Origin of the sequence: Streptomyces sp. NPDC056835 (assembly GCF_042789485.1) — a bacterium.
GTDB lineage: Bacteria > Actinomycetota > Actinomycetes > Streptomycetales > Streptomycetaceae > Streptomyces.
This window is the reverse complement of sequence record NZ_JBHUBB010000008.1, coordinates 1-54,852: the sequence shown is the minus strand read 5'-3', so window position 1 is coordinate 54,852 and position 54,852 is coordinate 1. Positions and strand designations below refer to the sequence as shown.

Annotated in this window: 54 protein-coding genes, 3 pseudogenes and 1 riboswitch (1 of these 58 only partly in view); of the genes and pseudogenes, 30 read left to right on the top strand and 27 right to left on the bottom strand. The window is 69.6% G+C overall.

Features of this window, described 5'->3' with window-relative positions:
* The 6 genes from ACFRMN_RS11155 to def all read left to right on the top strand — a co-directional run.
* Positions 1 to 220 carry the 3' portion of a sigma-70 family RNA polymerase sigma factor gene (locus ACFRMN_RS11155; protein ID WP_249953940.1) on the top strand. Its footprint begins 440 nt before the window's first position, so 220 of the gene's 660 nt are visible here — the last part of the coding sequence; the start codon falls outside the window, past its left edge; the stop codon is at positions 218 to 220.
* Complete coding sequence (gene rsrA / locus ACFRMN_RS11150; protein WP_249953939.1) at positions 217 to 537, top strand: mycothiol system anti-sigma-R factor; 321 nt, start codon at positions 217 to 219, stop codon at positions 535 to 537. Before ACFRMN_RS11155 ends, rsrA begins: the two co-directional genes overlap by 4 nt.
* A 250-nt stretch (positions 538 to 787) precedes the next feature.
* Positions 788 to 2,365, top strand: coding sequence for an HD-GYP domain-containing protein (locus ACFRMN_RS11145; RefSeq protein WP_383016692.1), 1,578 nt, complete (start codon positions 788 to 790; stop codon positions 2,363 to 2,365).
* Positions 2,362 to 3,663, top strand: coding sequence for an HD-GYP domain-containing protein (locus ACFRMN_RS11140; protein ID WP_383016689.1), 1,302 nt, complete (start codon positions 2,362 to 2,364; stop codon positions 3,661 to 3,663). The genes ACFRMN_RS11145 and ACFRMN_RS11140 overlap by 4 nt, the downstream gene beginning before the upstream one ends.
* A 93-nt stretch (positions 3,664 to 3,756) precedes the next feature.
* A complete protein-coding gene (locus tag ACFRMN_RS11135; RefSeq protein WP_383017241.1) occupies positions 3,757 to 4,761 on the top strand; it encodes a tetratricopeptide repeat protein in 1,005 nt (334 codons plus the stop codon).
* Between the two features lie 176 nt (positions 4,762 to 4,937).
* Complete coding sequence (def, locus tag ACFRMN_RS11130) at positions 4,938 to 5,597, top strand: peptide deformylase (protein WP_383016686.1); 660 nt, start codon at positions 4,938 to 4,940, stop codon at positions 5,595 to 5,597.
* Here def and ACFRMN_RS11125 read toward each other — a convergent pair.
* Entirely contained in the window at positions 5,570 to 7,588 is a 2,019-nt protein-coding gene (locus ACFRMN_RS11125; RefSeq protein WP_383016683.1) for a transglycosylase domain-containing protein, read from the bottom strand. The genes def and ACFRMN_RS11125 overlap by 28 nt on opposite strands.
* Positions 7,589 to 7,809: 221 nt before the next feature.
* On the opposite strand from ACFRMN_RS11125, the gene ACFRMN_RS11120 reads away from it, so the two are divergent.
* The gene (locus ACFRMN_RS11120) at positions 7,810 to 8,547 is read left to right on the top strand and encodes a D-Ala-D-Ala carboxypeptidase family metallohydrolase (protein ID WP_383016680.1); all 738 of its coding nucleotides are present in this window, start codon (positions 7,810 to 7,812) and stop codon (positions 8,545 to 8,547) included.
* 33 nt (positions 8,548 to 8,580) lie between these two features.
* Here ACFRMN_RS11120 and ACFRMN_RS11115 read toward each other — a convergent pair whose 3' ends face one another.
* From ACFRMN_RS11115 to ACFRMN_RS11100, 4 genes are all read right to left on the bottom strand, one after another.
* Entirely contained in the window at positions 8,581 to 9,546 is a 966-nt protein-coding gene (locus ACFRMN_RS11115) for a helix-turn-helix domain-containing protein (protein WP_383016677.1), read from the bottom strand.
* A 157-nt stretch (positions 9,547 to 9,703) separates the two neighbouring features.
* Positions 9,704 to 10,168, bottom strand: coding sequence for a DUF2809 domain-containing protein (locus ACFRMN_RS11110; RefSeq protein WP_383016674.1), 465 nt, complete (start codon positions 10,166 to 10,168; stop codon positions 9,704 to 9,706).
* A 31-nt stretch (positions 10,169 to 10,199) separates the two neighbouring features.
* Positions 10,200 to 10,697, bottom strand: coding sequence for a hypothetical protein (locus ACFRMN_RS11105; protein ID WP_383016671.1), 498 nt, complete (start codon positions 10,695 to 10,697; stop codon positions 10,200 to 10,202).
* A gap of 79 nt (positions 10,698 to 10,776) precedes the next feature.
* On the bottom strand, positions 10,777 to 11,400 hold the full coding sequence (locus tag ACFRMN_RS11100; RefSeq protein WP_383016668.1) for a TetR/AcrR family transcriptional regulator: 624 nt from the start codon (positions 11,398 to 11,400) through the stop codon (positions 10,777 to 10,779).
* A 112-nt stretch (positions 11,401 to 11,512) separates the two neighbouring features.
* Here ACFRMN_RS11100 and ACFRMN_RS11095 point away from each other — a divergent pair, with 112 nt between their 5' ends.
* From ACFRMN_RS11095 to ACFRMN_RS11085, 3 genes and pseudogenes are all read left to right on the top strand, one after another.
* Entirely contained in the window at positions 11,513 to 12,541 is a 1,029-nt protein-coding gene (locus ACFRMN_RS11095; RefSeq protein ID WP_383016665.1) for an aldo/keto reductase, read from the top strand.
* Between the two features lie 311 nt (positions 12,542 to 12,852).
* Positions 12,853 to 13,242, top strand: a pseudogene (locus ACFRMN_RS11090) (DUF6879 family protein); the annotation flags it as partial.
* A gap of 83 nt (positions 13,243 to 13,325) precedes the next feature.
* Positions 13,326 to 13,823 (top strand): annotated as a pseudogene (locus ACFRMN_RS11085) (DUF5753 domain-containing protein); the annotation flags it as partial.
* A gap of 30 nt (positions 13,824 to 13,853) precedes the next feature.
* Here the strand turns inward: ACFRMN_RS11085 and ACFRMN_RS11080 are convergent.
* Positions 13,854 to 14,075 (bottom strand): annotated as a pseudogene (locus ACFRMN_RS11080) (DUF6879 family protein); the annotation flags it as partial.
* Positions 14,076 to 14,085: 10 nt separating this feature from the next.
* On the opposite strand from ACFRMN_RS11080, the gene ACFRMN_RS11075 reads away from it, so the two are divergent.
* Positions 14,086 to 14,451 carry an ATP-binding protein gene (locus tag ACFRMN_RS11075; RefSeq protein WP_383016662.1) on the top strand — a complete coding sequence of 122 codons (366 nt, stop codon included), beginning with the start codon at positions 14,086 to 14,088 and terminating at the stop codon, positions 14,449 to 14,451.
* 42 nt (positions 14,452 to 14,493) lie between these two features.
* On the opposite strand, the gene ACFRMN_RS11070 is transcribed toward ACFRMN_RS11075, so the two are convergent.
* The 6 genes from ACFRMN_RS11070 to ACFRMN_RS11045 all read right to left on the bottom strand — a co-directional run bounded on the left by ACFRMN_RS11070 (position 14,494) and on the right by ACFRMN_RS11045 (position 21,580).
* On the bottom strand, positions 14,494 to 14,715 hold the full coding sequence (locus ACFRMN_RS11070; RefSeq protein WP_383016659.1) for a hypothetical protein: 222 nt from the start codon (positions 14,713 to 14,715) through the stop codon (positions 14,494 to 14,496).
* A gap of 203 nt (positions 14,716 to 14,918) precedes the next feature.
* Entirely contained in the window at positions 14,919 to 15,932 is a 1,014-nt protein-coding gene (locus ACFRMN_RS11065; protein ID WP_383016656.1) for a ribonucleotide-diphosphate reductase subunit beta, read from the bottom strand.
* Positions 15,932 to 18,313 carry a ribonucleoside-diphosphate reductase subunit alpha gene (locus ACFRMN_RS11060; protein ID WP_383016653.1) on the bottom strand — a complete coding sequence of 794 codons (2,382 nt, stop codon included), beginning with the start codon at positions 18,311 to 18,313 and terminating at the stop codon, positions 15,932 to 15,934. Before ACFRMN_RS11060 ends, ACFRMN_RS11065 begins: the two co-directional genes overlap by 1 nt.
* A 151-nt stretch (positions 18,314 to 18,464) precedes the next feature.
* Positions 18,465 to 18,632: riboswitch (cobalamin riboswitch) on the bottom strand.
* Positions 18,633 to 18,732: 100 nt separating this feature from the next.
* Positions 18,733 to 20,367, bottom strand: a complete 1,635-nt coding sequence (gene mctP, locus ACFRMN_RS11055) for a monocarboxylate uptake permease MctP (protein WP_383016650.1) — start codon at positions 20,365 to 20,367, stop codon at positions 18,733 to 18,735.
* Positions 20,364 to 20,621, bottom strand: a complete 258-nt coding sequence (locus tag ACFRMN_RS11050) for a DUF3311 domain-containing protein (RefSeq protein WP_365749380.1) — start codon at positions 20,619 to 20,621, stop codon at positions 20,364 to 20,366. Before ACFRMN_RS11050 ends, mctP begins: the two co-directional genes overlap by 4 nt.
* A 194-nt stretch (positions 20,622 to 20,815) precedes the next feature.
* The gene (locus ACFRMN_RS11045; RefSeq protein WP_383017238.1) at positions 20,816 to 21,580 is read right to left on the bottom strand and encodes a GntR family transcriptional regulator; all 765 of its coding nucleotides are present in this window, start codon (positions 21,578 to 21,580) and stop codon (positions 20,816 to 20,818) included.
* 289 nt (positions 21,581 to 21,869) lie between these two features.
* On the opposite strand from ACFRMN_RS11045, the gene ACFRMN_RS11040 reads away from it, so the two are divergent.
* From ACFRMN_RS11040 to ACFRMN_RS11025, 4 genes are all read left to right on the top strand, one after another.
* Complete coding sequence (locus ACFRMN_RS11040) at positions 21,870 to 23,168, top strand: extracellular solute-binding protein (protein ID WP_383016647.1); 1,299 nt, start codon at positions 21,870 to 21,872, stop codon at positions 23,166 to 23,168.
* A 137-nt stretch (positions 23,169 to 23,305) separates the two neighbouring features.
* Positions 23,306 to 24,301, top strand: coding sequence for a carbohydrate ABC transporter permease (locus ACFRMN_RS11035; protein ID WP_383016644.1), 996 nt, complete (start codon positions 23,306 to 23,308; stop codon positions 24,299 to 24,301).
* Positions 24,298 to 25,212, top strand: coding sequence for a carbohydrate ABC transporter permease (locus ACFRMN_RS11030; protein WP_383016641.1), 915 nt, complete (start codon positions 24,298 to 24,300; stop codon positions 25,210 to 25,212). Before ACFRMN_RS11035 ends, ACFRMN_RS11030 begins: the two co-directional genes overlap by 4 nt.
* Before the next feature lie 8 nt (positions 25,213 to 25,220).
* Positions 25,221 to 26,777, top strand: coding sequence for a glycoside hydrolase family 3 protein (locus tag ACFRMN_RS11025; protein ID WP_383016638.1), 1,557 nt, complete (start codon positions 25,221 to 25,223; stop codon positions 26,775 to 26,777).
* A 92-nt stretch (positions 26,778 to 26,869) separates the two neighbouring features.
* On the opposite strand, the gene nagB is transcribed toward ACFRMN_RS11025, so the two are convergent.
* Complete coding sequence (nagB, locus tag ACFRMN_RS11020) at positions 26,870 to 27,652, bottom strand: glucosamine-6-phosphate deaminase (RefSeq protein ID WP_383016635.1); 783 nt, start codon at positions 27,650 to 27,652, stop codon at positions 26,870 to 26,872.
* 213 nt (positions 27,653 to 27,865) lie between these two features.
* Between nagB and ACFRMN_RS11015 the strand changes: the two genes are divergently transcribed.
* Together ACFRMN_RS11015 and ACFRMN_RS11010 are read left to right on the top strand one after the other, a co-directional pair.
* Positions 27,866 to 28,936, top strand: a complete 1,071-nt coding sequence (locus ACFRMN_RS11015; RefSeq protein ID WP_383016632.1) for an SIS domain-containing protein — start codon at positions 27,866 to 27,868, stop codon at positions 28,934 to 28,936.
* Between the two features lie 328 nt (positions 28,937 to 29,264).
* Positions 29,265 to 30,761, top strand: a complete 1,497-nt coding sequence (locus tag ACFRMN_RS11010; RefSeq protein ID WP_383017235.1) for a PAS domain-containing sensor histidine kinase — start codon at positions 29,265 to 29,267, stop codon at positions 30,759 to 30,761.
* A 212-nt stretch (positions 30,762 to 30,973) separates the two neighbouring features.
* Here ACFRMN_RS11010 and ACFRMN_RS11005 read toward each other — a convergent pair whose 3' ends face one another.
* Positions 30,974 to 31,231 carry a WhiB family transcriptional regulator gene (locus ACFRMN_RS11005; RefSeq protein WP_004937597.1) on the bottom strand — a complete coding sequence of 86 codons (258 nt, stop codon included), beginning with the start codon at positions 31,229 to 31,231 and terminating at the stop codon, positions 30,974 to 30,976.
* Between the two features lie 317 nt (positions 31,232 to 31,548).
* Positions 31,549 to 32,517, bottom strand: coding sequence for a diacylglycerol kinase family protein (locus tag ACFRMN_RS11000; RefSeq protein ID WP_365749395.1), 969 nt, complete (start codon positions 32,515 to 32,517; stop codon positions 31,549 to 31,551).
* Between the two features lie 149 nt (positions 32,518 to 32,666).
* Here ACFRMN_RS11000 and ACFRMN_RS10995 point away from each other — a divergent pair, with 149 nt between their 5' ends.
* Positions 32,667 to 33,107 (top strand): hypothetical protein, encoded by a 441-nt coding sequence (locus tag ACFRMN_RS10995; RefSeq protein WP_383016628.1) that lies wholly within the window; start codon positions 32,667 to 32,669, stop codon positions 33,105 to 33,107.
* 30 nt (positions 33,108 to 33,137) lie between these two features.
* Here ACFRMN_RS10995 and ACFRMN_RS10990 read toward each other — a convergent pair whose 3' ends face one another.
* The 3 genes from ACFRMN_RS10990 to ACFRMN_RS10980 all read right to left on the bottom strand — a co-directional run bounded on the left by ACFRMN_RS10990 (position 33,138) and on the right by ACFRMN_RS10980 (position 35,051).
* Entirely contained in the window at positions 33,138 to 34,121 is a 984-nt protein-coding gene (locus ACFRMN_RS10990; RefSeq protein ID WP_030352799.1) for an RNA polymerase sigma factor SigF, read from the bottom strand.
* On the bottom strand, positions 34,118 to 34,531 hold the full coding sequence (locus ACFRMN_RS10985; RefSeq protein WP_249953912.1) for an anti-sigma regulatory factor: 414 nt from the start codon (positions 34,529 to 34,531) through the stop codon (positions 34,118 to 34,120). The genes ACFRMN_RS10990 and ACFRMN_RS10985 overlap by 4 nt, the downstream gene beginning before the upstream one ends.
* 259 nt (positions 34,532 to 34,790) lie before the next feature.
* Positions 34,791 to 35,051, bottom strand: a complete 261-nt coding sequence (locus ACFRMN_RS10980; protein ID WP_383016625.1) for a UBP-type zinc finger domain-containing protein — start codon at positions 35,049 to 35,051, stop codon at positions 34,791 to 34,793.
* A 35-nt stretch (positions 35,052 to 35,086) separates the two neighbouring features.
* Between ACFRMN_RS10980 and ACFRMN_RS10975 the strand changes: the two genes are divergently transcribed.
* Positions 35,087 to 36,682 (top strand): Na+/H+ antiporter, encoded by a 1,596-nt coding sequence (locus ACFRMN_RS10975; RefSeq protein WP_383016622.1) that lies wholly within the window; start codon positions 35,087 to 35,089, stop codon positions 36,680 to 36,682.
* Here the strand turns inward: ACFRMN_RS10975 and ACFRMN_RS10970 are convergent.
* Entirely contained in the window at positions 36,664 to 37,635 is a 972-nt protein-coding gene (locus tag ACFRMN_RS10970) for a 1-aminocyclopropane-1-carboxylate deaminase/D-cysteine desulfhydrase (RefSeq protein ID WP_383016619.1), read from the bottom strand. The genes ACFRMN_RS10975 and ACFRMN_RS10970 overlap by 19 nt on opposite strands.
* Before the next feature lie 69 nt (positions 37,636 to 37,704).
* On the bottom strand, positions 37,705 to 38,295 hold the full coding sequence (locus ACFRMN_RS10965) for an N-acetylmuramoyl-L-alanine amidase (RefSeq protein ID WP_383016615.1): 591 nt from the start codon (positions 38,293 to 38,295) through the stop codon (positions 37,705 to 37,707).
* A 174-nt stretch (positions 38,296 to 38,469) separates the two neighbouring features.
* On the opposite strand from ACFRMN_RS10965, the gene ACFRMN_RS10960 reads away from it, so the two are divergent.
* From ACFRMN_RS10960 to ACFRMN_RS10940, 5 genes are all read left to right on the top strand, one after another.
* Positions 38,470 to 39,876 carry a family 2B encapsulin nanocompartment shell protein gene (locus ACFRMN_RS10960; RefSeq protein ID WP_383016611.1) on the top strand — a complete coding sequence of 469 codons (1,407 nt, stop codon included), beginning with the start codon at positions 38,470 to 38,472 and terminating at the stop codon, positions 39,874 to 39,876.
* 166 nt (positions 39,877 to 40,042) lie between these two features.
* Complete coding sequence (locus tag ACFRMN_RS10955; RefSeq protein WP_383016608.1) at positions 40,043 to 41,083, top strand: family 2 encapsulin nanocompartment cargo protein polyprenyl transferase; 1,041 nt, start codon at positions 40,043 to 40,045, stop codon at positions 41,081 to 41,083.
* Between the two features lie 295 nt (positions 41,084 to 41,378).
* Positions 41,379 to 41,975, top strand: a complete 597-nt coding sequence (locus tag ACFRMN_RS10950) for a GNAT family N-acetyltransferase (RefSeq protein WP_383016605.1) — start codon at positions 41,379 to 41,381, stop codon at positions 41,973 to 41,975.
* A 120-nt stretch (positions 41,976 to 42,095) separates the two neighbouring features.
* On the top strand, positions 42,096 to 42,680 hold the full coding sequence (locus ACFRMN_RS10945) for a dihydrofolate reductase family protein (protein ID WP_383016602.1): 585 nt from the start codon (positions 42,096 to 42,098) through the stop codon (positions 42,678 to 42,680).
* Between the two features lie 43 nt (positions 42,681 to 42,723).
* Positions 42,724 to 43,167, top strand: a complete 444-nt coding sequence (locus tag ACFRMN_RS10940) for a DUF6304 family protein (RefSeq protein ID WP_383016599.1) — start codon at positions 42,724 to 42,726, stop codon at positions 43,165 to 43,167.
* 50 nt (positions 43,168 to 43,217) lie between these two features.
* Here the strand turns inward: ACFRMN_RS10940 and ACFRMN_RS10935 are convergent, their stop codons facing one another.
* Both ACFRMN_RS10935 and snpA read right to left on the bottom strand, forming a co-directional pair.
* Positions 43,218 to 43,868 (bottom strand): hypothetical protein, encoded by a 651-nt coding sequence (locus tag ACFRMN_RS10935; RefSeq protein WP_383016596.1) that lies wholly within the window; start codon positions 43,866 to 43,868, stop codon positions 43,218 to 43,220.
* 106 nt (positions 43,869 to 43,974) lie between these two features.
* A complete protein-coding gene (gene snpA / locus ACFRMN_RS10930; RefSeq protein WP_383016593.1) occupies positions 43,975 to 44,631 on the bottom strand; it encodes a snapalysin in 657 nt (218 codons plus the stop codon).
* Positions 44,632 to 44,821: 190 nt separating this feature from the next.
* Between snpA and ACFRMN_RS10925 the strand changes: the two genes are divergently transcribed.
* The 3 genes from ACFRMN_RS10925 (at position 44,822) to ACFRMN_RS10915 (ending at position 47,096) form a co-directional block, all read left to right on the top strand.
* Positions 44,822 to 45,817, top strand: a complete 996-nt coding sequence (locus ACFRMN_RS10925) for a LysR family transcriptional regulator (protein WP_383016590.1) — start codon at positions 44,822 to 44,824, stop codon at positions 45,815 to 45,817.
* A gap of 101 nt (positions 45,818 to 45,918) precedes the next feature.
* The gene (locus ACFRMN_RS10920) at positions 45,919 to 46,716 is read left to right on the top strand and encodes a metallophosphoesterase family protein (RefSeq protein WP_383016587.1); all 798 of its coding nucleotides are present in this window, start codon (positions 45,919 to 45,921) and stop codon (positions 46,714 to 46,716) included.
* A gap of 47 nt (positions 46,717 to 46,763) precedes the next feature.
* The gene (locus ACFRMN_RS10915; RefSeq protein ID WP_383016584.1) at positions 46,764 to 47,096 is read left to right on the top strand and encodes a hypothetical protein; all 333 of its coding nucleotides are present in this window, start codon (positions 46,764 to 46,766) and stop codon (positions 47,094 to 47,096) included.
* A 321-nt stretch (positions 47,097 to 47,417) separates the two neighbouring features.
* Here the strand turns inward: ACFRMN_RS10915 and sodN are convergent, their stop codons facing one another.
* Positions 47,418 to 47,813, bottom strand: a complete 396-nt coding sequence (gene sodN / locus ACFRMN_RS10910; RefSeq protein WP_383016581.1) for a superoxide dismutase, Ni — start codon at positions 47,811 to 47,813, stop codon at positions 47,418 to 47,420.
* Between the two features lie 150 nt (positions 47,814 to 47,963).
* Here sodN and sodX point away from each other — a divergent pair, with 150 nt between their 5' ends.
* Positions 47,964 to 48,380, top strand: a complete 417-nt coding sequence (gene sodX / locus ACFRMN_RS10905; RefSeq protein WP_383016578.1) for a nickel-type superoxide dismutase maturation protease — start codon at positions 47,964 to 47,966, stop codon at positions 48,378 to 48,380.
* Here the strand turns inward: sodX and ACFRMN_RS10900 are convergent.
* Positions 48,284 to 48,913 (bottom strand): CGNR zinc finger domain-containing protein, encoded by a 630-nt coding sequence (locus ACFRMN_RS10900; protein ID WP_382871764.1) that lies wholly within the window; start codon positions 48,911 to 48,913, stop codon positions 48,284 to 48,286. The genes sodX and ACFRMN_RS10900 overlap by 97 nt on opposite strands.
* A 90-nt stretch (positions 48,914 to 49,003) precedes the next feature.
* Between ACFRMN_RS10900 and ACFRMN_RS10895 the strand changes: the two genes are divergently transcribed.
* Positions 49,004 to 49,807, top strand: a complete 804-nt coding sequence (locus ACFRMN_RS10895; RefSeq protein WP_383016575.1) for a class I SAM-dependent methyltransferase — start codon at positions 49,004 to 49,006, stop codon at positions 49,805 to 49,807.
* An 84-nt stretch (positions 49,808 to 49,891) separates the two neighbouring features.
* Here the strand turns inward: ACFRMN_RS10895 and ACFRMN_RS10890 are convergent, their stop codons facing one another.
* Genes ACFRMN_RS10890 through ACFRMN_RS10880 form a run of 3 tightly spaced genes read right to left on the bottom strand, consistent with a single transcriptional unit; the run spans position 49,892 to position 52,604 of the window.
* The gene (locus ACFRMN_RS10890) at positions 49,892 to 50,644 is read right to left on the bottom strand and encodes an amino acid ABC transporter ATP-binding protein (RefSeq protein WP_383017232.1); all 753 of its coding nucleotides are present in this window, start codon (positions 50,642 to 50,644) and stop codon (positions 49,892 to 49,894) included.
* 5 nt (positions 50,645 to 50,649) lie between these two features.
* Positions 50,650 to 51,600, bottom strand: a complete 951-nt coding sequence (locus ACFRMN_RS10885; protein ID WP_383016572.1) for an amino acid ABC transporter permease — start codon at positions 51,598 to 51,600, stop codon at positions 50,650 to 50,652.
* Between the two features lie 44 nt (positions 51,601 to 51,644).
* Positions 51,645 to 52,604, bottom strand: a complete 960-nt coding sequence (locus tag ACFRMN_RS10880; RefSeq protein WP_383016569.1) for an ABC transporter substrate-binding protein — start codon at positions 52,602 to 52,604, stop codon at positions 51,645 to 51,647.
* A gap of 519 nt (positions 52,605 to 53,123) precedes the next feature.
* Between ACFRMN_RS10880 and ACFRMN_RS10875 the strand changes: the two genes are divergently transcribed.
* Positions 53,124 to 54,353 carry an NADP-dependent malic enzyme gene (locus ACFRMN_RS10875; RefSeq protein WP_383016567.1) on the top strand — a complete coding sequence of 410 codons (1,230 nt, stop codon included), beginning with the start codon at positions 53,124 to 53,126 and terminating at the stop codon, positions 54,351 to 54,353.
* Positions 54,354 to 54,852: the final 499 nt, after the last annotated feature.

The following is a 54,852-nucleotide window of genomic DNA, read 5'->3' as shown; positions in this document are numbered from 1 at the left end:
CGAAGAGTTCCGCATCGCGGTGTATCTCGCCGACGTAGAGGGCTTTGCGTACAAGGAGATCGCGGACATCATGGGAACCCCCATCGGTACGGTCATGTCACGACTGCACCGGGGCCGCCGCCAGCTGCGCGGCATGCTGGAGGACTACGCCCGTGAGCGCGGGCTCGTCCCGGCGGGTGTCGGAGAGTCGTTGGACGATCGGAAAGGTTCGGACTCATGAGCTGCGGAGAGCCGCATGAGACGGATTGCGCCGAGGTCCTCGATCATCTCTACGAGTTCCTCGACCACGAGATGCCCGACAGCGACTGCACCAAGTTCGAGGTGCACTTCGAGGAGTGCTCCCCCTGCCTGGAGAAGTACGGCCTTGAGCAGGCCGTGAAGAAGCTGGTCAAACGGTGCTGCGGGCAGGACGACGTACCGGCCGATCTGCGGGCCAAGGTCATGGGACGGATCGATCTGATCAGGTCGGGACAGGCCGTGCCCGAGCACGAGGTGTCGGCCGCGGGAGCGGATCTTCCGGGCGTCGCCAAGGAGTAAGAGGCCGCGCGGCCTCTAAGAACAGATTGACGAGAGGGCGTATCGCGTATGACGCGGTGCGCCCTTACGCGTACGCGCGCACCCCGTGCACCCCCTGCACGTGACTTTCGCGCGCGTACCCACCGTATGTCCGCGTATATCACCGCTGTCACCCGAAGGTGCTAATCGGCGGCAAACACCGGATGGTCGCCCTCCAACTCGCTAGCCTGACCCTCTGTTTGGGCCGGGGCCGAGAAGGGGGGAATACGCCGTGAGGGCCATTCCGGTGGCGGCGCGCGTCTATATCCTGGGTATCGCGCTCTGCGCCGCCCTCTGTGTCCGTCCCGCGCTGCGCCCGGACACCCCCTGGGGGGCGGTGGCGTTGCTGGCGGCGCTCTACGCCTGCTGTGAACTGCCCGCACGCAGCCGTTGGCCGGGACGCTCGGTGAGCGGTTCCGCGCCGGTCGTCGCCGGGTCGTTCTTTCCCGTGCTGCTCGCCGCCGCCCTCCTGCTGCCGCCCGCCGCCGCCGCACTGGTCGCCGTACCGGGCGCGCTGCTCGGCCGGATCGATCGGCGTCCGAGGAGCGCGCGGCGGATCTGGCGCGCGGCGCAGCTCACCGTCGCCACCTGGGCGGCGGCTCGGGCGCAGCTGCTCTTCGGCGGTCCTGTCGCGCTCGGCGGCGGGGGATACGGGCTCACGACGCCCGACTTCCCGTATGTGCTGCTGCCCACGGGCGCCGCCGCCCTCGCCTTCTGTCTGGTGCTCGCCGCGCTGGACGGCGGCATCCTGGTCACCGCCGAGCGGCTGCCGCTGCGCGGCGCCTGGCGCGGGCTGGTGCCGCGCTCGCTCGCCCCGCTCGGCGCGCACGGGCTCGCCGGACTGATGATGGCCGTCCTGTGGCGCAGTCCGTTCGGGCCGCTCTCCGCGCTCTTCGTCCTGCTGCCGATGTACATCTCCTGCTGGGTCTTCGCCCAGTACCACCGCGAGCGCGCCGCCCACCAGGCCACCATCAGAGCGCTCGTGCAGGCCGTCGACATCAAGGACCGGTACACCCGCGGACACAGTGAGCGGGTGGGGCACGCCTCCGTACTGATCGCCCATGAGCTGGGCATGGAGAAGGAACGGATCGAAGTCCTCCGGTTCGCCGGGATCCTGCACGACGTCGGCAAACTCGGCGTCCCGACCCGGGTGCTGCGCAAGGACGGCCCGCTGACGCCCGAGGAGCGCCGGGTGATCGAGCTGCACCCCGAGTACGGGCACGAGATGGTGCGCGGCATCGGATTCCTGGGCGAGGCGCGGTCCGCGATCCTGCACCACCATGAACGGCTCGACGGCACCGGCTATCCGTACGGACTCGCCGGGCAGCGGATCCCGGAGTTCGCCCGGGTGGTGGCCGTGGCCGACGCCTTCGACGCGATGACCTCGACCCGTTCGTACCGGCGGGGGCGGCCGGTGCCCACCGCGCTGGCGGAGCTGGAGCGGTGCGCGGGGACGCAGTTCGATCCGCGGATGGTGCGGGCGCTGGTACGGGCGCTGGACCGGCACGGCTGGCAGACGGTGGTCACGGCGGACGAGGCCGCGCCACCGGCCCCGCCGCCCGCGGGCCAACCGCCCGCCCCGTCACCCGGCGCGCCGCCCGCCCGTACGTCCTCCGCCCCGCCCCCTGTCCCGGCCGTCCTTCCGGTGCCCGCCACGGCCGGGCGCGGAAACGTCCCTCCTGCCCGGACCGGCGGCGCGGGCCGCGCGCCCCATGCCGGCCGTACCGCCTGGACCCGCCGGAGCGGCGGAAGTGGCGGAAGCGGTGGGAGTGGCGGAAGCGGTGGGAGTGGCCGGAGTGGCGGGAGATGACCTCGGCCGCGGTCGGGGTGCCGGCCGCCGGGCGCCGTCCCGTCCCCCGCACCGTCGTCGCGGTGTACGGCGCGGCGGCCCTGCTGACCGCCGCCGGGCTCGGCTCCACGCTCTGGCACGGCCTCGCCGACCCCCGGATCGCGCTGGCCTTCGGCGTACTCATCGCCGTCGGGGAGTTGGCGCGCTGGGGCGCGCTGCCCGGTGAGCGGGAGCCCGCGCCGGTCGCCGCCGCCGGGGCCCTCGCGTACGCGCTGCTCGGCGAGAACGCCGGACAGCCGGTCGGCCACGGCGTGCTCCAGACCGTCACCGTCGTCCTCACCGCCGGGCTCGCCGGGGCCGTACCGCATGTCGCCCGGGGAAGCGGGCCCGCACTTGACCACATGGCGAGACGCGTTCTCGCCGTCGGCTTCGCCGCCTTCTGTTTCCAGCCGCTCTACGACTCGGCTGAGCTGCGGGAACGCTTCGGCGCCGGGCCCGGCTACGCGATACTGCTGCTCCTGCTGCTGGGGCTCACCGCGCTCTGCGACGCCGTACTGGCCGCGCTCGTCCTGCGGGCCCGCACCCGCCACCCCTTCGGGCCCCTGCTCCGCGACGAACTGCGCGCGCTGCTGCACATCGGCTCAGCCGTCTGTGCCACCGGAGCGGTGATCGCGCTCGGGGTCGCCGTCGCCGGGCTGTGGGCGCTGCCGGTGTTCTGTGTGCCGCTGCTGCTGACCCAGCTGTCCTTCCGGCGCTACGCCGCGGTGCGTACGACATACCGGCAGACGATCGCCTCCCTCGCCCGTGCCACCGAGATCGCCGGATACACCCCCCAGGGCCATGCCCGCAGGGTCGCGGAGCTGAGCCTGGCCGTCGGCCGTGAGCTGAGGCTTTCCGGCCCCGAACTGACCGTTCTGGAGTACGCCGCCCTGATGCACGACATCGGCCAGCTGTCCCTCGTGGACCCGGTGCCCGACGGTGCCACCGCCCTGCTGCCGGTCGCCGAGCAGCGGCGGATCGCCCTGCTCGGCGGCGCGGTGGTCCGCCAGACCGGAGTGCCCGCCGCCGTCGCGGTGGTGGTGGAGCGGCAGGCGGACCCGTACCGGGAACAGCCGATATCCGCCCGGATTGTCCGCGCCGTCAATGCGTACGACGATCTGACAGGGGAATGTGGCACTGCGAGTGGACCGCTCAGCGCGCTGGAGCGGCTCCGGCTCGGGACGGCGCACGACTACCAGCCCGAGGTGGTGGAATCCCTGGCGCGCGTGCTCTCCCGAGGGCGGTCGGGCCCCTGGTCCGAGGGGGTAACCCATGGGTAATGAGCGGGCGTCCGACCGAGCATGGTTGGATGCGAAGAGGAGCAAGACGTGGTGTCCGGGGGCACTGACCCGAACGACCGGCAGGCGGGAATCGTGAGGATCTTCGGGAAGGTACGGCATCGGCCCTCCGCCTCGTGGCGGCAGGCCACCGACCGCGCGTTCACGCTGATCGGTGACGGCCGGTACGAGGACGCGGGGGCGCTGCTGACGCGCGCGGCGGATCTGGAGCCCTGGTTCTCCGAGTCCTGGTTCAATCTGGCGCTGCTGCACAAATTCCGGCACGACTGGGAGCAGGCGCGCGCCGCCGGGCTGCGCGCCGTCGCCCTGCTCGACAAGGAGACCGGCGCGCCCGACTGGTGGAACGTGGGGATCGCCGCCACCGCGCTCCAGGACTGGCCGCTGGCCCGCCGCGCCTGGCAGGCGTACGGACTGCGGGTGCCGGGCAATCCGCACACCGTCGAGGCCAACGGCGAGCCCGAGGGCATGGAGCTGGGCAGCGCGGCCGTCAGGCTCTCGCCCGAGGGCGAGGCCGAGGTCGTCTGGGGCCGTCGGCTCGACCCGGCGAGGATAGAAGTGCTCTCGATCCCGCTGCCGTCGTCGGGCAGGCGCTGGGGCGAGGTCGTCCTGCACGACGGCGTACCGAACGGTGAGCGTACGACGGCATCGAGCCCGGACGGCGCCACCCGCGCCTATCCGGTCTTCGACGAGATCGAGCTGTGGGCCCCCTCGCCCGTGCCCACCTGGGTGGTGCTGCTTGAGGCGGCGACCGAGGAGGACAGGGACGCCCTGGAGCGGCTGGCCGCCGACGCCGGATTCGCCGCCGAGGACTGGTCGTCGTCCGTACGGCTCCTCTGCCGGGCCTGCTCGGAGTCCACGATGCCGAGCGCCGAGGGCGACGGCGAGCATCTCGATCCGCACGACCACAGCGAGCCGGGCCATCCGGGGCCGCTGGGCCACCGTACGGCCGGCGACCTGTGGGCCCCCGAGCGCGAGTGCGGGATAGCGGCCCCGGCGGCGCTGGTACGGGGCCTGCTGGACGGCTGGGTCGCGGACAGCCCGGACACCCGCGAGTGGCGCGATCTCGAAGAGGTCTGCTGAAGGCTTCGCCCTCGCCTCTCCGGGGACACCCGCCGGACACCGCCGGCAGGGGGCGATCCGCCGGTCCGTCTGCCGCGAACGTGCTGAGACCCCCCGAGGCCTGCCCTTAGGCTGTATGGGCACATCGCACGGATCGTGCAGGCAGCATCGGGTACCGAGGAAGGCGTACTGCGGACATGGCGCAGCAGGAGACGGACCAGCGGATCGACAGTGGGACCCCGGTGGCGGAGCCGGGGGACGGGTTCGTCGTGGACACGGAGGACGCCGAGGCGCGCGAGCTGGCGCACCGCGAGCGCGGCACGTCCCGCCCGATCACCGTCGTCGGGAATCCGGTGCTCCACAAGGAGTGCCGGGATGTCACGGAGTTCGGTGACGAGCTCGCCGCGCTGATCGACGACATGTTCGCCAGCCAGCACGCAGCCGAGGGCGTGGGCCTGGCCGCCAACCAGATCGGTGTGGACCTGAAGGTCTTCGTCTACGACTGCCCGGACGACGACGGCGTACGGCACGTCGGCGCCATCTGCAACCCGGTGCTTGAGGAGCTGCCGCCCGCCGAGCGCCATCTCGACGACTCGAACGAGGGCTGCCTCTCCGTACCGACGGCGTACGCGGCGCTGCCGCGCCCCGACTACGCGGTGGTGCGCGGCCAGGACGCCCAGGGCAAGCCCGTCAGGGTGCGCGGCACGGGCTACTTCGCCCGCTGCCTCCAGCACGAGACGGACCATCTCTACGGCTACCTGTACATCGACCGGCTCTCGAAGCGCGACCGCAAGGACGCGCTCCGGCAGATGGCGGAGAACACCCCGCGCTACGAGACCGTTCCCAACCCTTCCTGAGGACGCGGATCCGCGTAGGGCGGCGGGGGCACCACCGCGTGCTGGTACTCCTCCCAGATCAGCGGCGGGAACGCGCTGCCCCGCTCGGAGTCGGGGCCGCCCACGCCCTGCATGGGAAGCAGGTGCGGGACGTCCGGCTTCGTACGGAACATCGTGACCGACGTGCTCAGTTCTCCGGTGGTGCCGATGAACCAGGCTGATTTCATGCGGTCGTTGGGACCGGTCTTGCCGGCCCGGACCGAGTAGTAGGCCACCCCGTCCTTCGGAGGTCCGAGGGCGCTCCAGCCCACCTGCTGGAGCGCCCCGCCGACGATCGCGGCCACCGTCGGGTCCATCGCGCGCCGCGCCCGGGGCTTGTCGAAGCCGTCGACCGCGACACCGGCCCGCTCGACCTCGGTCACCGAGTACGGCTCGGTCGCGCGGCCCTCGTTGACGAAGGTCGTATAGGCGCTGGCCAGCCGGACGGCGCTGGGGGTCGAGGTGCCGATCGAGAACGTCGGTTCCAGCTTCGCCATGCTCTCCTCGCGCAGTCCCGACGCGACCGCCAGTTCCTTGACCGTCTTCAGCCCGATCTCCTTTCCGATCCGCACGAACGGGGTGTTGTCGGAGTCCACCAGGGACTCGTCGAGGTTCACGGAGAGGGCGGGAACCCCTGTCGGTACGCTCAGCGGTCCGTTCCCGCTCCGGGCGGCGCGGGCGGCGGCCTCCTGCTGCCGGGCGCCGCCCTGCTCCAGGGCGGCGGCGTACACGAAGGGCTTGAACGCCGAGCCCGCCGGCACGCCCGAGGTGTCCGCGTTGTTGCTGAAGTGCTCGATGGCGTCGGAGCCGCCGTACACCGCGACGATCGCCCCGTCCTCGGGCCGTACCGAGGCCGCGCCGACCTGCACATGCCGGTCGGCCGCGCGCTTCTCCGGGTCGAGGCGGTCCACGCGTACCTTCTCGACGGCCTTGGTCAGCGCGCGCACCTTGTCCTTCTCGAAGGTGGTGTGGACGCGGTAGCCGCCACCGGCGAGATCCTTGTCGGTGAGCCCGCTGCGGCTCTTGACGTACTTGTTGGCGATGTCGATGAGATAGCCGATCTGCCCCGCCTGGCTGGTCGGTTTGACGGGGGGTTTCGGCTCGGGGAACTTCTTGTACTTCGCGCGTTCCTCGGCGCTCATCGAGCCGGTCTCGACCTGACGGTCCAGGATCCAGCCCCACCGCTCCACGGCCCGCCTGTGGTTGGCGGGGCTGAGCGCCGGGTCGAAACTGTCCGCGCCCTTGAGGAGCGAGGCGAGCAGGGCGCCCTGACTGGGGTTCAGCTCCTTGGCGGGGACGCCGTAATACGCGTACGAGGCGGCCTGGACGCCGTAGGAGTCGCGGCCGAACCACGAGGTGTTCAGATAGCCCTGAAGGATCTCCGACTTGGGCTTCTGATTGCTGACCTTCAGGGAGAGGAAGAGCTCCTTGACCTTGCGGCTGACGGTCTGGTCCTGGCTCAGATAGGTGTTCTTCACATACTGCTGGGTGATCGTGGAACCGCCCTGGGTCTCCTCGCCCTTGACGATGTTCACGGCGGCGCGGGCGATGCCCGTCACCGAGACGCCCGAGTCGCTGTAGAAGTCCGCGTTCTCCGCCGCGATGACGGCGTTCCGGACGGACTCGGGCACCTGCGCGAGCGCGATGTCCTGCCGGTTCACATCGCCCACGCTCACCATCCGGCTGCCGTCGGCCCAGTAGTAGACGGTGGCCTGCCGGCGCGCGGAGTCGTGCTCGCCCGGGATCTCGACATTCATGTAGATGGCCACGAAGAGCCCCGCGAGCGCGCCGGCGGAGAGCAGGAACAGGCCGGAGACCAGCTTCCAGGAGGGCATCCAGCGCCTCAGGCCGCGCCGGCCGCGGCGGGGGAAGTCGATGAGCCGGCGGCGTCGTTCGCGATGGCCGGCCGGGGCGTCGTCGTTGTCGGCCGAGTTCTTTCCGTGGTTCGCGCGGCGTGTGCGGGGCAGCCTCATGGGGGGCGTGGACCTCCTCGATCATGAGCCGCCACTAGGGGGGTTGGCGAGCTCGAAAGGTAGACCTTCTGGGCAGTGATCCCGGTTGGTTCGCTTGCGGAATCTCCACATCCGGAGGAATGCCTTTCCACTTCCATTCCGCCTTGCCGGGGACCGGTTGACGCGCGTCGACCCGTACGCCAATCTCTGCGTACGACCAAGCCCCGGCAAAGGGAGATCCGATGCTCAGACGCACCGCCCGACTGTTGCTCAGTCTTGTCATGGCCATGTCCTTCGCCTGGGCCGGGGTGCTCGCCACGGCCGGTACGGCACAGGCCGACGGCTGCTACACGTGGTCCCGCACGCTCTCCCAGGGCGCCTCGGGCGCCGATGTCACCCAGCTCCAGATCCGGGTGGCCGGCTATCCGGGAACCGGCGGCGTACTCGCCATCGACGGCTCGTACGGCCCGGCGACCACCGCCGCGGTGCAGCGCTTCCAGTCCGCGTACGGGCTGGCGTCCGACGGCGTCGCGGGCCCCGCGACCTTCAGCAAGCTCTACGCGCTCCAGGACGACGACTGCACCCCGGTCCACTTCAGCTACGCCGAGCTGAACAACTGCAACAGCACCTGGGCGGGCGGCGCGGTGGACGCGGCCACCGCCAAGTCCAACGCCCTGCGCACGATGTGGAAGCTGGAGGCGCTGCGCCACGCGCTGGGCGACCAGCCGCTCCGGGTCACCAGCGGCTTCCGCTCACAGGCGTGCAACAACGCGGTCGGCGGGGCGTCGAGCAGCCGCCATCTCTACGGGGACGCCGCCGACATCGGCGCCGGGCCGCACTCGCTCTGCACGCTGGCGCAGACGGCCCGTAACCACGGCTTCAACGGGATCCTCGGCCCCGGCTACCCGGGCCACGACGACCACGCGCATGTCGACCACCGGCCGAGCCGCTACTGGTCGGCGCCGAGCTGCGGCATCTGAGCAGGTCACGTCTTCTGGATGAGGTCCGGGGCCTCACGCGGCGTGCGAGGGGCCCCGGAACGTACGGCGGTACGCGTTCGGGGTCGTCCCGAGCGTCCGCAGGAAGTGATGGCGCAGCCCGGCCGCGTTCCCGAACCCGGCCCGGCCGGCGACGCTGTCCACCGTCTCGTCCGTCGCCTCCAGCAACTCCTGTGCCAGCAGCACCCGCTGGCGCAGCAGCCAGCGGTACGGGGTGGTCCCCGTCTCCTGCTGGAAGCGGCGGGCGAAGGTGCGCGGCGACATATGAGCACGCTCGGCCAGCTGCTCGACGGTCATCTCGCGGTCCAGATGCCGTTCCATCCAGCCGAGGACGTCACCGACCGTGTCACAGCGGCTGCGGGGCAGCGGGCGCTCGATGAACTGGGCCTGGCCGCCGTCGCGGTGGGGCGGTACGACCATGCGGCGCGCGATCGCGTTGGCGACCTCGGGGCCGTGCTCCGTCCGTACGAGATGGAGGCAGGCGTCGATCCCGGCGGCCGTACCGGCCGAGGTGATCACCGGCCCCTCGTCCACGTACAGCACATCCGGCTCCACGACGGCCCGCGGATAGGTACGGGCCAGCTCCGCCGCGTGCCGCCAGTGCCCGGCGCACCGGCGCCCGTCCAGCAGCCCGGCGGCGCCGAGCACGAAGACCCCGGAACACACGCTCAGCACTCGCGAGCCCCGGTCAACGGCCCGGCGCAGGGCGGCGAGCAGGGCGGGCGGATAGTCGCGGCCGATGTACGACTCACCGGCCGGTACGGCGATCAGATCGGCCTCTTCGAGCCGGTCCATGCCGTGCAGGGAGCCGATCGTGAACCCCGCGTGGGTCCGCAGCACGGGCCCCTCGGCCGACACCACCGCGAAATCGTGCACGGGAAGACCCTCGTCGCTCCGGTCTAAGCCGAACACCTCGCACAGGACGCCGAGTTCGAAGGGATGCACTCCGTCCAGCAGGACGGCGGCCACATTGTTCAGCATGGATTCAGTGTGGCAGTAATTCGATGGTTGATGACAGTCCTGCCACTGCTTTCCCTGCCAGGAACCGGCGACAGTGGGGACATGGACACCTTCCTGACAGTTGTCGCCCTTATCGCCCTGTTTGTTCTGCTGCTTCTGCCGCCGCTGATCTGGCACCTCAAGGACCGGGCGATCGACCGCCAGCTACGCCGCGCCGAACACCCGGAACGCCCGAAGGACGCCCCGGGCCCGCGCCCCGCCGCCACCGCGCCACGGCCGTATGCGCGAGCGCCGCGCCCAGTGCACCGACCGCGTACCACAGCAGGTCAGGGGCGTTGAAGGTGGAGCCGAGCACCAGCCGCGCGAGCACACTGCGCGCGGCCAGCTCGGCGGGTACGGAGGTGAGCTGGAGCACTTCCACGGCCCAGCTGAACCCGAGCGCGACGGCCCCGGCGGCGAGGGGCCGGACCCGGGGAGCGACAAGCACCACCAGCGTGTACACGAGCACGGTATAAAGCGCGTCCCCGCCGTACTTGGCGACCGCGCCCGTCCCCGCCCCGACGCCCCTGATCCCCAGCCCCGCACCCACGGTCATCACGGCCGCGCCACCCGCCAACAGGCGCGTACGCGCGAGAGATCCCATGGGGAGAGACCCTATGCGCTCGCGCGCCCGGTCAGCCGCGGTTCTTGACGCGGTGGTCGTAGTAGTGCTCGTCACCGACCAGAACCGAGGTGACATGGACGGGAAGGCCATCCGGAGTGCGAGGGACCTCCTGGGAGGTCTGGCGGCCGAAGCCGAGCGAGACCCCCGGGATGAACGGATACCCGGCCTCGCTCCGGTCGACGGTCCAGCCCCGTTCCACCGCCCCGCGGAAAAGGTCCTCGGCGGGGGTGGTGAAGACGTCGTCGCCGTCGAGGAGCACGCGGACGTCGGTCCGGCGGCCCTCGCCGGGCCACCACAGCTCGATCGCGGTGACCACGTCACCGGCGCCTTCCAGCAGGACGCTGACCCGGATCTCCCGCCAGGACGTCACGATGGTCTTCGAGGGGTCGTCCTCGTCGTCGTCCACTTCGTGCGGCCCCCAGGGAGAAACCGCCGCGACGGCCTCATCGAGGCTTGTCCCCAGCAGTACGGGCCCGGCGCCACGGGGCGGATCCAGAACGATGTCCATGGGGCCTCATTCTCCGCCACGGCACTCCCCTGCGACGGCCTTCGCGACGGCCTTCGCGGAGAAGCGGAGAAGACGCGGCTCAGCGGGCTTCCGGGGTGGGGGTGCCGTAGCGGAGTCCGTCGACGAGCAGCGCGACCATCCGTCGCGTGTGGCCGTTGTCGTCCTGGGCGGGAAGGGTCAGATTGCCCGTGGCGCGCAGCAGGTCTTCCGGGTCGACGTCGGAGCGGATCTCGCCCGCTCGCGCCGCGGTGTCGAGGAGCGTGCTGAGGACGGGCACGAAGCGCTGCTGGAAGTAGGCGGGCAAGGTGTCGTAGGCCGGGTCCCCCGAGTGCAGGGCGGCGCTGAGCCCGCGCTTCGTGCCGATGAAGACCGCGAAGCGCTGCAACCACCTGGCGAGCGCTTCGGCTGGTTCGTGCTGCGCGGCGAGGCATGACGCGGCGTCGGCGCAGGCGTCGACTTCGTGGCGGAAGACCGCGGCGATGAGGTCCGAGCGCTGCGGGAAGTGGCGGTAGAGGGTGCCGGCTCCCACGCCCGCCCTGGCGGTGATCTGACGTACGGGCGCGTCCACTCCCGAGGTGACGAAGACTTCCGCGGCGGCCGTGAGCAGGGCCTCGGTGCTGCGCTGCGCGTCGGCGCGTACGCGTTTACGGGGCTGTCCTTCCGCCGTGCCGGCGTCGGCTTCCCGAGTCGTGTCCTCGCCCACGATGTTTCCCCTTGCTAACCGGAACGCTGTTCCGTATTGTTTAAGTTGAACGCTGTTCCGCTTGGTCAGCGTAGCGCCCCGCGTGGGGCGTCATCAACGCGCGAGGAGATTCATGAAGTACCGCACACTGGGCCGGACCGGCATCAAGGTCAGCCCGTACTGCCTGGGCGCGATGATGTTCGGCGCCATGGGCAACCCCGACCACGACGACTCCGTCCGGATCATCCAGAAGGCGCTGGACGCGGGCATCAACTTCGTAGACACCGCCGACGCCTACTCACGAGGCGAGTCCGAGGAGATCGTCGGGAAAGCTCTCAAGGGCCGCCGGGACAACGTCGTTCTGGCCACCAAGGTTCACCTCCCGATGGGCGACGACCCCAACCAGCGGGGCAACTCGCGGCGCTGGGTGATCCGCGCGCTGGAGGACTCCCTGCGCCGCCTGGGGACCGACCACGTCGATCTGTTCCAGATCCACAGGCCCGCGCCGGACACCGACGTGGAGGAAACCCTCTCGGCACTCACCGACCTCGTACGCGCGGGGAAGGTCCGCACCATCGGTGCCTCCACGTTTCCCGCCTCGGACATCGTCGAGGCGCAGTGGGTCTCCGAGCGCCGGGGCCTGGAGCGGTTCCGCACCGAGCAGCCGCCGTACTCGATCCTCAACCGCGGCATCGAGCGCGAGGTGCTGCCCGTCTGCGAGCGTTACGGCATGGGCACCCTGGTCTGGAGCCCTCTCGCGGGAGGTCTGCTCACCGGCCGTTACCGCAAGGGCCGGCAGCCCGACACCCACCGCGCCGCCTTCGGCTTCAAGCACCTGAGCGACGAGCGCCGACTCGACGCGGTCGAACAGCTCATCCCCGTCGCCCAGGACGCCGGGATGTCACTGACCCACCTGGCGACGGCTTTCGTCATCGCCCACTCGGCCGTCACCTCCGCGATCATCGGCCCGCGCACCATGGACCACCTCGACGACCTCCTCGCGGGTGCGGAGATCACGCTGGACGACGAAATCCTCGACCGGATCGACGCCATCGTGCCCCCCGGCACCGACGTCGGGGCGCTCGACATGGCCTACAACTCGCCTGCTGTCGAACAGGCCCGCTTGCGCCGCCGCCTCCCCGACGAACGCTCCGCCGCCTGAGCGGAGCGGCCGAGGAGCCCGACCGGCGGGGCGCGGCGCCGGACCGGCGGGCGCCGCACCGCCGATCGGTCGGGATCGGTCAGGTCACTTCCCGCTGTCCCCTCCCTGCGACAGGACCGTAGGGTGCGGCTCGTCCGACTCCCAAGGAAATTGCGCGAGTTTGCGGAGTCCACGTTGACGACGCTGAATGTGTGTCTGACGATCGGGGTGCCGCCCAATCTCAAGCAAGATGGCGGACGGGAGAGTGGCCATGAAGTTACGGTTTCTCGGTAAGAACTCCACCCCTGGAGACAGCCCCACGCTGTACGCCAGTGACCAGGACAGTTACGTCGTCCAGGGCTGGCAGCACCCAGCGTGACGAACTCTTCAACAGCTTCACGCACGACGCCTTTCATCTGGAGCTGAGGGACGACTACGGCTCGCCCATCGAGGACACGCCCTACGCCCGCTGGCAGAGGGGAGAACCGGACGATTTCGCGTGGCTCGGCCCGTGGATGGCGCTCATGAAGCGCGTCATCGGGGACGGCAAGACGGTCCGGAGGGTGCGAATCGTGTCCGAACCGCACTCCCAGTACGTCGGTTGGGAGCACTCGCTCACCCGACTGAACCTGGAGGCCGGAGAGGACATTCGGTGGCTGCCTCGGCACCAGCTCCCTGAAGGCGCGTCCTTCCCAGTCGCGGGGAACGACTGGTGGCTCTTCGATGACCGTCTTCTGGCCGTGGGTCACTTCGACGACGAGGGCCGAGTCCTCGGGTTCACGTCAAGACGAAGGTCTTCCGGGTCTGGCATCCCACTCTGGTGTGGGGGACGCTCCAGACCGCCGAGTACGCGGCTGAGACGTTCAAGCAGGTCGTCGACTACTACGAGGTCCCTGACGACACGGAGTCCGCCGTGGCGAAGCGACTGGAGCGTCAGCAGTACCTCTACCGGGGTGACCGCATCTTCAACGTGCTGCTGGCTGAGCAGGCCCTCTACACGAACTTCGGTGGCCCAGAAGTGATGAGAGGGCAGTTGGACCGACTCCTGGCGGTAATGACACTGCCACGGTTGAGCCTGGGCATCGTTCCAAGGCGAGCTGAGATGCGCATCTGGCCCGGCAACTCGTTCTCGATGTTCGATACCAAGCTTGTGCTGGTTGAGACCTATTCGGCCGAGTTCTCAGTCACTCAGCCGCGCGAGATCGCCTTGTACGCGAGGGCTTTTGACCTCCTGAAAACCTCGGCGGTCTATGGCAGGACGGCGCGGGCCCTGATCAGGTTCGCCTTGGACGATCTTGGCTAGCCAGCACCTTCCGCCTCGATCTGTACCGGGTCAGATCCTGTACTCGTCGTGTGGGACGGCCCTTTTCCATACCGCTTCGAAGGCCGAAGCGCACAAGTGAGCCACGGCCGGATCGTCGGACATCTCGGGTTCCGCGGCCTCGCCGATGCCGGAGAAGTGATTGAAACGCACGAGCCTGCCGTCGATGAGCCAGAAGTCGTTGGCGGGCAGGGCGATACCCAGAGCCTGACGGCGGGGCAGCCGGCGGACCCGGCTCGCGCGGTTGCTTGTCGCGCAGCAGCTGGACGAGTGGGGGATTCCGCGTGCGACGCCCACCGCCGCCGTGGTCGTCGCCGTCCTCGCTGAGCTGGCCGCGAACGCCGTGACGCATGGCCGCACTCCTGGGCGGGACTTCGAGGTGCGGCCGGCTCTCGCGTCGGCGGTCGTTCGGATCGAAGTCCTCGACACACGGCCCGATCGGCTCCCACGCGTGCCCGGCCTCACCGCCCCGCCTCCACCGGACGCGACCAACGGGCGTGGGCTGTTGCTCGTCGCCGCGTATGCCGACCGGTGGGGGTGGAGCGTGCGTGACGCGTACACCACCAAGACGGTCTGGGCCGAGGTGGACTACCGTCCGGGTGCTGGATGATCTCGTCCGGAGCAGCCCTTCCCGGTTCCGGCGGGCCGCCGGTCACGCGAGTTCCCGCAGCGCGCGGTTGATCGCCGCGTTGCGGACCACGCACGCGCCCCACACGCCGAGTCCCCATACGGCGAACACCGTGATCTGGGTCGCGGCCTCCCCCGCCCCGAATCCCCAGCACAGCGCTCCCGCCACCGCGCCCGCCGCGAGGACGACCGGCAGCACGACCCGGCTCCGGCGCAGACGCGAGGGCCAGGACCGGGTCACCAGCACCCCCGCCCTCCTCCTCGCGGCCCGGATGAGCGCATATCCCGGCGAGCCCCGCGAACGATACGAGGAGTGCCACCAGAGCGGCCTGCCCGTCCCTGCTCTCGCTCCAGACCCGCACCAGGGCCGGCAGCACCAATGCCGCCGCCACGGCCGGGCCGGAATTTGCGTCGGCCCCCTCGCCGGCCCCTCGCCGCGCACGGCCCGCCCTAGAAGTCGTCGTCGAAGCCGACCGTGCCCTCCACCGCGACCTGGTACGCCGACGGACGGCGCTCGAAGAAGTTCGTCAGCTCCTGGACGCCCTGGAGCTCCATGAAGGAGAACGGATTCCGCGAACCGTAGACCGCCGGGAAGCCCAGCCGCTGGAGGCGCTGGTCCGCGACGCACTCCAGGTACTCGCGCATCGACTCGGTGTTCATGCCCGGCAGGCCGTCGCCGCACAGGTCCCGGCCGAATTGCAGCTCCGCCTCGACCGCCTCCTTCAGCATGTCCGTGACCTGCCGCTCAAGGTCGTCGTCGAAGAGGTCCGGCTCCTCCTTGCGTACGGTGTCCACGACCTCGAACGCGAAGTTCATGTGCATCGTCTCGTCACGGAACACCCAGTTGGTGCCGGTGGCCAGGCCGTGCAGCAGACCGCGCGAGCGGAACCAGTAGACGTACGCGAACGCGCCGTAGAAGAACAGCCCCTCGATACAGGCCGCGAAGCAGATCAGATTCAGCAGGAAGCGCCGGCGGTCCGCCTTCGACTCCAGGCGGTCGATCGTCTCGACCGAGTCCATCCACTTGAAGCAGAACTGGGCCTTCTCGCGGATCGACGGGATCTCCTCCACCGCGTCGAAGGCCGCCGCGCGGTCCGCCGGATCGGGCAGATACGTGTCGAGCAGCGTCAGATAGAACTGGACGTGTACGGCCTCCTCGAAGAGCTGGCGGGAGAGATAGAGCCGCGCCTCGGGGGAGTTGATGTGCTTGTAGAGCGTCAGCACCAGGTTGTTCGACACGATCGAGTCGCCCGTCGCGAAGAACGCGACCAGCCGGCCGATCATGTGCTGCTCGCCGGGGGAGAGCTTGGCGAGATCGGCGACGTCGGAGTGCAGGTCGACCTCCTCCACCGTCCAGGTGTTCTTGATCGCGTCGCGGTAGCGCTCGTAGAAGTCCGGGTAGCGCATGGGCCGCAGCGTCAGCTCGAAGCCCGGGTCCAGGAGGTTCTTTTCCGAAGTGGTCATTACTGGCAGGCCTCGCAGGACTCGGGGTTTTCCAGGGAGCAGGCGATCGCGTCTTCGGAGACCGCCTGCGCGGGTACGGGTACGGGTACGGCGGCGGTCGCACCCGCCGCCCGCGCGATCCGCGTCGCCGGACGCGAGCGCAGGTAGTACGTCGTCTTCAGGCCCTTCTTCCAGGCGTACGCGTACATCGAGCTGAGCTTCCCGATGGTCGGCGTCTCCAGGAACAGGTTCAGCGACTGGCTCTGGTCGAGGAACGGCGTACGGGCCGCCGCCATGTCGATCAGTCCGCGCTGCGGGATCTCCCACGCCGTACGGAACAGCTCGCGCACCTCCGCCGGGATCCAGCTGAACCCCGCCACCGATCCACTCGACTCGCGCAGCGCCTCGCGCGTCTGCGCGTCCCAGACGCCGAGCCGCTTCAGCTCGTCCACCAGGTACGAGTTGACCTGGAGGAATTCCCCGGACAGCGTCTCGCGCTTGAACAGGTTGGAGACCTGCGGCTCGATGCACTCGTACACGCCCGCGATCGAGGCGATCGTCGCCGTCGGAGCGATCGCGAGGAGCAGCGAGTTCCGCATGCCGCTCGTGGCGATCCGGGCGCGCAGCGCGGCCCAGCGCTCCGGCCAGTTCAGCTCCACGTCGTAGTGGTCGGGGTGCAGCACCCCGCGCGCGGCGCGCGTCTCGGACCAGGCGGGGAGCGGGCCGTTGCGTTCGGCGAGCGCGCAGGACGCCTCGTACGCGGCGAGCATGATCCGTTCGGCGATCTTCGTGGAGAGTGCGGCGGCCTCGGCGGAGTCGAAGGGCAGCCGCTTCTTGAAGAAGACGTCCTGGAGGCCCATCGCGCCCAGGCCCACCGGGCGCCACTTCGCGTTGGAGTCACCGGCCTGCTCGGTCGGGTAGAAGTTGATGTCCACGACCCGGTCGAGGAAGGTCACGGCCGTACGGACGGTCTCGTCCAGCCGCTCCCAGTCGATGTCCCCCGACGCCGGCACGAACGAACCGAGGTTGATGGAGCCGAGGTTGCAGACGGCGGTCTCGCCGTCGTCCGTCACCTCCAGGATCTCGGTGCAGAGGTTGGAGGAGTGGACGACGCGGCCGGGCTCGGCGGTCTGGTTCGCCGTACGGTTCGAGGCGTCCTTGAAGGTCATCCAGCCGTTGCCGGTCTGGGCGAGGGTGCGCATCATCCGGCCGTACAGCTCGCGGGCCGGGATGGTCCTGCGCGCCAGTCCCGCGGCCTCCGCCTCGCGGTAGCGCGTGTCGAACGCGTCGCCCCACAGGTCGACCAGTTCCGGCACGTCGACGGGGGAGAAGAGGGACCAGACGCCGTCCGACTCGACCCGGCGCATGAACTCGTCCGGGATCCAGTGCGCGAGATTCAGATTGTGCGTACGGCGGGCGTCCTCACCGGTGTTGTCGCGCAGCTCCAGGAATTCCTCCAGATCCGCGTGCCAGGTCTCCAGGTAGACGCAGGCCGCGCCCTTGCGCCGGCCGCCCTGGTTGACGGCCGCGACCGAGGAGTCGAGGGTGCGCAGGAACGGGACGATGCCGTTGGAGTGCCCGTTGGTGCCCCGGATCAGCGAACCGCGCGAACGGATGCGGGAGTACGAGAGGCCGATGCCGCCCGCGTGCTTCGAGAGCCGCGCCACCTGGTGGTAGCGGTCGTAGATCGAGTCCAGTTCGTCCAGCGGGGAGTCCAGCAGATAGCAGGAGGACATCTGCGGATGGCGCGTACCGGAGTTGAAGAGGGTGGGGGAGGACGGGAGGTAGTCCAGCCGGCTCATCAGCCGGTAGAGCGCGGCGACCTCGTCGAGCGCGCGGGCGCTGTCGTCCTCGGCCAGCCCTGAGGCCACGCGCAGCATGAAGTGCTGCGGGGTCTCGATGACCTGGCGGGTGATCGGGTGGCGGAGCAGATAGCGGCTGTAGAGGGTCCGCAGCCCGAAGTAGCCGAAGCGGTCGTCGGCTTCCTGGTCGATGAGCGCGTCGAGGAAATCGGCGTGCAGCGTGACGAGGCCGGCCGTACGGTCCGCGATCAGGCCCTCGCGGTGACCGACGGCGACGGACGCGGAGAACGCCACGGCGCCCTGGCCCGCGGCCTCGTCGGCGATGGTGCGGGTCAGCAGCCTGGCCGCGAGCCGGGAGTAGGCGGGGTCCTCGGAGATGAGCCCCGCGGCCGCCTCGGTGGCGAGCTCGCGCAGCTCGGCCTCGTCCGACCGGGCGTTACGGCCGCGCAGCGCGGCGGCGGCGACTCTTCCGGGGTCGGTGTCGGGCAGATCGGCGGTCAGGTCCGTCAGGGTCCGCAGCAGTGCGGTCCCCGGTCCGTCGACCGCCCGCGCGGCGGCCTCGGAGATGCCTGAAGCCGGATCGGCTGGCGCGATGGTCACGTGGTGCTCTCCCTCGCTCGGCTCTGGGCCGTCGGGAGGGGAGCGGGCAGGTTCTCGCGGTACGGACCGTACGACCCGGATCGGGGCAGCACGGCGTACGGCGCCCACCGGCCCATCCACGAGGCCCGGACGTCTCGGCGTCCGATTCGGTCGAACCGGACGCACTGTCGGCAGGTGTTCGGACTCGTGGGTATGGCAAAGCACACCACATCACACCGTTGCGGGACAGTTCCGGATTCGCACCGGATTCCCCTGCGTGACAGCGGGGTCGAGCATACATGTGGGGGCTGGCTCGGGTACCACCCCCCAGATGTTGTGTCGTGCGTCATTCCGTTCGGGCCCGCGCGGACAGCGAAAGGGCCGCCGGATCCCCCTCGTTCCAAGGGATCCGGCGGCCCGTCCAGGCCGTACGCGACCGGTCAGTGGCCTCCGGAGCCGCCCGAGGTCGCGGCCGGCAGTTCGACCTTCACGCCCGGGTCGCCCGCGTCCGCCGTGTAGTCGGACGGGCTCGTCTCGTCCGTGCCCTCCGGGGCCTTGGCCGCGCGGAGGACGAAGGTGAGCGCCACCGTCACCACCAGGTTGAGCACGAACGCGGTGAGGCCGATGTAGCCGATCTCACCCAGCCCCGGGATCTCCTTGGAGCTGCCGCCGAAGTGCGCCTGGGTCGGGCTGGCCACGCCGTACGCCGCCGCCGTGCCGTACACCATGCCGACCGCCCAGCCCCCGAGCAGCGCCCAGCGGTGGAACCAGCGGGTGAAGAGGCCGCCGACCAGGGCGGGCATCGTCTGGAGGATCCAGATCCCGCCCAGCAGCTGGAAGTTGATGGCGACGGTCTTGTCCATGGTCAGGACGAAGACCAGCGCGCCCACCTTCACCAGCAGCGAGACCAGCTTCGAGACCTTGGTCTCCTGCGCGGGGGTCGCGTCCGGTTTGATGAAGTCCTTGTAGATATTGCGGGTGAAGAGATTCGCCGCGGCGATCGACATGATCGCGGCCGGCACCAGCGCGCCGATGCCGATGGCCGCGAAGGCCACCCCCGCGAACCAGTCGGGGAACATCGTCTCGAAGAGCTGAGGGATCGCCAGCTGTCCGTTGTCCACCTTGACCCCGGCGGCGATCGCCATGAAGCCGAGCAGCGCCAGCAGTCCCAGCATCAGTGAGTACAGCGGCAGGATCGTGGTGTTGCGCCGGATCACCTCGCGGCTGCGGCTGGAGAGCGTCGCCGTGATGGAGTGCGGATACATGAAGAGCGCGAGCGCGGAACCGAGCGCCAGCGTGGCGTAGCCCCAGTGCCCGGCCTCGCCCGGCGCGAGCGCGCCGCGTGGCTGGCCGGTCGCCGGGTTGGTCTGCGCGAAGGCGTCGCCCGCCTTGGCGAAGATATCGTCGAACCCGCCCAGTTTGATGGGGATGTAGATGATCGCCACGACGATCACGATGTAGATCAGCGTGTCCTTGACGAAGGCGATCAGCGCGGGCGCACGCAGCCCCGAGGAGTAGGTGTACGCGGCGAGCACACCGAAGGCGATCAGCAGCGGCAGGTCCTTGATGAACCAGTGGGTGTTCTCACCGCCGCCGACGCCCATCACGTCCAGCACCGCCTGGATGCCGACGAGTTGGAGCGCGATGTACGGCATCGTGGCGAGGATGCCGGTGACGGCGACCGCCAGCGACAGCCCCTTCGATCCGAACCGGCCCCGTACGAAGTCCGAGGTGGTGACGTAGCCGTGCTTGTGCGACACCGACCAGAGGCGGGGCAGGAAGGTGAAGATCAGCGGGTAGACCAGGATCGTGTAGGGCACGGCGAAGAAGCCGGCCGCGCCCGCCGCGTAGATCGCCGCCGGTACGGCCACGAAGGTGTACGCCGTGTAGAGGTCGCCGCCGAGCAGGAACCAGGTGACCCAGGTGCCGAACGACCGGCCGCCCAGGCCCCATTCGTCGAGGCTGTTCTCGTTGGCGGCCTTGCGCCAGCGGGCCGCCAGGAACCCCATGACCGTGACGGCCACGAAGAAGAAGATGAAAACGGCGAGTGCCACGCCGTTCACGCCGTCCTTCATTTCGACGCACCTCCCTCGCGGGAGCGCTGGTCACGCTTCCACAGCTGGTAGGCGGTCATCGTGAGCACCGCCGAGACCGGGACCCAGAGCATCTGGTACCAGTAGAAGAAGGGGATGCCGATGAACGTCGGCTCGATCTTCGCGTAGGACCCGACCCAGAGCATCGCCACGAAGGGCGCGAGGAGGCAGAGGGCGATGATCACCCGCGCGGGGGTGACCGTGGGGGGTGGTTTCTCTTCCGGAACTTCCGACATCGCGGCTCCGTTCCCTCGTTGATCGCCTGTGGTAATGCGCAGGAAATCTAAGCGAAGGCGCTGGTCAGCGTAACCCCCTGTCCGAATGTCGTTACATCAACGGTATGCGGACAGGGGCGCGCGGGGGCAGCCGTCGGCGGCGGCTGCCCGGTCCGGCTGTCAGTGGGGCCGGGCCGTCAGTGGGTGGGCGGCCGTCAGTGGGCCGGGCGCTTCAGTCTCGCCACGAACTTGTAGCGGTCGCCGCGGTAGACGGACCGCACCCACTCCACCGGCTCACCGACCGCGTCCAGCGAGTGCCGCGAGAGCATCAGCATCGGCAGCCCGACGTCCGTACCGAGCAGCCCGGCCTCGCGCGGGGTGGCCAGCGAGGTCTCGATGGTCTCCTCGGCCTCGGCCAGACGTACGTCGTACACCTCCGCCAACGCCGTATAGAGCGACGTGTACTTGACGAGCGAGCGGCGCAGCGCGGGGAAACGCTTGGCCGAAAGGTGTGTGGTCTCGATGGCCATCGGCTCGCCGCTGGCCAGCCGCAGCCGCTCGATCCGCAGCACGCGCCCGCCGGTGGTGATGTCCAGCAGCCCGGCCAGGGTGTCGTCGGCGGTGACATAGCCGATGTCCAGCAGTTGCGAGGTGGGTTCCAGGCCCTGGGCCCGCATGTCCTCGGTGTACGAGGTGAGCTGGAGCGCCTGTGAGACCTTGGGCTTGGCGACGAACGTGCCCTTGCCCTGGATGCGTTCGAGCCGGCCCTCGACCACCAGCTCCTGGAGCGCCTGGCGCACGGTGGTGCGCGAGGTGTCGAACTCGGCGGCGAGCGTACGCTCCGGAGGCACCGGCGTACCGGGCGGCAGCGTCTCCGTCATATCGAGCAAGTGCCGCTTCAACCGGTAGTACTTGGGCACGCGTGCCGTACGGGTGGCGGGGCCGCTCTCGGTCTCCGTACCGCCCCCGTCCGTGGCCATGGCCTGCCTTCCCGACTCCTGTGCTGCTGCCGTCACCGGCTCCTCCGTCTGTCGCGGCTCACATGGTGGCACGGTCCGGCCACGGGTCGTCGCCCTGCCTCAGGTGTCGGTCCGATAACGGACACGACTGCCCTTCTTATACACCCTTGACACCCCTAAAGGTCTAGGCCAAGCTCCCCGTACTGGTCTAAACCATTAAAGACCAGGTCCCAGCCCCAGCAGTACTCGTCGTAAGTCTTCGCGGTCTTCGCGGTGGGCAGGGGTTGCAGGCATCCCTGAGGAGGGTGGCGTGAAGCGCAAGCTCATCGCGGCGGTCGGCGTCGCGGGCATGATGGTCGGTCTTGCCGCGTGTGGTTCGGATGAAGGCTCGGCGTCCAAGGACCCCAAGGACCGTAAGGAGACGCTGACCGTCTGGCTCATGTCGGACGCGCAGAGCACCTGGCCGGAGCTGGTCAAGGATGTCAACGCGCAGTTCAAGGCCAAGTATCCGAATGTGACGGTCAAGGTCCAGTACCAGCAGTGGGCGGACAAGGCCAAGAAGCTCGACGCGGCGCTGGCCGGCGACAAGTACCCCGATATCGTCGAGCTCGGCAACACCGAGACCATGACGTACATCCTCAACGGTGCGCTCGGCGAGATCGACCCGAAGAAGTACGAGAACTCGGACACCTGGATCAAGGGCCTGAAGGACACCTGCTCCTTCGAGGGCAAGCAGTACTGCGTGCCCTACTACGCCGGTGCGCGTGTGGCCATTTACAACAAGGACATGTTCAAGGCCGGTACCGGCTCGGACCAGCTGCCCACCACCGAGGCCGAGCTGACCGCGGCGCTGGACAAGGTCGGCGCCAAGTACGGCAAGGACAAGGCGTTCTCGCCGCTCTACCTGCCGGGCCGTTACTGGTACGCGGCCATGTCCTACGTAGCGGCGTACGGCGGCCGGATAGCCGAGTACGACGAGGGCGCGAAGGAGTGGAAGGCCACCCTCTCCACCCCGGAGGGCCAGAAGGGCATCCAGCACTTCGTCGACCTGGTGAAGAAGTACAACCACGGCGACAAGACCAAGGACGAGGCGGACCACGCCAACGTCATGGCCAACGAGAAGACAGCGCTTCTCTACGGCAACGGCTGGGAGGCCGGCAGCGTCGTCGACTCCGCCACGAACGGCAACCCGAAGCTGAAGGACAAGATCGGCACGGCCGGTATGCCCGGCCCCGACGGCAAGGCCCTGCCGTCCTTCATCGGTGGCTCCGACCTCGCCACCATCTCCAAGTCCAAGGTCCAGGACCTCGGCGAGGAGTGGATCGCGGCCTTCACCAGCGCCAAGTCGCAGGAGGTCCTTGCCTCCAAGAACATCCTGCCCAACAACACCAAGCAGCTGGAGCCGCTGAAGGCGAAGCCGGAGACCGCGCCGATCGCCAACGCGGTCCCGGACGCGTGGTTCACCCCGATCGCCCCGGGCTGGACGGCCATCGAGAAGAAGGAAACCCTTGAGGTGATGCTGCTCGACATCATCAAGGGCAAGTCGGTGGCCGACGCCACGAAGGCGGCCGACGCGGAGATCAACCAGCTGATCAACGAAGAATCCTGAGTCCGCCGAGCGTCTGAGTCTCCGACTCCCATGTCTCCGACTCTGTTGATCGCCTAGGTCATAGGGGGGTGGCGGGCCCGCGAGGGCTCCGCCGCCCCCCGTACTCCGGTACCAGGTCCGAACGGAAGGCCAGCACAGTGAGTGCCGCCGACATGAAAGCAGCCGACCCTCCGGTAGCCGTCGCACGCGTCCCCGAGAGATCCGGCTCCCAGCCGCCCGCGGGCGGGCAGCGCAAGCGGCGCAAGGCCGGCGCGCTGCTGCCGTACCTCCTGATAGCCCCCGCGTTCGTCGCGATCGCCGCCGTCTTCGTCTGGCCGCTCATCAAGACGATCCTCATGTCCTTCCAGGACGTCGGCCGCCGTGAGCTGTGGAGCGGGGAGGCCGCCCCCTGGGTGGGCTTCGAGCAGTTCACCAATATCCTCGGCGACGGCGAGTTCTGGGCCGTCGTCTGGCGGACCATCATCTTCATGGTCGCCTGTGTGGTGGCCACGATGGGTATCGGGCTCGGCATCTCCATGCTGATGCAGCGCATGGACACCTGGGTACGTCTGCTGCTCACCGCCGCGCTGGTGGCCGCCTGGTCGATGCCGCTGCTGGTGGCGACCTCCATCTTCCGCTGGTTCGCCGACTCCGACTACGGCGTCCTGAACATGGTGCTGACCAAGTACCTCGGGATCGACGCCCAGGGCCACAACTGGTTCCTCGACCCCAAACAGGGCTTCCTCGTCATCGGAGCCGTCGTCGTCTGGGGCGCCATCCCCTTCGTCGCCGTCACGCTCTACGCGGCGCTCACCCAGGTCCCCCGGGAGCTGGAGGAGGCCGCGGCCCTCGACGGCGCAGGCGTGGCCGGGGTCTTCCGCTTCGTCACCTGGCCGGTCATCAAGCCGGTGTTCCAGATGGTGGCCACACTGTCCGTCCTGTGGGACTTCAATATCTTCGGCCAGATCTTCCTGATCCGCGGCAACAAGCCGGAGCCGGAGTACTCGGTCCTCGGGATCTACTCGTTCGAGAAGGCCTTCGAGTCCAACTCGTTCAGCCAGGGCGCGGCCATCTCCCTCATCACGGTCCTGCTGCTCTCCGGTGTCGCCGTGTACTACCTGCGTCAGCTGCTCAAGATCGGAGAGGTCGAATGAGCGCCTCCACCGCCTCCACCTCCCAGGCCCTGCGCCCGGACTCCGGGCGGAGCACCGAGCCGGGCGACCGGCAGGTCCTGCGCAAGGACCGCAAGAAGAACCGGCTCGTCTACAACATCCTGGGCCTGGCCGTGTTCGTCCTCATGGCCTTCCCGGTGTACTGGCTGATCATCAGCGCCCTGCGGCCGAACCACGAGATCCGCAGTTACGACCAGACCCTCTGGCCCTCGTCGATCACCTTCGACAACTTCCAGCGGGCCATCAACCAGCCGAACTTCGGCACGGCCATCCAGTCCAGCCTGATCATCTGCGGCGTCGCGGTCATCGGCGGCATGCTGCTCGCCACCATCGCCGCCTTCGCCATCGGCCGCTTCCGCTTCCGCGGCCGCAAGTTCTTCATGATCGTGCTGCTCGTCGTGCAGCTGCTGCCGCCGACCTCGATGCTGATCCCCATCTACATCCAGCTCAACGACCTGGGCGGGCTGAACGAGTACTGGGGCGTCATCGTCATCTATCTGGTCTCGACACTGCCCTTCGCGACCTGGATGATCCGCGGCTTCATCGTCAACATCCCGCCGGAGCTGGAGGAGTCCGCGATGGTGGACGGCTGCAGCCGGATGGGCGCCTTCTGGCGGGTGACCTTCCCGCTGCTCGCCCCCGGTCTCGCCGCCGCGGCGATCTTCTCCCTGATCACGGCGTGGAACGAGTACCTGCTCGCCTATGTCGTCCTCCAGGACAACGACAAGTACACGCTGAACGTGTGGCTGATGAACTTCACCAACTCGTTCGGTGTCGACTACGGAGCACTGATGGCCGCCTCGACCCTGATCGCCATCCCGGTCGTCGCCTTCTTCCTCCTGGTGCAGAAGTACATGGCCACCGGCCTCACCTCCGGCGCAGTGAAGGGCTAGGACCGCCGATGACGACGCTCGTAAGCAGTACGGACACCCTCACCCGCGACGCACTCGCCGTGCTCCAGCCCGGTTTCCTCGGCACCACCGCTCCCGACTGGCTGCTGCGCCGCCTCGGCGAGGGCCTTTCCTCCGTCGGGCTCTTCGGCCGCAACATCGCCACGCCCGAGCAGCTTGCCGCGCTCACCGAGCGACTGCGGGCCGAACGGGACGACGTCCTCGTCGCGATCGACGAGGAGGGCGGCGATGTCACCCGTCTGGAGGTCAGGCACGGCTCCTCCTTCCCCGGCAACTACGCCCTGGGCGCCGTCGACGACGTGGACCTCACCCGGGCCGTCGCCCGCGAGCTGGGCCGGCGGCTCGCCGCGTGCGGGGTCAACCTCAACTGGGCCCCCTCCGCCGACGTGAACTCCAACCAGGACAACCCCGTCATCGGCGTACGGTCCTTCGGCGCCGATACGGCACTGGTGGCCCGGCACACCGCCGCGTATGTGGAGGGTCTGCAGAGCGCCGGGGTCGCCGCCTGCACCAAGCACTTCCCCGGCCATGGCGACACCTCCGTCGACTCGCACCACGCGATGCCCCGGATCGACGTGGACCTGGACACAGTGCACGCCCGCGACCTGCTGCCTTTCCGCGCGGCCATCGCGGCGGGTTCCAAATCGGTCATGAGTGCGCATATCCTGCTTCCCGCGCTCGACCCGGACCGCCCGGCGACCCTCAGTCCGCAGATCCTCATCGGTCTGCTCCGTGAGGAACTGGGCTTCCAGGGCCCGATCGTCACCGACGGCATGGAGATGCGGGCCATCGCCTCGACGTACGGGATCGAGCGTGGCTCCGTCCTCGCGATCGCCGCGGGCGCCGACGCCATCTGCGTCGGCGGCGGCCTGGCGGACGAGGGGACCGTGCTGCGGCTGCGCGACGCGCTGGTGACGGCGGTACGGAACGGCGAACTGCCCGAGGAGCGACTGGCCGACGCGGCCGCGCGGGTGCGCGGACTCGCCGACTGGACGCTGCGGGTCAGGGGGGCTTCGGAGCCGGGCGCGGATGCGCAGGAGGGGACCGCGCCCGGCACCGCGTACGGCGCCGCGTCCGGTACGGAGATCGGCCTTGTCGCGGCCCGCCGCGCCGTGCGGGTGACGGGCAGCGCGCCGCCGCTCACGCGAGCGCCCTACGTCGCCGCGTTCACCCCCGTCGCGAACATCGCCGTCGGGGAGGAGACCCCGTGGGGCGTCGCGGCGGAGCTGGGGCGGCTGCTTCCCGGTACGGAGACGGGCTCGTACAGCGGCGCCGAAGCGGCCGGTACGGACCCGGCCGCGCTGGCCGGCGATCTGCTCGCCGCCGCGGGCGACCGTACGATCGTCGCCGTCGTACGTGACGCGCACCGCCACCGCTGGATGTCCGACGCGCTGGACGCCGTGCTGGCCGCCCGCCCGGAGACGGTCGTGGTGGAGATGGGCGTGAACGAGGCGGAGCCCCGCGGCGCGCTGCACATCGCGACCCACGGCGCCGCGCGGGTCTGTGGACGGGCCGCGGCCGAGGTCATCACGGGCCGCCGGGACTGACCGCCCCGGACCGGGGCCGATACGACGGTGCCGGGCCATCCCTTCGCGGGGGTGGCCCGGCACCGTCGTGTGCGCGCGGGTGACGCGGTGGCTCAGATGCCCTGCCAGTCCGGCTTGGACGCGAACGTGGCGCGGAAGTAGTCGGCGAGCTTCAGCCGGGACGCCGCCGCCTCGTCCACGACGACCGTGGCGTGCGGGTGGAGCTGGAGCGCGGAGGCCGGTACGAGTGCGGCGACCGGGCCCTCGACGGCCTGCGCGACCGCCTCCGCCTTGCCCTCGCCCGTGGCGAGCAGCACCAGATGGCGGGCCTCCAGGATGGTGCCGATGCCCTGCGTGATGACATGGTGCGGCACCTCCTCCGGGCTGTCGAAGAAGCGCGCGTTGTCCTCGCGGGTCTGCCGGGTCAGCGTCTTGATGCGGGTGCGCGAGGCGAGCGAGGAGCAGGGCTCGTTGAAGCCGATGTGCCCGTCCGTACCGATACCGAGCAACTGGAGGTCCACACCGCCGGCCTCGGCCAGCGCGCGGTCGTACGCCTCGCACGCCGCCTGGACGTCCTCGGCGGCGCCGTCCGGCCCGATGAAGGAGCTCTCGCTCAGCCCCAGCGGCTCGACGACCTCGCGCAGGACCACCGAGCGGTACGACTCGGGGTGGCCCGCGGGCAGGCCCACGTACTCGTCCAGCTGGGCTATCCGCGCGCGTGAGGCGTCCACCTCACCCGAGCGCACCTTGGCCGTCAGCGCCTGGTAGATGGGCAGGGGGGTCGAGCCGGTGGCCACACCGAGCAGAGCGTCGGGCGTGCGGCGCAGCAGGCCGGCGATGCTGTCCGCGATGAGCTCGCCACCCGCCGCGGCGTTCTGGACGATGACAACTTCCACGCTGGACCCTGCCAATCTGGAAATGAGACTTTTGTGGTATAGACCAATTCTAGCAGAGGGTGCCGGATCGTCCCCCAACGTGCGGGAAAGGACCGGGGACGGGCGGGGGACGGACGGGGAACGATCCGGGGGCGGCCCGGTGGCGGGGGCACGACGGCCCATGGTCGACTGGGAGGGGCCGAGGGGGATGACCGACTCTGGAGGGCACCCAGCATGTCTGCCGCGCTGTCGGGCGACTCGTGCGAGCGGGCCGGCGGCATCATGTCCGCCGAGGTCGCGGAGCAGCCCGCCGTACTGCGGCGGATCCTCCGGGACGGCGCGCCCGGCGTCCGCGAGGTGGCGGCGGCCATCGCGGCGCGCGAGCCGCGTTTCGTCCTGCTCACCGCCCGCGGTACGTCCGACCACGCCGCGCTCTACGCGAAGTATCTGCTGGAGATCCTGTGCGGACTGCCCTGCGGACTGGCCTCCATGTCCACCACGACGGCGTACGGCGCCAAGCCGGACCTCACCGATGTGCTGGTCATCGGGGTCAGCCAGTGGGGCGGCTCGCCCGATCTGGTGGCCTCCACCTGGGCCGCGCGGGAGGCCGGCGCGACCACGCTCGCGGTGACCAACAACCCCGACTCGGCGCTGACCGCCGTGGCGGAATTCCATATCGACGTCCTGGCGGGCCCGGAGAGGGCGCTGCCCGCCACCAAGTCGTACACCGCCTCGCTGCTCGCGCTGTATCTCTTCGCCGAGGCGCTCGGCGGCCGGGACGGCGCGGCGGCCGGCGGTCTGCCGGACCTCGCGGAACGGGTGCTGGCGCGCGCGCACGAGGTACGGACGCTCGCCTCGCGCTACCGCTTCGCCGAGCGGATGGTGATCATCTCCCGGGGCTACGGCTATCCGACGGCCAAGGAGGCGGCGCTCAAGCTCATGGAGACCTGCTACATCCCCGCGCTCTCCTACTCCGGCGCGGATCTGCTGCACGGCCCGCTCGCGATGGTCGACAACATCTCGCCGGTGATCGCGATCGTCCCCGAGGGCAAGGGCGGAGAGGCCCTTCAGCCGGTCCTCGCCCGGCTGCGGGCCCGGGGCGCCGACCTGTTCGTCGTGGGGTCACCGGCGGAGGTCGAAGCGGCGTCCGCGGGGTTCGTGCTGCCGACGGACGGAATCCCGGAGGAGCTTCAGCCGATCCTGCAGATCCTGCCGCTCCAACTGCTGGCCCACGAGGTGGCCATCGCCAGGGGGCAGGATCCGGACGCGCCGCGCACGATGGCGAAGACACCGGAGACCGGCTGACCCCGCTCCCGGACGGGCTCCGCACCCGCGGGCCGCGGCGCCGCGACGGGACCCTCAACCCGTACGGCACCGCAGCCCGGAGTTGCTACGGCCGGCAGGTGTGCGGTCCCGCGCGGCCGTTGGGAGAGGTCCCGTCGCAGTCAGGGCAGAGAGCGCCGGTACCTCGGTCCACCCTCCTGTGCGGGGAGGGCGGAGGCTCATACAGCATTGTGGACTAGACCATTCTGGCTGTCCATGCGTGTACCGAGCCTATTTCCCTCCTACCTTCCAGTACAGACCACGGTTCGTCCGGGTTCATACCGCGGGTACGCTCGCCTGTGTGCCCTCCATGAACGACCTCGTACGCCAGCACACAGCCCTCAGTGAGTCCGACCTTGAGTGGCTTCATCTGCTGGTCTCGGAGTGGCAGCTGCTCTCCGACCTCTCCTTCGCGGATCTCGTGCTCTGGGTCCCCACCCGCGACGGCACCCGCTATGTGTCCGTCGCCCAGATGCGGCCCAACACCGGACCCACCTCCTATCAGGACGACATGGTCGGCCATCTCGTCCCGCGTGGCCGCCGGCCGCTGCTGGACGCGGCGCTCGACGAGGGGCGGATCGTCCGGGAGGGCGACCCCGAATGGCGTGAGGAGGTGCCCGTACGGGTCGAGTCCATCCCCGTACGGCGCGAGGGCCGTGTCCTCGGGGTCATCGCGCGCAACACCAATCTGCTCACGGTCCGCACCCCCAGCCGGCTGGAGCTCACCTATCTCCAGTCCGCCTCCGACCTGGCCCAGATGATCGCCGCCGGGTCCTTCCCCTTCCCCGGCCAGCAGGTCGACATGGACGCCTCCCCGCGCGTCGGTGACGGTCTGATCCGGCTGGACGCGGACGGGGTCGTCCAGTACGCGAGCCCCAACGCCCTCTCCGCGTATCACCGATTGGGACTCGCGTCCGACCTGGTGGGACACCATCTCGGCCGCACCACCGACGAACTGGCCCCCGCGCGCGGCCCGGTGGACGAGGCGATGGTCAAACTGGCCAGCGGCTACGCGCCCCGCGAGACCGAGGTGGAGGGCAGCGGCGGGGTCATCCAGCTGCGCGCCATCCCCCTCAAGCCCAAGGGCACCCGGATCGGCTCTCTGGTGCTGCTCCGCGATGTGACGGAACTGCGGCGCCGCGAACGCGAGTTGATCACCAAGGACGCCACCATCCGGGAGATCCACCACCGGGTCAAGAACAACCTCCAGACGGTCGCGGCGCTCCTTCGGCTCCAGTCCAGGCGGATGGACTCCGCGCAGGGCAGGGAAGCCCTCAACGAGGCTGTACGGCGCGTCGGTTCGATCGCCATCGTGCACGAGACGCTGTCTCAGAATCTGGATGAGCGCGTCGAATTCGATGAGATCGCCGACCGGGTGCTGGCGATGGTCGCCGAGATCTCGCCCGGCAAGGTCGTCTGCCGCCGTACGGGGAAGTTCGGCGTGCTCGACGCCGAAGTGGCCACGCCCCTCTCGATGGTGCTCACCGAGATTCTTCAGAACGCGCTGGAGCACGCCTTCGCGCCGGGGGAGGAGGGCCGGGTCGATGTCTCGGCGGTCCGCAGCGGCGACTCGCCGGGGGCCAAGCGCGGCGAGGGCGCCCGCTCGGACGCCCGGCTCATGATCACCGTCCAGGACGACGGGCGCGGGCTGCCCGAGGGGTTCGATCCGCAGCGCGCCGGAAATCTGGGACTCCAGATCGTACGGACCCTGGTGGAAGGGGAGTTGGGCGGTGGCTTCGACATGGTGCCGGCGCCGGTGCGCGGTACGCGCGTGATGCTGGACATTCCGGTGGAGCCGCAGAAGTAGCCCTGGAAGTAGCCCAGAAGTGGCCGATGTCGGTGAGCGTATTTTCGTACCGCCCGGCACAGCAGCGAGCCCCGGACCGTGGTGACGGTCCGGGGCTCGGCTCGAAGCTCACTTTGCGATGCGCATCGGGGGGTACTGCGCGCTGCGTTTCGGGGGCGGGGCTATGCGTACTCGCTGTACGCTCCGCCGGCCAGGGCTCGTGGCGGGGTGCTTCAGGCGGTCGCGTTACGCGCCCGGTTACGAGCGGCGCGGCGCTTCATAGCGCGGCGCTCGTCCTCGCTGAGGCCACCCCAGACACCCGAGTCCTGACCGGACTCAAGTGCCCACTGCAGGCACTGCTCCATGACGGGGCAGCGACGGCAGACGGCCTTGGCTTCCTCGATCTGCAGCAGCGCAGGACCGGTGTTGCCGATGGGGAAGAACAGCTCGGGGTCTTCCTCGCGGCAAACGGCGTTGTGACGCCAGTCCATGGCTGCTACCTCTCTTGGTATTACATGCAGATTGCTTGTGAATGTGAACGCTTTCACGAATCCCCCGACAAGGGAAGGGCCGACCGCCAGCGGAAACTGGTGGGGTCCTTGGTTTGAGGAGGGGTTCTGGCTCTCAGGGAGGCCGATGTTGCGGGCCGTCCCGAGCGCCACGTAGAGATTCGCAAACCTCGGCGGCGGATACAACCCCTTCTGGAAAGTTTTTTTTGATTCCTCGGTGTCGACTAGGTCACAGCCGTACTTCCATGGGGTGGATGCCAGCCTAAACGTTCGAGTGAAAGGACTTTGGCCCCTTCCACTCACACAATCACACGCAGTGCACGGCGTACGCCTGTGAACGTCACGCTCGTGCGCAGTCCAAGGTGGTCGCCGTCCATCTGGAAGGGGAGGGGCGCCTTGGAATGCAAGGTGAAGTCGGTGAGGTCATGAAGAGACACCGCATGGCGTCCGCGGGGGCCCCGATCAGGGGTAGAAGTGAGCAATTGGGTCGCGTATCTGGCCACCGCGGGAGTCGACATTCTGCTCAGTCCGAGGACATCGAGAGCCAGATCGAAAGAGGCCGCGGGAGACGCGTAGACCGGACGATTGCCCAGGTAGGTCCAGGGCGCGGTGTTGCAGATTATGGAGAGAACAAGATCCTTCACCGGATCCTCACCGGGGCGTTCCAGTGTGATCAGCCCGCCTCGCCGGTGGGGCTCCTCCAGGAACTGGCGTACCACCTGGCGCACATAGAGGGCGTGCGTCGACCGTTTCCCGCGCTCCCGTTGTTGTTCGACCCGCCCGATCACCCCCGCGTCGAAGCCGAAGCCGGCGCAGAAGGTGAACCAGCGGGACGGCACGGACTCGTCCTCGGTGCCCGGTGTCCCGGCCGCCAGTCCCAGACCGACCGTACGTTCGCTCCGCAGGGCGAGCGCGTCCAGGATCGCGCCGGTCGCCTCGACCGCGTCATTGGGCAGCCCGAGCGCGCGGGCGAAGACATTGGTCGAACCGCCGGGGACCACCGCGAGGCGCGGCAGCCGCTCGGGATCGGGGCCGTTGTGCAGCAGTCCGTTGACGACCTCGTTGACGGTGCCGTCGCCGCCGAGGGCGACGACCAGCTCGATGTCGTCCGAGTCGGCGGCGCGTCTGCCCAGGTCACGGGCGTGTCCGCGGTACTCCGTGGTCACCGCTTCGAGCTTCATCTCGCTGGCGAGCGCGTGGATCAGTACGTCTCGTGTGCGGGCACTGGTGGTGGTTGCTGCCGGATTGACCACGAGGAGTGCGCGCATGCCGAGCAGATTACCGGCCGGGCGCCTGAGGGTCGCCTCCGGGAGCCCGCGGCGCCGGGGTCTGTCGGGCCGGACCGCCGACGCCCGGCGGGCCGGGACGCCCGGGGCTGTCGGGAGGTGCGTGGCGGCCCTGTGGTTACCCTGCAGGGGTGAGCAGCAGCAGTGAGCAGACCGCCCCCGCGTCCTCCCCGCGCCCCCCGCGCCTGACCGCGGCGGCCGGCGCCTGTGGGCTCGAAGCCCTGGCACTGGTCGTCGGCGGTGTGTATCTGCTGGTGATGGGGTTGCTCGGAAAACCCGACAGCCCGCAGCAGGCGGAGATGGGCGGGATCACCCTGATCGCGCTCGGTGTCATCCCATTGATCGCCGCGCGCGGGCTGCTGCTGCGGCGCGCCTGGAGCCGGGGGCCCGCGCTGATCACCCAGATCATGGCGCTGCCCGTCGCCTATACGCTGCTGACCTCCACGGGCGGCATGATCCCGGCCGGAATCGCGCTCGCGGTGGTCGCGGTGGCAGGGCTGGTCCTGCTGGTCAACCCGACCACCACGGAAGCCCTCGGCATCCGCGGCCCGGCCGGCGAATCCCGGCGGTAGGCCCCGGCGCGGGCTCTCCCGCTCGCTCTCCTACTCCTCCACCAACAGCCGCTCGCGCAGCTGCGCGAGTGTGCGGGCCAGCAGCCGCGAGACATGCATCTGTGAGATGCCGACCTCCTGCGCGATCTGTGACTGCGTCATATTGCCGAAGAACCGGAGCAGAAGAATCCGCTTCTCTCGCGGCGGCAGATCCTCCAGTAGTGGCTTGAGTGATTCGCGGTACTCGACGCCCTCCAGGGCCTCGTCCTCCGCGCCCAGTGTGTCCGCGACCGCCGGGGACTCGTCGTCCGTGTCCGGGACGTCCAGCGACAGTGTGGAGTACGCGTTGGCGGACTCCAGACCCTCCAGGACCTCCTCCTCCGAGATGCCGAGCCGCTCCGCCAGCTCATGGACCGTGGGCGAACGGCCGTGCTGCTGGGAGAGTTCGGCGGTGGCCGTCGTCAGGGCGAGCCGCAGTTCCTGGAGGCGGCGCGGCACCCGGACCGCCCAGCCCTTGTCCCGGAAGTGCCGCTTGATCTCCCCGACGACCGTCGGCGTCGCGTAGGTCGAGAACTCGACGCCACGCTCCGGATCGAACCGGTCCACGGACTTGATCAGACCGATGGTGGCGACCTGCGTCAGATCGTCCAGCGGCTCGCCGCGATTGCGGAACCGTCTCGCCAGATGCTCGACCAGCGGCAGATGCATCCGCACCAGCTGATTGCGGAGATCCGCCTTCTCGGGCGAGCCGTCAGGCAGCTTGCGCAGCTCGATGAACATCGCCCGCGCCCCGCTGCGGTCATGTGGATCGTGGTGCTTGTCGTTGTGCTGCTCGCTCATAGTGGCCGCCCGCTCTGCCTGCGCCTGCTCCGCCGCGGCCGTCTGGCCGTCAAGTCCGTCCTCCGGATGGGGTCGGGCCTGCTGCTCCGGGATGCCCGCGGGGGCGGGCGCCGGCTCCGACGGAGCTTCGTGCCCTTCCCGCGGCTCCCGTGGGATGCGCCCCTCGTCACGCACCGGACCGTCCCCGTTCCTCACGCCGGCCCGGGTCCCGCGCCGCGCTGTTTGTAGAGGCTGATGGTGACCGTACGGTCCTCCGCGACCGTCGAGTCGACCTTGCCGGCCAGCGCGGAGAGCACTGTCCAGGCGAAGGTGTCGCGCTCCGGTGCGCGCCCGTCCGTGGTGGGCGCCGACACGGTCACTTCGAGCGCGTCCTCGATGAGCCGGAAGACGCAGCTGAGTACGGAGCCCGGTACGGCCTGCTGAAGCAGGATCGCGCAGGCCTCGTCCACCGCGATGCGGAGGTCCTCGATCTCGTCGAGGGTGAAGTCCAAGCGCGCCGCGAGGCCGGCCGTGGCCGTACGCAGCACGGACAGGTAGGCACCCGCAGCGGGCAGCCGGACTTCCACGAAGTCCTCGGTCCCGGGCTCGCCTGCGATCTGGGACACCCTCACCTCCAAGGTGGCACAAGCTCTTCTGGGCTCAGGGACAGGGGGTGTCCAGGAGCCTTGCGGTACGTAGTCGGTACGTAGCCGGTCGGTACGTAGCCGCTCTGGAGTGGCGACGCTATCGCGATCCATGGTGCTGTGTCGCCGGGACCCCCACCCAGCGACTGTCACTCATGGTAAGCATATGAACACAGAAAGTGGCTAGAGGTTTCTGGCGTCCAATTACGAAGAACCGGCGGAGGGTTGACGTACCCAGTCGTCAGACGATCGAACCGTCCACGAAGCACCACCGCCAGCTCTCCCCGGGCTCGAAACTCCGCATCACGGCATGACCCGTGTCCTTGAAGTGTTGTGTCGCGTGTTGGTACGGCGAGGAGTCACAGCAGCCGATCTCTCCGCAGACGAGACAGACCCGCAGCTGTACGGGGTGGCTGTCGGCCGCGACGCACTCGCGGCAGGTGTCACCGCGGGGCGCGGGCTCGGGGCGCGGCAGTTCCGCAACGTGGGGGCACTCGCTCATGATGACCAGGTTACGACGGGTGCAGAGGACGTGGGATGGACGTATTGCCGCTGATCGCGCTGGTGGCGGGGAGCGCGGCTATCGCCGGCGCGGCCCGCAGGACGCCGGTGGCCGCGCCGTTGCTGTTGGTCGCCGTGGGGCTGGGCGCCTCGTATGTGCCGGGCGTACCGGACTACACACTGAATCCGCATATCGTGCTGCCGCTGGTGCTGCCGCCGCTGTTGTACACGGCCGCGGTGGACAGTTCGTATCTCGATCTGCGGGCGAACATCAGGCCGGTCGCGCTGCTCTCGGTGGGGTACGTCCTCTTCGCGACGGTCGCGGTCGGCTGGCTGGTGTATCTGCTGGTGCCCGATCTGCCCTTGACCGCGGCGCTGGTGCTGGGCGCGGTGATCGCACCACCGGACGCGGTGGCGGCCACGGCCATCGCGCGCAGACTGGGGCTGCCGAACCGGATCACCACCATCCTCCAGGGCGAGTCCCTGGTGAACGACGCGACCGCCATCACCGCGTTCAAGGTGGCGGTGGCCGCCGCGGTCGGCGCGGGCGCGAGCTGGGCCGGCGGGATCGGGGAGTTCGCGCTGGCGTCGCTCGGCGGCATCGGTGTGGGGCTGGTCCTGATGGTGCCGCTGCACTGGCTGCGTACCCATCTGACCGAGGCGCTGCTGCAGAACACCCTCTCGCTGCTCATCCCGTTCCTCGCCTACGCGCTGGCCGAACACGTGGGCGCGTCCGGGGTGCTGGCCGTCGTCGTGGTCGCGCTGTATCTCGGACACCGTTCCTGGCAGGTGGACTTCGAGACCCGGCTCCAGGAGGCCGCGGTGTGGAAGATGATCGCGTTCGTGCTGGAGTCGGCGGTGTTCGCGCTGATCGGGCTCCAGCTGCCCTATGTGCTCAAGGGGCTCGGGGAGTACGGGGTCGGGGACGCGCTGCTGTACGCGCTGGGCGTCTTCGTGGTGGTGGTGGCGATCAGATTCGTCTGGGTCTATCCGGCGACCTTCCTGCCGCGCGCGCTGTTCCGGGGGATCAGGGAGCGCGAGCCGGACACCAATTGGACCGCGCCGCTGATCGTCGGCTGGGCCGGGATGCGCGGAGTGGTGTCGCTGGCGATCGCGTTCTCGATCCCGCTGACCCTGGAGGACGGACGGCCGTTCCCCGGGCGCAATCTCGTCCTGTTCCTGACCTTCACGACCGTGATCGGCACCCTGGTCGTCCAGGGCCTCACGCTGCCGCCGCTGATCCGGCTGCTGAAGATCCCCGGGCGCGACCGGCAGGCCGAGACCCTGGCCGAGGCGCAGGCGCAGAGCGAGGCGTCGGGGGCGGCGGAACGGCGGCTGGACGCACTGCTGGCCGACGAGCGCAACGCGCTGCCGCCGCCACTGGCCGAACGGCTCCGTCATGTCCTGGAGCGCCGCCGCAACGCGGTCTGGGAGCGGCTGGGGGCGGTCAACGAGGTGACGGGGGAGTCGGCGGACGACACCTACCGGCGACTGTCGCGGGAGATGATCGAGGCGGAGCGCGCGGTGTTCGTGGAGCTGCGGGACCGGCGGCGGATCGACGACGAGATGATGCGGACGCTGCTGCGCAGACTGGACCTGGAGGAGGCGGCGGCCTACCGGGAGGAGGACTGAGACGGCTCCGACGGGAGCGGGCCGGGCTCGGACGGCTCCGGCTGGCCCGTGATGACGGCGACGACGGTCGTGCCCGGCCGGAACGCGCCCTCCTCGGCCAGTGCGGTCAGCCCGTACAGCATTTTGGCGACATAGAGACGTTCCACCCGCAGCCCGTGCCGCTCCCCGAACTCTTCGGCGAACGCGTCGAGCGCGGGGGTGGTACGGGCGAAGCCACCGAAGTGGAAGCGTCCGTCGAGCCGCCAGTCGCCGACGGGGCCGCCGAACGCGGTCAGTTGGAGCTGCCGTATCTCCCGCTCCAGGAAGTCGCCCCTGAGCACCGGGAATCCCACGGCCCGCTGACCGCTCCCGAGCCCGGCGGCGAGCCCCGCGAGCGTGCCGCCGGTGCCGCAGGCCACCGCGACGGTCCCGGCCACGCCGCGCAGCTCCCGGCCCAGTTCGGCGCATCCCCGGGCCGCGAGCGCGTTGCTGCCGCCTTCCGGTACGACGTACACGTCGTCGCTTTTCAGCCCCGCCCGGCCGAGGACGGCCGCCAGCACCTCGGGCTCCGACTTGCGCCGGTAGGCCGCGCGGTCCACGAAGCACAGCCGCATCCCGTCGGCCGCGCACCGGGCGAGCGACGGATTGAGCGGGCGTCCCGCCAGCTCCTCGCCCCGTACGACACCGACGGTGGTGAAGCCGAGGAGCCGGCCGGCCGCGGCGGTCGCGCGCAGATGGTTGGAGTACGCGCCGCCGAAGGTCAGCAGCGTCCGCCGGCCGCCCGCGGCCGCGGCCCGCAGATTGGGCGCCAGTTTGCGCCATTTGTTGCCGGCCAGTTCGGGGTGGATCAGATCGTCACGTTTGAGCAGCAGCCGTACGCCGTGGCGCGCGAAGCGCTCGTCGTCGGCGGGCACCAGCGGCGAGGGCAGCCGGGGCCGCAGAGCGGCGAGGTCGGGCGCGTCATGGCGGGGCATTCCCTCATTGTGGCGTCACCCGGGTACGACGTGTCCCCTGGCACGCGTCCGGAACGCGTCCGGCACGCGTCACTTCAGGCGGTCGCGGACGCGGTCCCGCAGGGAGTCCATCGTGAAGCCGCGCGGGTCGACCTTGCCCGGCTGCCACTCCAGATGCCCGATCACCGACCCGGCGCCCCAGCCGTGGTGCCGGCAGACCGCCGCCGCGGCCTTCTCGATGGCCGTCAACTGGGCTTCGGGCCACGGGTCCTCGCCGTCGCCCAGGTTCTCGCACTCGAAGCCGTAGAAGTGCCGGTTCCCGTCGGTGCCGGCCTGACTGACCGGCGGAAGGCGTTTCTCGGCGATCACGGCCTTCAGGACGTCGCCGTCGCCCGACCCCGCGTGATTGGCGCGTCCGTGGCCGACCAGATGGACCGTGCCGTCCTTGGCGATCACGCCGTGGCACAGCGGCCCCGGCAGCGCGTCGTGGCCGTCCCTGCACAGCCGCACCGTCGCGTCCGTGCCGCGGGTGACGGTGTGATGGATGACCACGCCGTGCACGGGCCCCCAGGGGCCTTGGCGGTCGCGATTGTGGGTGCGCCAGTCGCCGACCTCGACGACGGTCAGTCCCTCACCCTTCAGGGCGTCGAGGAACTGGGCCGCGGACATGGGTGGGGCCATGGGGGACTCCTTGCCGTTCGATGTGCCGTGTCCGGTGTCCGGATATAACGAATGTGCGCGTGTAGTTCCCCGTTCTGGGTGATCCAGTCCCACTCATATGTGTAATGGCGGATGTACGCCACGTGATGGAACCATTCTTCTCGCAGGTCGGTACATGATCGAAGGGGAGACTTCATGTCGGTTGGTAACGAGGTTCTGGCAGCGCAGCCGCCGTCCCAGCAGAGTCTGGGAACGGCCGTCGCCCGGAACCTGGCGACCACCACCAAATCGGTACCGCAGATGCAGGAGATCACCTCACGGTGGCTGCTGCGCATGCTGCCCTGGGTGCAGATCCAGGGCGGTACGTACCGGGTGAACCGCAGGCTCAGCCACGCGGTCGGCGACGGACGCGTGACGTTCGTGCAGACGGGGGACCGGGTTGCGGTCATCCCCGCCGAGCTCGGCGAGCTGCCGGCGCTGCGCGCGTACGGCGACGAAGGCGTGCTGTCCGAGCTGGCGGGCCGCTGCGAGCAGCGGGAGTTCTCGGCGGGCCAGGTCATGGTGGCCTCCGGCGAGGCGGCGGACGAGGTCTTTCTGCTGGCGCACGGCCGGGTCGAGAAGGTGGGCTCGGGTCCCTACGGGGGCGACGCGGTGCTCGAAGTACTCGCCGACGGGGCGTACTTCGGCGACCATGCCCTGGTGGACGGGGAGGCCATCTGGGGCTACACCGCGAGGGCGGCCACGGCCTGCACCGTGCTGGTGCTGAGCCGGCGGGACGTACTCAACCTCGCGGAGCGCGAGGAGTCGCTGCGCGACCATCTGGCGGCGGTGGTGTCCGTACCGCACCAGCGCACCAACAAGTACGGCGAGGCCGAGATCGATCTCTCCGCCGGCCATGTCGGCGAGAGCGTCGTGCCCCATACGTTCGTGGACTACGACGCGAAGCCGCGCGAGTACGAACTGAGCGTCGCCCAGACCGTGCTGAAGGTGCACAGCCGGGTCGCCGACCTCTACAACCAGCCCATGAACCAGACCGAGCAGCAGTTGCGGCTCACGGTCGAGGCGCTGCGCGAGCGCCAGGAGCACGAGCTGATCAACAACCGCGAGTTCGGGCTGCTCAACAACTGCGACTACGGGCAGCGGCTCCAGCCGCACGACGGCGGACCGAGCCCGGACGACATGGACGAGCTGCTTTCACGCCGGCGCGGCTCGAAGATGTTCCTCGCGCACCCGCGGGCCATCGCCGCGTTCGGGCGTGAGTGCAACAAGCGGGGGCTCTATCCGGACAGTGTGGAGGTGGCGGGCCAGCATGTGCCCGCCTGGCGCGGGGTGCCGATCTTCCCGTGCGACAAGATCCCGGTCTCGGACGCCCGGACGACCTCGATCGTCTGTATGCGTACGGGCGAGGCCGAGCAGGGTGTCATCGGCCTCCAGCAGAGCGGGATCCCGGACGAGATCGAGCCGGGCCTGTCGGTCCGCTTCATGGGCATCGACGAGCAGGCGATCATCTCGTACCTGGTCACGGCCTACTACTCGGCCGCCATTCTGGTGCCGGACGCCGTCGGAGTGCTGGAGAACGTGGAGGTGGGCCGCTGGGGGTGAGGTGAGGTGAGGTGACCGACCCGGGCACCGGCATCCGGTGTCCGGCGGCTGGTCCCCACCGCATGCGCCTCGCGCCGTGCGCCGTACCCCTTGTCCCTTGGCCTGTGGCACGTGGCACGTGCGGCATGCCGCATGCCCGCATGCCCCAGAGGAAGAGACCGTGACCATGACCAGCACGGATGCCGCCACCGAGGGCCACGAGGCCGTGGCACTCCTGGAGCGCACCCGCACCGCTGTCCATCCCGAACTACGCTCCACCGTCGAGTCGTTGCCCGGCTCCCTGCGCCGGGTCGCGATGTACCACTTCGGCTGGGAGCACGCCGACGGCACCCCGGCCTCGGGCCGGACGGGCAAGGCGATCAGGCCCGCGCTCGTCCTCGCCGCGGCGCGGTCGCTCGGCGGGGATCCGCACCACGCCGTACGGGCCGCCGTCGCCGTCGAGCTGGCCCACAACTTCACGCTGCTCCACGACGACGTGATCGACGAGGACCCGACCCGGCGGCATCGCGCCACCGCCTGGACGGTCTTCGGCACCCCCGACGCCATCATCGCGGGCGACGCCATGATGGCCCTCGCGCTGCGGCTGCTCGCGGAGGACCCGCACCCGGCGTCGGCCGCCGCCTCGGCCAGGCTCGCGGCCTGTGTCATCGAGCTGTGCGCGGGCCAGCAGGCGGACTGCGCCTTCGAGCAACGCGATCCGCACGAGGTCTCGCTCGACGAGTGCGTCGCCATGGCGACGGCCAAGACCGGTGCCCTGCTGGGCGCTTCCTGCGCGCTCGGCGCGCTGTACGCGGGCGCGGGGGAGGAGCAGGTCGCCGCGCTGGACGCCTTCGGGAGGGAGGCGGGGCTCGCCTTCCAGCTGATCGACGACCTGATCGGGATCTGGGGGGATTCCGACCGTACGGGCAAACCGGCCGGTGCCGATCTGGCCGCCCACAAGAAGTCCCTGCCGGTGGTCGCGGCCCTGGCCTCGGGCACCCCGGCGGCCGAGGAACTGGCCGAGCTGTACCGGGGCCCGATGGACGCGGGAGCGGTGGCGCGCGCCGCCGCCGCCGTCGAACGGGCGGGCGGGCGCGACTGGGCGCAGTTCCAGGCGGCCGAGCGGATGTCCCGGGCCGTGCAGGAACTGTCCCGGGCGGTCCCCGACCTGTCGGCGGCGGACGATCTGCTGGCCCTGGCGGAGTTCGTGACGCGCCGTACCCGCTGAGGCGGGCGTACGGCCCGGATCCGCCCAACTCTAGGGCGTGTCTTCAAAGTCCCGCCTGCCCGGCGACGCCCGGCACGCACGCTCGCGGCGTTGTCGGGATCACTCCAGTACGTCCAGTACTGGGGCGACCCTCCGCCTTGCGATCGCACGCACCGCGGCGACATCTTGCCGCTGCCGCGGCGGGCGCCGGGCCCGCCCTTCAGGCGGACGGCGCTACTTTGAAGACGCGCCCTAGGATCACCTCGTCGTATTGACGTGATATCGACGTAACAGTCGTGTCGAGGAGGTCCAGGAGATGGGTGCGGGGATAAGACGGGCGGGGGAGAGCGACCGGCCGACCTTGGTACGGCTGCTCGAAGAGGCCTTCGACGACGACCCGGTGAGCTGCTGGGTCTTCCCCGAGAAGGACCACCGCCACCGGGTGCACGGCCTCTTCCTCGGCGTGTTCGCCGATGTCGCGCTCGCCGAGGGGTGGGTGGACATCCTGGAGGACGGGACGGCCATGGCGCTGTGGCTCTCGGTGCCGGCGGGCCTGCCGGACGAGGAGGACGACACCCCGGCCCGGATGCGGGCGATCGCCGATCCGGACAACGAGCGGACCGAGCTGGTCGGCCGGCTGACGGGCGCGATCCATCCGCACGACCGCGCGCACGCGTATCTGCTGATGATCGCGGTGTCCCCGGAGCACCAGGGCCGGGGACTGGGCCGGACGCTGATCGAATCCGTGCTGGAGCGCTGCGACCGCGAGGGTCTTCCGGCCTATCTGGAGGCGAGCAGCGAGCGGAGCCGGCGGCTGTACGAACGGCTCGGGTTCACCTTCATGGGCAGCACGGTCGATCTGCCGGACGGGCCGCACATGTGGCCCATGTGGCGGGAGCCGCGGACCGCCTGAGGAAGGCAGGGGGAATCGGCTTGCGTAACCACTACATCTAAAGCACTATGGATGCAGTGGTCAGGCGGGTGTTCGAAACGCCGGCCCCTTCCTGTCGTCCAGTGCCCCGGAGGATCCGGCTTGCGCAAGCTCACGTACTTCATCGCGGTATCGATCGACGGCTTCATCGGCGCTCCCTCGGGCGACGCGACGGCCTTCCTGTCCTTCGTGGACGAGGAGTTCTTCGAGTTCCTGAAGGCGGAGTACCCGGAGACCATGTCCACCAACGGCCGCCAACCCCTCGGTATCGACGATCTGGAGAACCGGCACTTCGACACCATCATCCAGGGCAGGGCCAGTTACGACGTCGCCCTGGAGCTCGGGGTCCCCAGCCCGTACGCGCACATGCGCCAGTACGTGGTGTCCCGCAGCATCAAGGAGAGCCCGGATCCCGCGGTCGAGATCGTCTCCGGTGACGTGGTGGCGAAGGTCCGGGAACTGAAGGCGGAGGAAGGTGAGCTCGGGATCTATCTCTGTGGTGGCGCCGATCTCGCCGGGCAGTTGGTCGATGAGATCGACGAGCTGGTCATCAAGACGTACCCGCTGGTCCTCGGCTCGGGGATGCCGATGTTCAGGTCGGATTTCGCCCTCGGTGAGTTCACCCTGCAATCCGTCAGGACGTTCGGGAACGGGGTGCTCGTCAGGAAGTATGACCGGAAGCCGTGACCCGTGCTGCGACGGAAGATCCGCTACCGCTACAGTCCGCGCCATGACAGCGGAGTCGACGGATTCATGGGCGGGTTGGTACCGGGACCGCCTGGGCGCGGAAGCGATCACCCTGAGCGCGGGTGGACAGCAAGTACGTACCCACATCAGGGGTGTTGAGTACGAAGGGGCGGATTTCGCCGTCCTTGAAGCGGTGGGGGCGGGCGAGCTCCTGGCGTCCTGCGTCATGGAATGGGACATACCGATGCCCGTCAGTTCGGCCGGCACGGTCCAGCAGGCCACGCTGAGCTGTCTGCTGACGCTCGGTGAGCGCGCGGCCGAGGGACCGGTGGGCCGGGCGGAGCTGAGCCTGACGCTGCACTGCGGCGGGGCGGCCTACGCGTCGGGGATCGCCGGGGGCGGCTTCGAGGAGGCGCTGGGCCGGATCCGGCGCCAGCTGCCGAGCGGTACGGAGCTGGCCGACCGGCCGTTGGTGGGAGCGTCCTGACGAACTGACCGGCCGGCCCACCGGCCGGCCGGCGCCAATCCTGGCCCGCGTCAATCCGGGACCGGTGCGTCGTCGTGGAGGACGAACTCCTCCGCGATGTCCGCCGGTTGGAATCCAGCCACCATCAGGCCGTCGAGCAGCGCGTCCAGCCGGGCGCGCGCCGCCGGTCTGCCGACACCGCGGGCGCGCTGTGTCAGGGAGCGCTCCTGCACCCCGCCGGACAGCACCCGGCGTGCGGCGCGCGAGACATGCGCGCTGTGCTGCTCGGCGACCGCCGCCAGGCGTTGGGCGTCGTACGGGATCGGCAGCCGCAGCGTGACATGGTGCTCGAAATGGCAGTACGCGGGCAGCGTCGCGGCCTCGGCGTCGGTTCCCGGCACGCCCTCGTTCCAGGGCGCCGCCACCAGCTTGGTCCGTACGACGGGGAACCCGGCCTCCGCGAGGCGCTCCGCACACCGCTCGGCGGCCCGGCGCTGCTCGTCGAGCGTGCCCGTGCCGGGCAGGGTGAGCGTCGGCCGGGACGGGGTACGGCCGCGGTCCAGGACCACGAGGGTGACCGCGAGGCCGTGGGCGGCGGCCCAGTCATGGAGGCACGCGACCCGGTCCGGGCGGTCGGCCCGTACGGTCAGCAGTGTCTCGAAATCGCCCTCGATGGTCCGGCCGAGTTCGGGCGACGCGCCGGTCTCCGTACTGAAGTCCACCGAGAGACGTTACCAAGGGGGACACGGGAAGGGGCGCCCCTTGGTGGGTTCGGGGCGCCCCTTCGTCACGCGAGGGAGGTCAGGCGTGTGTTCTCCGTACGGGAAGTCAGGAGACCTTGGCCATCGCGGCGGCGAGGCCGTTTGCCCACAGGGCGTTGACCCGGGAGCGCTCGGCCGCGTTCGGCTGGGCGTTCTGGCAGGAGGTGCCGGGGCCGCCGCCGGACATCAGCTCGCTGCACGGGCCCGAGTAGTTGTCGGGAAGGCCGAGGACGTGCCCGGTCTCGTGCGCGGTGACGCGGGTGGAGTTGTACTGCTGGTTCTGCCGGTAGTCCAGGAAGACGTAGCCGCGGCCGTGACCGTCGGTGCTCGCGTACGAGCCGCGCGAGTCATTGCCCTCGTAGTACGTGAAGTCCGCGTTGCTGCCCGCCTGGAGCTTCACATTGGAGACGGCGCTGTTCCATATCGAGGTGGAGCTGGCTATCTGGCCGGCGAAGGTGGGCGCGTTCGACGCGTTGTAGATCACGGTGACGGCCTGGGCGCCGGGGTTCGCGGCACGCTTCTCGGCGACCGACTTCAGGACGGCGTCGAAGAACGCCTTGTTGCCGGCGGCCTCCGCCTTCGAGCCGCTGTAGGCGGAGTACGAGGAGGTGACGGCCTCGCCGACGGGGGCCGGGGCGGCGGTGGCGGTGGGCGCGACACCGAGTGTCGCGAAGGCCAGACCGATACCGGCGATGGCGGAAATGGCGGTCTTGGGGTGTCTCATGTGGGGGGCTCCTGATCGTTCGTTGAACGGGTTCGGTACCGCAGAGTCTCGGGGAGTCCGCCCTTGTGCGGATGATGTCAAAGACCGATAACACGAGCGCATCACCCTGGCCGCATATCTTCGAATGCGCCTCCAATTAAAGGGATTTGGGCATCTGGTGTGGTGCGGGGGGCCGCTCTACTCTCTGGGCATGGAGCTGGAGGTGAGACATCTGCGTGCCCTGTGTGCCATTGCCGATGCCGGCAGTGTGCACAAGGCGGCGCGGCAGCTGGGGATGAGCCAGCCGTCCCTGACCACACAATTGCGGCGTATCGAGAACGCGTTGGGCGCGGAGTTGTTCTCCCGGGAACGTACCGGCTGCCGGCCCACCCCCCTGGGCCGCTCGGTACTGAGCCGGGCGCGCCCCCTCGTCTCCGGGATGGCCGCGCTCGTCGCCGAGACGCGGATGGCCGCCGGCCCGGCCGACGGGCCGAGGCTGCGGATCGGCTCCACCGCGAGCCGCGCGCTGGTGGGGTGGCTGCGTCGGCTCAGAAACCGGCTGCCCGGTACGGATATCTCGCTCCACATGGATGTCTCCGCCAGTGTGTTGCTGCGGACGCTCGCCGCGGGCCAGCTGGACGTGGCCTTCGTCCATGAGGTGGAGGGGTGCCCGCTGCTCGTTCCCGAGGGGCTGGAGCGGCGCGTACTGGTGGAACGGGAACCACAGTTCATCTCCATGGCCCGGGACCATCCGGCGGCGGGCAGCCCGGTCGTGGAACTCGCGGATCTCGCCGAGGACCGCTGGATGGTCGATCCGACGGTGGACGGCGAATGGGACGGGCTGCGCCGGGTATTGGGCGCGGCCGGGCTCAATCCGCCGGTGCTGCACGGGGATTACCTCACGGCCGCCTCACTGATCGCGGTCGGCGAGGCGGTCGCCCCCTGCCAGCCGACGTCGGGCCCTCGCGACGACATGGCGATCCGGCCGCTGCGGGACGATCCGCTGGCGGTGCGGCTGCTGCTGTTCTCGCGGCCGGGCGCGGAGGGGGCGGACGCGGCGGGGACGGGGGCGGCGGAGCTCTCCAGCGGTGACGAGGTGTTCGCGGATCTGGAGGCGTCGTACCGGGAGGCGGCGCTGCGCGCTGTCGACTACCGCAGATGGCTCACCGCCCACAAAAGCCCGTTGCTGCACGCACCGGCGGCCTGAGACCGGGCTTCCGCGCGGAGCGAACCGAGCGTCACCCGGCGCCGGCCCGAGGGACAGTGGAAGGCATGCCACCCATGCCACAAATGCCGCCCATGCCGCCCATGCCACGGCCGAGCCGCGTAGCCGTCCTCTCCGACATCCATGGCGTCCTCCCGGCACTGGAGGCCGTGCTCGCCGAGCCGGAGGTCGCGGCGGCCGAACGCATCGTGATCACCGGCGACATCGCCACGGGCCCACAGCCGGCCGAGGTACTGGACCTGCTGACGGACCTGGGCGACCGGGCCCTGCTGATCGGCGGCAACGCCGACCGCGAACTGGTCGAACTGCGCGTCGGACAGACCTCCAGGGGCGGACAGAGCCCCGCGCCCCCCGATGCCATCACCGCCTGGGCGTCCGGCCGGTTGCGCGACGACCAGATCGCACTGCTGGCCGGTCTGCCGCGCACCCGCTGCCTGCCGGTGGCCGGTCTGGGCGACGTCCTGTTCTGCCACGCGACGCCGCGCGACGACGAGGAGGTCGTCCTCGTCGACTCCCGGCTCACCCGCTGGACCGAGGTCTTCGAAGGGCTCGGCGAACACATCCGTACGGTCGTCTGCGGACACACCCACATGCCCTTCGTACGCCTCGCCCACAGCCGCCAGGTCATCAACCCGGGCAGCGTCGGCATGCCCTACGGACGCCCCGGCGCGCACTGGGCGCTCCTCGGCCCCGGCGTCGAACTGCGCGTCACCCACTTCGACATCGACGCCGCGATCGCCCGACTGACGGCGGAATCCGGCTACCCGGACATCGGCGAGTGGGCGGACTACTTCCTCCACGCCCGCGCGAGCGACGCCGAAGCACTCACCGCCTTCGGCCCCCGCGACGGCCGTACGGCGGCCGTTGTCAGCCCCCTCTGAGATGCTGCCCCCATCGGTGCGCGGTGGACGGACGGCAGGAGGAGCCGATGGGCTTTACGGACGAGATCTGGCGCGTCGTCTCCCGCCAGGACGACCAGCCGGTGGGCGACATCGCCATTGAGGACGCGGACTTCCCCTGGCTCAGCGGCCACTTCACCCCGGGCCCCGGATTCGCCGCGGTGCGGCCCCTGTTCGACCGCGAGCTGTCCCTGCTGGACCGCGTGAACGAAGAGCCCGACGCCTGGGAGGCGGCGTACGACGACGTCGTACGAGCGGTCACCCTGGTTTCCCCGGACGGCCCGGTGCCGGAATTCCTCCTCCACATCCAGCATGACCAAGCCTGGTTCCGCTGGAGCGACACCCCGTTCCCCGACGCCTGAGCGCGCGCTCCCGAAAAGGCGACCGCACCCGGTCCGGCATCCCTGCCCGCCGACGGGGTACTGCGGCAGGGGCCCAATGGGGGTGCCCGGCGGTCAGGTACGGCCGGACAGGGCTCCGTAGCGCGTCGGCTCACCGCTCTCGGCCTCGTCCTCGGTCACGTGTCCGCCGTCAGCACGCTGCGGATCTACGCCCACCTGTGGCCGGGCAAAGAAGACCGCACCCGGTCCGACAGGGGCTCCCGGTATGGAGTCCTGCGGGCCGAGTGCGGAGGTAAAGCGCTGCGTATGACGTAACCGCAGGTCAAGCGGCATGATCGGCGATCAGGCCTTCTTCGTCTCCCAGAAGATCTTGTCGATCTGGGCGATGTAGTCCAGGGCCTTCTGGCCCGTGGCCGGGTCCTTCGAGGCCTTCGCGGTCGACAGCGCCTTCAGGGTGTCGTTGACCAGCTGGTGCAGCTCCGGGTACTTCGCGAAGTGCGGGGGCTTGAAGTAGTCGCTCCAGAGCACCGAGACATGGTGCTTCGCGAGCTCGGCGCGCTGCTCCTTGATGACTGTCGCGCGCGCCTGGAAGTGGGCGTCGTCGTTGCCCTGCATCTTCTCCTGGACGGCCTTGACCGACTCGGCCTCGATGCGGGCCTGGGCCGGGTCGTACACGCCGCAGGGGAGGTCGCAGTGGGCGCTGACCTTCACCTTGGGGGCAAACAGGCGGGAAAGCATGGAGCTGTCCTTCCTCGTGATCGTCTTCTCAGGTGGGACATTACTCCGTGAGAGCCCTGTTTTCGCGGGTGCCCCCTGAGGCTTAGGACAAAAGTCCGGGGTCAGTATGGGGCGAGTGGCGGAACGTACCGTGGGACCGGGAGGTGCCGAATGGCGGAGCACGGGCGGGAGTCGAAGGTGTCGTTGGGGATCGCTGAAGTGATGGGTCCGTCCATGTATCCGACGCTCAGGCATGGCGATCAGCTCCTCGTGCACTATCGCGCCCCCCTCAAGCCGGGCGATGTGGCGGTGCTGAAACATCCGCTGCAACAGGACTTGCTCATCGTGAAGCGGCTGGTCGAGCGGCGCGACGGCGGCTGGTGGGTGCTCGGGGACAATCCCGGGGCCGAGGGGGACAGCCGGGTGTTCGGCACGGTGCCCGAGGAGCTGCTGCTGGGGCGGGTCCGGGCGCGGTACCGGCCGCTGGGGGATCAGCGGTCGGCGCGCGCCGTGGTGTCCTGGCTGGTGTCGGCGCTGCGGCCGGTGCTGGCCGAGCGCTCGGTCTCCAGGCGTTTGCGGGCCCGGTAGGCGGCCACATTGGCGCGGGTCGCGCAGCGGTCCGAGCAGTAGCGGCGCGAGCGGTTGGTGGACGTGTCCAGGTAGGCGTTGCGGCAGGGCGCCGCCTGGCACAGGCCGAGCCGGTCGACGCCGTACTCCGTCAGATGGAACGCGAGCCCCATAGCCGCCGTCGCCGCGAAGCCCGCGGTCGCGTTGGAGGGGTGGTCCGCGAGATGCATGTGCCAGCGCGGATGGCCCTCGTCGTCCAGGAAGTCATGGCCGGAGATCTGCGGGCTGACCGGGAATTCGAGCAGCAGTGAGTTGAGCAGGTCCACCGCCTGGGTGGCCTCGCCCTCGTCGGCGGCGGTGAAGACGGCGCGCAGCCGGGCCCTTACCGACCGGAAGCGGGTGACGTCCGCGTCGGTGGCGCGGCGGGCCGCCTGGGAGCTGGGGCCGAAGAGGGCGCGGACGGCCTCGACCGAGGTCAGGGTGTCCGTACCGCGGGCCGGTTCCTCGGTGTTGACCAGTCGTACGGCGGAGTCCGAGTAAGAGGCCAGTTCCACTTGTAGTCCTTACGGAAGCGGTCTAAGGTCTGGAGGGAAATCGATGTAATGGCTGGTTGTGCTTCTAGGGTATTACGGAGGAGGGTTTCCATGACGGAGACGCGAACCGCGAGTACGGGAATCACGAGTACGGGAACCGACGAGTCGGCGGGGACCGACTGGCGCGGCTGGCAGGAGAGCTGGGACCGCCAGCAGGAGTGGTACATGCCCGACCGCGAGGAGCGCTTCCGGGTCATGCTGGACATGGTCGAGGCCGCGGTGGGCCCCGAACCGAGAGTGCTCGACCTCGCCTGCGGTACGGGAAGTATCACGGACCGGCTGCTCCGCCGGTTCCCCGGAGCGACCAGCACCGGCGTCGACCTCGACCCCGCGCTCCTGGCCATCGCCCGCGGCTACTTCGCCGGGGACGGGCGCGTGAGCTTCGTGACCGCCGACCTGAAGGACCCGGGCTGGACGGCGCTCCTGCCGCACGGTTCGTACGACGCCGTACTCACCGCGACCGCCCTCCACTGGCTGCGCGCCGAACCGCTCGCGGCGCTGTACGGCCGGCTCGCGGGCCTGGTCAGGGACGGCGGCGTCTTCATGAACGCCGACCATATGACGGACGACTCCACCCCCAGGATCAACACGATCGAGCGCGCCCACCGGCATGCCGGAATGGACCGCGCCAAGGCCGCGGGCGCCGTCGACTGGGCGGACTGGTGGGAGCTCGCCGGCCGGGACCCGGTCCTCGCGGAACCGACGGCCGAGCGCTTCAGGATCTACGGCGAACACGCGGAAGGCGATACTCCATCCGTGGACTGGCACGCGCGGAAGCTGCGTGACGCGGGCTTCGACGAGGTACGGACGGTCTGGTCCTCACCGTCCGACTCCCTCGTCCTCGCGCTCAAGTAGGGGCGAGCCGGGCCGGGGGCGGCCTACGGGTGAGGGGCGCTACGGACGGATCCGTACCGCCCCTCACCCCCACCGCACCGCCCGTTACAGCACCTTCGACAGGAACGACTTCGTCCGGTCGTGCTGAGGGTTCGTCAGCACATCGCGCGGATGGCCCGATTCGACGACCACACCGTCGTCCATGAAGACCAGCGCGTCACCGACCTCGCGCGCGAAACCCATCTCATGGGTGACCACGATCATCGTCATACCGTCCTGCGCCAGATCGCGCATCACATCGAGCACATCGCCCACCAGCTCCGGGTCGAGCGCCGACGTGGGCTCGTCGAAGAGCATCAGCTTGGGCTCCATCGCCAGCGCGCGGGCGATCGCCACCCGCTGCTGCTGGCCGCCGGAGAGCTGCGACGGATAGCTGCCGGCCTTGTCGGAGAGCCCGACCCGGTCCAGCAGCCGCTCGGCGCGGGCACGGGCCACGGCCTTCGCCTCGCCGCGCACCTGAACCGGCGCCTCCATGATGTTCTCGATCGCCGTCATATGCGGAAAGAGATTGAAGCGCTGGAAGACCATGCCGATGTCCCGGCGCTTCCTGGCGACCTCGCTGTCCTTCAGCTCGTACAGCTTGTCGCCCTTCTGGCGGTAGCCGACCAGCTCGCCGTCGACCGACAGCCGGCCCGCGTTGACCTTCTCCAGGTGGTTGATGCACCGCAGGAAGGTCGACTTGCCGGAGCCGGACGGGCCGATCAGACAGAAGACCTCGCGCGGGGCGACCTCCAGATCGATGCCCTTGAGGATATGGGCGGTGCCGAAGGACTTGTGTACGCCGTCGGCCTTCACCATCTGGGTCATGCCATGCCTCCCTTGGGCCGGCCGAGGGACAGCAGGTTGACGCGGACGCGCTGGAACGGGGTCATCGGCAGGCTGCGGCTCGAACCGCGCGCGTAGTAGCGCTCCAGGTAGTACTGGCCGATGCTGAGCACCGAGGTCAGGATCATGTACCAGGCCGCCGCCAGGAACAGCATCTCCACCGTGGCACCCGAGGTCTGCGCCACGTTCTGGGTCGAGCGCAGCAGCTCGGTGTACTGCACCGCCACCGCCAGCGACGAGGTCTTCAGCATATTGATGACCTCATTGCCCGTGGGCGGCACGATCACGCGCATCGCCTGGGGCACCACGATCCGGCGCAGCGTCTTGGCGTGGCTCATGCCCAGCGCGTGCGCCGCCTCGGTCTGGCCCTCGTCGACCGACTGGAGGCCCGCCCGGCAGATCTCCGCCATGTACGCCGCCTCGTTGAGCCCGAGGCCCAGCAGCGCGCACAGGAACGGGGTCATGAACGAGGACCACTCGTCCTTGTAGATGGGCCCGAGGTTGATGTACTCGAAGACGATCCCCAGGTTGAACCAGACGAGCAGCTGTACGTAGACCGGCGTACCGCGGAAGAACCAGATGTAGAACCACGCGATGGCGGACGTCACCGGGTTCTTGGAGAGCCGCATCACCGCCAGGACGATGCCGAGCACCACTCCGAGGAGCATCGCGAGCACCGTGATGATCACGGTGTTCTTGACGCCGGTGAGGATCTGGCCGTCGAAGAAGTAGTCCGGGATGGCGCCCCAGTTCACGTCTCCCTGGGCGAACGCCCACACGAGCGCGACCAGCACGCCGATCGCGACGACCGCGGACACGTACCGCCCGTAGTGCCGCACCGGAATCGCCTTGATGGATTCCGGTGCGGTGGACGACACGTCCCGTGGGCCTTCCTTGGGGTCGTCCGACTTGTCGATGTCAACCGTCACGGATGATGCCTATGCCTTTCAGAGCCTTCGGAGCGGGCGCGGAATCAGGAGCCGCCGTTGAGCTTGGCTTCCTTGACCGCGCCGTCCGCGACGCCCCACTTGGCGATGACCTTGTCGTACTCGCCGTTCTTGATGATCGCCTCCAGCGCGGACTGGAGCGTCTTCGTCAGCGGGTTGTTCTTGGCGACGGCGATACCGTACGGAGCGGCCTCGACCTGCTCACCGACCAGCTGGAAGTCATTGCCGCCGCCCGAGGTCTTCACCGCGTACGCCGCGACCGGGAAGTCACTGGAACCGGCGTCCGCGCCGCCGCCGCGCAGCCGGGTCTGCGCCTCCAGGTCGTTGTCGAAGGCCTCCAGCGTGATCTTGCCCTTGCCGCCGTCCGTACACTTCTTGCTCTCGGACTTGGCCAGATCGTGCGAGACGGTGCCGCGCTGGACGACCATCTTCTTGCCGCAGAGGTCGGACCAGGTGGCGATCCCCTTGTCGTCGCCCTTCTTGGTGTAGATCGAGACACCGGCGGTGAAGTAGTCGACGAAATCGACGCCCTCGCCGACCTTCTTGCCGGTGTCGCCGTCCACACCGTTCTGCCGGTCCTTGGTGTCCGTCATGGCCGACATGGCGATGTCGTACCTCTTGGACCGCAGACCGGTCAGCAGAGTGTCGAAGGTGCCGTTCTCGAACTCGAACTTCACGCCGAGCTGCTTACCGAGCGCGTCGGCGAGATCCGGGTCGATGCCGACGGTCTTGCCGGACTTGTCCTTGAACTCCACCGGCGGGTACGCGATGTCCGAGCCGACCTTGATGATGCCCTTGTCCTGGATCGCCTTCGGCAGCTGGTCGAAGAGCGGGGCATCGGCCCCGGCGGAGGAACCGTCCTTCTTGGCGCTCTCGGTCTGGTCGCCACAGGCGGTCAGCAGCAGGGTGCCCGCGACCGCGAGCGCGCCGACCGCGGCGATCCTGGACTTCGCGACGGTCGTCCGGCGGGTGGTGCTTGCGGTCATGATCGGGATCCTCCGGCGGATGAGGGAGCTGCCAAATGGCCGAGCACGCGTCTTCGAGTGTCGCGACCGAGTGTGATTAGGGCATCTTGCCATTCGGACTGGCCCATTCAGGGGACCGGTCATGTCAAAATCGGGTAACGGGAGACCCCCTGACCCCGGCATGGCGTACATCAAGACCGGACCATCTGCTGGAATACCTTCTTCCGGCCGGATAATCTCCGGTCCGCCTCCTTTCCAGAACGTGATTCATGCCGCTTACCGGAAGTGTCCGAATATTCGGCTATGAGTCATCTCACCGCGGATATATGGACTCGTGGACGATGCGGTCCGTCCGGTAAGAAGGACGATTACACCCCTCATCCGGGGCTCAGGGCGCGTGTGCGGCGCGCCCGCGCGTACGTATCACCTTCCGGGCCGAGCGGACCAACCGCCGGCGCGGTCGCGCACGCGGTGCCCACCCACCCCTCCTCAACCAGGAGCGGCAACCCTCAACTGATGAAGACTTAAGGGGTCATCCACATGGCAGCGGAGATTTTCAATCCTCGCAGCGACAGCACCACCGAGAACCAGGGCGGCACGGAGAGCGCTCCGGACGAGCCCTTCGATCCGGCCTTCGCGCTGCACCGCGGCGGCAAGATGGCCATCGTGGCCACCGTGCCGGTGCGTGACAAGGACGATCTGTCCCTCGCGTACACCCCCGGCGTCGCGAAGGTGTGCAGCGCGATCGCCGAACGGCCCGAGCTGGTGCACGACTACACCTGGAAGTCGCAGGTCGTCGCCGTCGTGACGGACGGTACGGCGGTGCTCGGACTCGGCGACATCGGACCGGAGGCCTCGCTCCCCGTGATGGAGGGCAAGGCGATCCTGTTCAAGCAGTTCGGCGGGGTCGACGCGGTGCCGCTGGCCCTCGCGACCACCGACACGGACGAGATCATCGACACCGTCGTGCGGCTCGCGCCGTCCTTCGGCGGCGTCAACCTCGAAGACATCTCGGCGCCGCGCTGCTTCGAGATCGAGCGCAGGCTCCAGGAACGGCTGGACATCCCCGTCTTCCACGACGACCAGCACGGCACGGCCGTCGTGACGCTCGCCGCCCTGCGCAACGCGGCCAAGCTGACGAAGCGTGAGCTCGGCGACTTGCGCGCCGTCATCTCCGGCGCGGGGGCGGCCGGGGTCGCCATCGCCAAGTTCCTGCTGGAGGCGGGCATCGGCGATGTCGCCGTCGCCGACCGCAGGGGCGTCGTCAGCCGCGACCGAGACGACCTCACCGACGTCAAGCGCGAACTGGCCGAGATCACCAACCGCGCCGGGCTCTCCGGCTCTCTGGAGTCCGCGCTCTCCGGCGCGGACGTCTTCATCGGCGTCTCCGGCGGCACGGTCCCGGAACCGGCGGTCGCCTCGATGGCACCGGGCGCGTTCGTCTTCGCGATGGCCAACCCGAACCCGGAGGTCCACCCCGACATCGCGCACCAGTACGCGTCCGTCGTGGCCACCGGGCGCTCCGACTACCCGAACCAGATCAACAACGTGCTCGCCTTCCCGGGCATCTTCGCGGGTGCGCTCCAGGTCAGGGCATCCCGGATCACGGAGGGCATGAAGATCGCGGCGGCGAACGCGTTGGCCGACGTGGTCGGCGAGGAACTGGCGGCGGACTACGTGATCCCGTCGCCGTTCGACGAGCGGGTGGCGCCGGCGGTGACGGCGGCGGTGGCGGCGGCGGCACGCGCGGAGGGCGTAGCCCGCCGATAGCCTCCCGGCGGGAGGCCGTTCGTCTTTGGCTGGGGCCGGTTTCCGGGTGCGGGTTGTTGCCGGGGTGCGCTCCGGGGCTCGCGCCCGGGACTGCATGATTTACGTCGCGGATCTGCCCAGCGTTTAGATGCGGGCGTTCGCGCGCCACAAATCACGCTCTACGTCCCGGACACGACCCCTGCGCGCCCCCCTTCACCGCCCGCACAAGCCACGCGTTCGTGCGCGAGGGCGGGAGGGGGAGGCGGCGGCACCGTCCCGCACCCGGCCCACTCACCCCCGCCCGGACGGCGAATGGCGGGGCCCACCAGGCCGCACCCACCCCCCATCCCCCAGCTAGGACGGCGAATGGCCGGGGCCACCGGCCCGCAGCCACCCCCAAACCCCGCAGCCAGGGCGGCGGGACCAGGCGACCGCCGGGGGGAGGGGGTCGGGGTCGGAGGAGGTGCGTGTCCGGACGTAAAGCGTCGCAGCACGCGCGAAGCGCGGTGAGGAAAGCAGT

What these genes read in the sequence shown, in the direction of transcription:
- rsrA (WP_249953939.1), top strand. Translation starts at nt 217, where the DNA reads ATGAGCTGCGGAGAGCCGCATGAGACGGATTGCGCCGAGGTCCTCGAT.
- ACFRMN_RS11140 (WP_383016689.1), top strand. Translation starts at nt 2,362, where the DNA reads ATGACCTCGGCCGCGGTCGGGGTGCCGGCCGCCGGGCGCCGTCCCGTC.
- def (WP_383016686.1), top strand. Translation starts at nt 4,938, where the DNA reads ATGGCGCAGCAGGAGACGGACCAGCGGATCGACAGTGGGACCCCGGTG.
- ACFRMN_RS11125 (WP_383016683.1), bottom strand. Translation starts at nt 7,588, where the DNA reads ATGAGGCTGCCCCGCACACGCCGCGCGAACCACGGAAAGAACTCGGCC.
- ACFRMN_RS11120 (WP_383016680.1), top strand. Translation starts at nt 7,810, where the DNA reads ATGCTCAGACGCACCGCCCGACTGTTGCTCAGTCTTGTCATGGCCATG.
- ACFRMN_RS11115 (WP_383016677.1), bottom strand. Translation starts at nt 9,546, where the DNA reads ATGCTGAACAATGTGGCCGCCGTCCTGCTGGACGGAGTGCATCCCTTC.
- ACFRMN_RS11110 (WP_383016674.1), bottom strand. Translation starts at nt 10,168, where the DNA reads ATGGGATCTCTCGCGCGTACGCGCCTGTTGGCGGGTGGCGCGGCCGTG.
- ACFRMN_RS11105 (WP_383016671.1), bottom strand. Translation starts at nt 10,697, where the DNA reads ATGGACATCGTTCTGGATCCGCCCCGTGGCGCCGGGCCCGTACTGCTG.
- ACFRMN_RS11095 (WP_383016665.1), top strand. Translation starts at nt 11,513, where the DNA reads ATGAAGTACCGCACACTGGGCCGGACCGGCATCAAGGTCAGCCCGTAC.
- ACFRMN_RS11065 (WP_383016656.1), bottom strand. Translation starts at nt 15,932, where the DNA reads ATGACCACTTCGGAAAAGAACCTCCTGGACCCGGGCTTCGAGCTGACG.
- mctP (WP_383016650.1), bottom strand. Translation starts at nt 20,367, where the DNA reads ATGAAGGACGGCGTGAACGGCGTGGCACTCGCCGTTTTCATCTTCTTC.
- ACFRMN_RS11050 (WP_365749380.1), bottom strand. Translation starts at nt 20,621, where the DNA reads ATGTCGGAAGTTCCGGAAGAGAAACCACCCCCCACGGTCACCCCCGCG.
- ACFRMN_RS11045 (WP_383017238.1), bottom strand. Translation starts at nt 21,580, where the DNA reads ATGGCCACGGACGGGGGCGGTACGGAGACCGAGAGCGGCCCCGCCACC.
- ACFRMN_RS11030 (WP_383016641.1), top strand. Translation starts at nt 24,298, where the DNA reads ATGAGCGCCTCCACCGCCTCCACCTCCCAGGCCCTGCGCCCGGACTCC.
- ACFRMN_RS11025 (WP_383016638.1), top strand. Translation starts at nt 25,221, where the DNA reads ATGACGACGCTCGTAAGCAGTACGGACACCCTCACCCGCGACGCACTC.
- ACFRMN_RS11015 (WP_383016632.1), top strand. Translation starts at nt 27,866, where the DNA reads ATGTCTGCCGCGCTGTCGGGCGACTCGTGCGAGCGGGCCGGCGGCATC.
- ACFRMN_RS11010 (WP_383017235.1), top strand. Translation starts at nt 29,265, where the DNA reads ATGAACGACCTCGTACGCCAGCACACAGCCCTCAGTGAGTCCGACCTT.
- ACFRMN_RS11005 (WP_004937597.1), bottom strand. Translation starts at nt 31,231, where the DNA reads ATGGACTGGCGTCACAACGCCGTTTGCCGCGAGGAAGACCCCGAGCTG.
- ACFRMN_RS11000 (WP_365749395.1), bottom strand. Translation starts at nt 32,517, where the DNA reads ATGCGCGCACTCCTCGTGGTCAATCCGGCAGCAACCACCACCAGTGCC.
- ACFRMN_RS10980 (WP_383016625.1), bottom strand. Translation starts at nt 35,051, where the DNA reads ATGAGCGAGTGCCCCCACGTTGCGGAACTGCCGCGCCCCGAGCCCGCG.
- ACFRMN_RS10975 (WP_383016622.1), top strand. Translation starts at nt 35,087, where the DNA reads ATGGACGTATTGCCGCTGATCGCGCTGGTGGCGGGGAGCGCGGCTATC.
- ACFRMN_RS10970 (WP_383016619.1), bottom strand. Translation starts at nt 37,635, where the DNA reads ATGCCCCGCCATGACGCGCCCGACCTCGCCGCTCTGCGGCCCCGGCTG.
- ACFRMN_RS10965 (WP_383016615.1), bottom strand. Translation starts at nt 38,295, where the DNA reads ATGGCCCCACCCATGTCCGCGGCCCAGTTCCTCGACGCCCTGAAGGGT.
- ACFRMN_RS10960 (WP_383016611.1), top strand. Translation starts at nt 38,470, where the DNA reads ATGTCGGTTGGTAACGAGGTTCTGGCAGCGCAGCCGCCGTCCCAGCAG.
- ACFRMN_RS10955 (WP_383016608.1), top strand. Translation starts at nt 40,043, where the DNA reads ATGACCAGCACGGATGCCGCCACCGAGGGCCACGAGGCCGTGGCACTC.
- ACFRMN_RS10950 (WP_383016605.1), top strand. Translation starts at nt 41,379, where the DNA reads ATGGGTGCGGGGATAAGACGGGCGGGGGAGAGCGACCGGCCGACCTTG.
- ACFRMN_RS10940 (WP_383016599.1), top strand. Translation starts at nt 42,724, where the DNA reads ATGACAGCGGAGTCGACGGATTCATGGGCGGGTTGGTACCGGGACCGC.
- snpA (WP_383016593.1), bottom strand. Translation starts at nt 44,631, where the DNA reads ATGAGACACCCCAAGACCGCCATTTCCGCCATCGCCGGTATCGGTCTG.
- ACFRMN_RS10925 (WP_383016590.1), top strand. Translation starts at nt 44,822, where the DNA reads ATGGAGCTGGAGGTGAGACATCTGCGTGCCCTGTGTGCCATTGCCGAT.
- ACFRMN_RS10920 (WP_383016587.1), top strand. Translation starts at nt 45,919, where the DNA reads ATGCCACGGCCGAGCCGCGTAGCCGTCCTCTCCGACATCCATGGCGTC.
- ACFRMN_RS10915 (WP_383016584.1), top strand. Translation starts at nt 46,764, where the DNA reads ATGGGCTTTACGGACGAGATCTGGCGCGTCGTCTCCCGCCAGGACGAC.
- sodN (WP_383016581.1), bottom strand. Translation starts at nt 47,813, where the DNA reads ATGCTTTCCCGCCTGTTTGCCCCCAAGGTGAAGGTCAGCGCCCACTGC.
- sodX (WP_383016578.1), top strand. Translation starts at nt 47,964, where the DNA reads ATGGCGGAGCACGGGCGGGAGTCGAAGGTGTCGTTGGGGATCGCTGAA.
- ACFRMN_RS10895 (WP_383016575.1), top strand. Translation starts at nt 49,004, where the DNA reads ATGACGGAGACGCGAACCGCGAGTACGGGAATCACGAGTACGGGAACC.
- ACFRMN_RS10890 (WP_383017232.1), bottom strand. Translation starts at nt 50,644, where the DNA reads ATGGTGAAGGCCGACGGCGTACACAAGTCCTTCGGCACCGCCCATATC.
- ACFRMN_RS10880 (WP_383016569.1), bottom strand. Translation starts at nt 52,604, where the DNA reads ATGACCGCAAGCACCACCCGCCGGACGACCGTCGCGAAGTCCAGGATC.
- ACFRMN_RS10875 (WP_383016567.1), top strand. Translation starts at nt 53,124, where the DNA reads ATGGCAGCGGAGATTTTCAATCCTCGCAGCGACAGCACCACCGAGAAC.